The 57,671-nt window shown below is 45.4% G+C and carries 54 protein-coding genes and 1 tRNA gene (2 of these 55 running past the window's edge); 38 read left to right on the top strand and 17 right to left on the bottom strand.

The window, feature by feature from the left end; genetic code table 11:
- From ICN40_RS04065 to ICN40_RS04025, 9 genes are all read left to right on the top strand, one after another.
- Positions 1-807, top strand: the end of a protein-coding gene (locus tag ICN40_RS04065; protein WP_255561131.1) for a DNA internalization-related competence protein ComEC/Rec2. Its footprint begins 1,674 nt before the window's first position; only the last 807 of its 2,481 coding nucleotides appear in the window; its start codon lies off the left edge, out of view; it ends in the stop codon at positions 805-807.
- Between the two features lie 23 nt (positions 808-830).
- Complete coding sequence (locus ICN40_RS04060; RefSeq protein WP_072583189.1) at positions 831-1,202, top strand: glycine zipper family protein; 372 nt, start codon at positions 831-833, stop codon at positions 1,200-1,202.
- A gap of 319 nt (positions 1,203-1,521) precedes the next feature.
- Complete coding sequence (locus ICN40_RS04055; RefSeq protein ID WP_216242321.1) at positions 1,522-2,862, top strand: integrase family protein; 1,341 nt, start codon at positions 1,522-1,524, stop codon at positions 2,860-2,862.
- A 15-nt stretch (positions 2,863-2,877) separates the two neighbouring features.
- The gene (locus ICN40_RS04050) at positions 2,878-3,189 is read left to right on the top strand and encodes a hypothetical protein (RefSeq protein ID WP_216242319.1); all 312 of its coding nucleotides are present in this window, start codon (positions 2,878-2,880) and stop codon (positions 3,187-3,189) included.
- 160 nt (positions 3,190-3,349) lie between these two features.
- The gene (locus ICN40_RS04045) at positions 3,350-4,102 is read left to right on the top strand and encodes a hypothetical protein (protein WP_216242317.1); all 753 of its coding nucleotides are present in this window, start codon (positions 3,350-3,352) and stop codon (positions 4,100-4,102) included.
- Positions 4,103-4,186: 84 nt separating this feature from the next.
- The gene (locus tag ICN40_RS04040) at positions 4,187-4,411 is read left to right on the top strand and encodes a hypothetical protein (RefSeq protein WP_216242316.1); all 225 of its coding nucleotides are present in this window, start codon (positions 4,187-4,189) and stop codon (positions 4,409-4,411) included.
- Positions 4,412-4,414: 3 nt separating this feature from the next.
- Positions 4,415-4,753, top strand: a complete 339-nt coding sequence (locus ICN40_RS04035) for a hypothetical protein (protein ID WP_216242315.1) — start codon at positions 4,415-4,417, stop codon at positions 4,751-4,753.
- Positions 4,754-4,946: 193 nt separating this feature from the next.
- A complete protein-coding gene (locus tag ICN40_RS04030; protein WP_216242314.1) occupies positions 4,947-5,366 on the top strand; it encodes a hypothetical protein in 420 nt (139 codons plus the stop codon).
- A gap of 320 nt (positions 5,367-5,686) precedes the next feature.
- Entirely contained in the window at positions 5,687-6,130 is a 444-nt protein-coding gene (locus ICN40_RS04025; protein ID WP_216242313.1) for a hypothetical protein, read from the top strand.
- A gap of 174 nt (positions 6,131-6,304) precedes the next feature.
- Here the strand turns inward: ICN40_RS04025 and ICN40_RS04020 are convergent, their stop codons facing one another.
- The 4 genes from ICN40_RS04020 to ICN40_RS04005 form a co-directional block, all read right to left on the bottom strand.
- A complete protein-coding gene (locus ICN40_RS04020) occupies positions 6,305-6,709 on the bottom strand; it encodes a surface-adhesin E family protein (protein ID WP_216242312.1) in 405 nt (134 codons plus the stop codon).
- A gap of 73 nt (positions 6,710-6,782) precedes the next feature.
- The gene (locus tag ICN40_RS04015; protein WP_216242311.1) at positions 6,783-7,115 is read right to left on the bottom strand and encodes a hypothetical protein; all 333 of its coding nucleotides are present in this window, start codon (positions 7,113-7,115) and stop codon (positions 6,783-6,785) included.
- A 118-nt stretch (positions 7,116-7,233) separates the two neighbouring features.
- Positions 7,234-7,521: a hypothetical protein gene (locus tag ICN40_RS04010; RefSeq protein WP_216242310.1), complete on the bottom strand. Its 288-nt coding sequence runs from the start codon at positions 7,519-7,521 to the stop codon at positions 7,234-7,236.
- A gap of 80 nt (positions 7,522-7,601) precedes the next feature.
- Positions 7,602-7,952 (bottom strand): helix-turn-helix domain-containing protein, encoded by a 351-nt coding sequence (locus tag ICN40_RS04005; RefSeq protein WP_216242309.1) that lies wholly within the window; start codon positions 7,950-7,952, stop codon positions 7,602-7,604.
- Between the two features lie 608 nt (positions 7,953-8,560).
- On the opposite strand from ICN40_RS04005, the gene ICN40_RS04000 reads away from it, so the two are divergent.
- Positions 8,561-9,103, top strand: a complete 543-nt coding sequence (locus ICN40_RS04000) for a hypothetical protein (protein WP_216242308.1) — start codon at positions 8,561-8,563, stop codon at positions 9,101-9,103.
- On the opposite strand, the gene ICN40_RS03995 is transcribed toward ICN40_RS04000, so the two are convergent.
- Both ICN40_RS03995 and ICN40_RS03990 read right to left on the bottom strand, forming a co-directional pair.
- Positions 9,076-10,212 (bottom strand): helix-turn-helix transcriptional regulator, encoded by a 1,137-nt coding sequence (locus ICN40_RS03995; protein ID WP_216242474.1) that lies wholly within the window; start codon positions 10,210-10,212, stop codon positions 9,076-9,078. The genes ICN40_RS04000 and ICN40_RS03995 overlap by 28 nt on opposite strands.
- 170 nt (positions 10,213-10,382) lie before the next feature.
- A tRNA-Met gene (locus ICN40_RS03990) sits at positions 10,383-10,459 on the bottom strand.
- 169 nt (positions 10,460-10,628) lie between these two features.
- Between ICN40_RS03990 and ICN40_RS03985 the strand changes: the two genes are divergently transcribed.
- The 3 genes from ICN40_RS03985 to radA are packed head-to-tail and all read left to right on the top strand — an operon-like array spanning position 10,629 to position 14,479.
- Positions 10,629-12,569 (top strand): potassium transporter Kup, encoded by a 1,941-nt coding sequence (locus ICN40_RS03985; protein ID WP_216242307.1) that lies wholly within the window; start codon positions 10,629-10,631, stop codon positions 12,567-12,569.
- An 11-nt stretch (positions 12,570-12,580) separates the two neighbouring features.
- Complete coding sequence (locus ICN40_RS03980; protein ID WP_255561126.1) at positions 12,581-13,075, top strand: hypothetical protein; 495 nt, start codon at positions 12,581-12,583, stop codon at positions 13,073-13,075.
- Positions 13,076-13,114: 39 nt separating this feature from the next.
- Positions 13,115-14,479 carry a DNA repair protein RadA gene (gene radA / locus ICN40_RS03975; RefSeq protein WP_072583050.1) on the top strand — a complete coding sequence of 455 codons (1,365 nt, stop codon included), beginning with the start codon at positions 13,115-13,117 and terminating at the stop codon, positions 14,477-14,479.
- 4 nt (positions 14,480-14,483) lie between these two features.
- On the opposite strand, the gene prmB is transcribed toward radA, so the two are convergent.
- The 3 genes from prmB to dapD are packed head-to-tail and all read right to left on the bottom strand — an operon-like array spanning position 14,484 to position 17,414.
- Positions 14,484-15,380, bottom strand: coding sequence for a 50S ribosomal protein L3 N(5)-glutamine methyltransferase (gene prmB, locus ICN40_RS03970; protein ID WP_216242305.1), 897 nt, complete (start codon positions 15,378-15,380; stop codon positions 14,484-14,486).
- 45 nt (positions 15,381-15,425) lie between these two features.
- Positions 15,426-16,577: a succinyl-diaminopimelate desuccinylase gene (gene dapE, locus ICN40_RS03965; protein WP_216242304.1), complete on the bottom strand. Its 1,152-nt coding sequence runs from the start codon at positions 16,575-16,577 to the stop codon at positions 15,426-15,428.
- A gap of 9 nt (positions 16,578-16,586) precedes the next feature.
- Positions 16,587-17,414: a 2,3,4,5-tetrahydropyridine-2,6-dicarboxylate N-succinyltransferase gene (gene dapD / locus ICN40_RS03960; RefSeq protein ID WP_072583047.1), complete on the bottom strand. Its 828-nt coding sequence runs from the start codon at positions 17,412-17,414 to the stop codon at positions 16,587-16,589.
- A 175-nt stretch (positions 17,415-17,589) separates the two neighbouring features.
- Between dapD and smc the strand changes: the two genes are divergently transcribed.
- From smc to ICN40_RS03930, 6 genes are all read left to right on the top strand, one after another.
- Positions 17,590-21,111 carry a chromosome segregation protein SMC gene (gene smc / locus ICN40_RS03955; protein WP_216242303.1) on the top strand — a complete coding sequence of 1,174 codons (3,522 nt, stop codon included), beginning with the start codon at positions 17,590-17,592 and terminating at the stop codon, positions 21,109-21,111.
- Positions 21,112-22,182, top strand: coding sequence for a cell division protein ZipA C-terminal FtsZ-binding domain-containing protein (locus ICN40_RS03950; protein ID WP_308281764.1), 1,071 nt, complete (start codon positions 21,112-21,114; stop codon positions 22,180-22,182).
- A gap of 9 nt (positions 22,183-22,191) precedes the next feature.
- Positions 22,192-24,207 (top strand): NAD-dependent DNA ligase LigA, encoded by a 2,016-nt coding sequence (gene ligA / locus ICN40_RS03945; protein ID WP_216242302.1) that lies wholly within the window; start codon positions 22,192-22,194, stop codon positions 24,205-24,207.
- Between the two features lie 73 nt (positions 24,208-24,280).
- Positions 24,281-25,939, top strand: a complete 1,659-nt coding sequence (locus ICN40_RS03940; protein WP_216242301.1) for an FAD/NAD(P)-binding protein — start codon at positions 24,281-24,283, stop codon at positions 25,937-25,939.
- The gene (locus tag ICN40_RS03935; protein WP_255532293.1) at positions 25,929-27,149 is read left to right on the top strand and encodes a multidrug effflux MFS transporter; all 1,221 of its coding nucleotides are present in this window, start codon (positions 25,929-25,931) and stop codon (positions 27,147-27,149) included. Before ICN40_RS03940 ends, ICN40_RS03935 begins: the two co-directional genes overlap by 11 nt.
- Before the next feature lie 5 nt (positions 27,150-27,154).
- Positions 27,155-27,616 (top strand): NUDIX hydrolase, encoded by a 462-nt coding sequence (locus ICN40_RS03930; protein WP_216242297.1) that lies wholly within the window; start codon positions 27,155-27,157, stop codon positions 27,614-27,616.
- Here the strand turns inward: ICN40_RS03930 and ICN40_RS03925 are convergent.
- Both ICN40_RS03925 and map read right to left on the bottom strand, forming a co-directional pair.
- A complete protein-coding gene (locus tag ICN40_RS03925; protein ID WP_216242296.1) occupies positions 27,613-30,210 on the bottom strand; it encodes a [protein-PII] uridylyltransferase in 2,598 nt (865 codons plus the stop codon). The genes ICN40_RS03930 and ICN40_RS03925 overlap by 4 nt on opposite strands.
- 4 nt (positions 30,211-30,214) lie before the next feature.
- Entirely contained in the window at positions 30,215-31,051 is an 837-nt protein-coding gene (gene map / locus ICN40_RS03920; protein WP_216242294.1) for a type I methionyl aminopeptidase, read from the bottom strand.
- Between the two features lie 268 nt (positions 31,052-31,319).
- On the opposite strand from map, the gene rpsB reads away from it, so the two are divergent.
- The 17 genes from rpsB to ICN40_RS03835 all read left to right on the top strand — a co-directional run bounded on the left by rpsB (position 31,320) and on the right by ICN40_RS03835 (position 49,289).
- Positions 31,320-32,069 carry a 30S ribosomal protein S2 gene (rpsB, locus tag ICN40_RS03915; RefSeq protein ID WP_216189398.1) on the top strand — a complete coding sequence of 250 codons (750 nt, stop codon included), beginning with the start codon at positions 31,320-31,322 and terminating at the stop codon, positions 32,067-32,069.
- On the top strand, positions 32,069-32,953 hold the full coding sequence (gene tsf / locus ICN40_RS03910; RefSeq protein WP_216242292.1) for a translation elongation factor Ts: 885 nt from the start codon (positions 32,069-32,071) through the stop codon (positions 32,951-32,953). The genes rpsB and tsf overlap by 1 nt, the downstream gene beginning before the upstream one ends.
- Positions 32,954-33,138: 185 nt before the next feature.
- The gene (gene pyrH / locus ICN40_RS03905) at positions 33,139-33,849 is read left to right on the top strand and encodes a UMP kinase (RefSeq protein WP_072583036.1); all 711 of its coding nucleotides are present in this window, start codon (positions 33,139-33,141) and stop codon (positions 33,847-33,849) included.
- Between the two features lie 11 nt (positions 33,850-33,860).
- The gene (gene frr, locus ICN40_RS03900) at positions 33,861-34,421 is read left to right on the top strand and encodes a ribosome recycling factor (protein ID WP_072583035.1); all 561 of its coding nucleotides are present in this window, start codon (positions 33,861-33,863) and stop codon (positions 34,419-34,421) included.
- A 25-nt stretch (positions 34,422-34,446) separates the two neighbouring features.
- Positions 34,447-35,220 carry an isoprenyl transferase gene (locus tag ICN40_RS03895; protein ID WP_072583034.1) on the top strand — a complete coding sequence of 258 codons (774 nt, stop codon included), beginning with the start codon at positions 34,447-34,449 and terminating at the stop codon, positions 35,218-35,220.
- 28 nt (positions 35,221-35,248) lie between these two features.
- On the top strand, positions 35,249-36,076 hold the full coding sequence (locus ICN40_RS03890) for a phosphatidate cytidylyltransferase (protein ID WP_216242290.1): 828 nt from the start codon (positions 35,249-35,251) through the stop codon (positions 36,074-36,076).
- Complete coding sequence (gene ispC / locus ICN40_RS03885; RefSeq protein ID WP_216242288.1) at positions 36,076-37,272, top strand: 1-deoxy-D-xylulose-5-phosphate reductoisomerase; 1,197 nt, start codon at positions 36,076-36,078, stop codon at positions 37,270-37,272. The genes ICN40_RS03890 and ispC overlap by 1 nt, the downstream gene beginning before the upstream one ends.
- A complete protein-coding gene (locus ICN40_RS03880) occupies positions 37,260-38,393 on the top strand; it encodes an RIP metalloprotease (RefSeq protein WP_216242286.1) in 1,134 nt (377 codons plus the stop codon). The genes ispC and ICN40_RS03880 overlap by 13 nt, the downstream gene beginning before the upstream one ends.
- On the top strand, positions 38,390-40,738 hold the full coding sequence (gene bamA / locus ICN40_RS03875) for an outer membrane protein assembly factor BamA (RefSeq protein ID WP_374222777.1): 2,349 nt from the start codon (positions 38,390-38,392) through the stop codon (positions 40,736-40,738). Before ICN40_RS03880 ends, bamA begins: the two co-directional genes overlap by 4 nt.
- 18 nt (positions 40,739-40,756) lie before the next feature.
- Positions 40,757-41,284 (top strand): OmpH family outer membrane protein, encoded by a 528-nt coding sequence (locus tag ICN40_RS03870; RefSeq protein WP_216242285.1) that lies wholly within the window; start codon positions 40,757-40,759, stop codon positions 41,282-41,284.
- A gap of 5 nt (positions 41,285-41,289) precedes the next feature.
- Complete coding sequence (lpxD, locus tag ICN40_RS03865; RefSeq protein WP_216242283.1) at positions 41,290-42,357, top strand: UDP-3-O-(3-hydroxymyristoyl)glucosamine N-acyltransferase; 1,068 nt, start codon at positions 41,290-41,292, stop codon at positions 42,355-42,357.
- A 46-nt stretch (positions 42,358-42,403) separates the two neighbouring features.
- Positions 42,404-42,853 (top strand): 3-hydroxyacyl-ACP dehydratase FabZ, encoded by a 450-nt coding sequence (gene fabZ, locus ICN40_RS03860; RefSeq protein ID WP_072583028.1) that lies wholly within the window; start codon positions 42,404-42,406, stop codon positions 42,851-42,853.
- A complete protein-coding gene (gene lpxA / locus ICN40_RS03855; RefSeq protein ID WP_216242281.1) occupies positions 42,853-43,650 on the top strand; it encodes an acyl-ACP--UDP-N-acetylglucosamine O-acyltransferase in 798 nt (265 codons plus the stop codon). The genes fabZ and lpxA overlap by 1 nt, the downstream gene beginning before the upstream one ends.
- Positions 43,610-44,866 carry a lipid-A-disaccharide synthase gene (lpxB, locus tag ICN40_RS03850; protein ID WP_216242279.1) on the top strand — a complete coding sequence of 419 codons (1,257 nt, stop codon included), beginning with the start codon at positions 43,610-43,612 and terminating at the stop codon, positions 44,864-44,866. The genes lpxA and lpxB overlap by 41 nt, the downstream gene beginning before the upstream one ends.
- Entirely contained in the window at positions 44,863-45,456 is a 594-nt protein-coding gene (gene rnhB / locus ICN40_RS03845; protein ID WP_216242277.1) for a ribonuclease HII, read from the top strand. Before lpxB ends, rnhB begins: the two co-directional genes overlap by 4 nt.
- 3 nt (positions 45,457-45,459) lie before the next feature.
- Positions 45,460-46,284: an RNA methyltransferase gene (locus ICN40_RS03840; RefSeq protein ID WP_216242275.1), complete on the top strand. Its 825-nt coding sequence runs from the start codon at positions 45,460-45,462 to the stop codon at positions 46,282-46,284.
- 386 nt (positions 46,285-46,670) lie between these two features.
- Positions 46,671-49,289, top strand: a complete 2,619-nt coding sequence (locus ICN40_RS03835; RefSeq protein WP_216242273.1) for an autotransporter outer membrane beta-barrel domain-containing protein — start codon at positions 46,671-46,673, stop codon at positions 49,287-49,289.
- Between the two features lie 49 nt (positions 49,290-49,338).
- Here the strand turns inward: ICN40_RS03835 and ICN40_RS03830 are convergent, their stop codons facing one another.
- Entirely contained in the window at positions 49,339-50,166 is an 828-nt protein-coding gene (locus tag ICN40_RS03830) for a pyruvate, water dikinase regulatory protein (RefSeq protein ID WP_072583021.1), read from the bottom strand.
- Between the two features lie 106 nt (positions 50,167-50,272).
- On the opposite strand from ICN40_RS03830, the gene ppsA reads away from it, so the two are divergent.
- Positions 50,273-52,678: a phosphoenolpyruvate synthase gene (ppsA, locus tag ICN40_RS03825; RefSeq protein WP_255561123.1), complete on the top strand. Its 2,406-nt coding sequence runs from the start codon at positions 50,273-50,275 to the stop codon at positions 52,676-52,678.
- An 89-nt stretch (positions 52,679-52,767) separates the two neighbouring features.
- On the opposite strand, the gene ICN40_RS03820 is transcribed toward ppsA, so the two are convergent.
- From ICN40_RS03820 to smpB, 5 genes are all read right to left on the bottom strand, one after another.
- Positions 52,768-53,661 carry a peptidase gene (locus tag ICN40_RS03820; protein WP_216242271.1) on the bottom strand — a complete coding sequence of 298 codons (894 nt, stop codon included), beginning with the start codon at positions 53,659-53,661 and terminating at the stop codon, positions 52,768-52,770.
- 56 nt (positions 53,662-53,717) lie between these two features.
- A complete protein-coding gene (locus tag ICN40_RS03815; RefSeq protein ID WP_216242269.1) occupies positions 53,718-54,515 on the bottom strand; it encodes a transglutaminase family protein in 798 nt (265 codons plus the stop codon).
- Positions 54,516-54,532: 17 nt separating this feature from the next.
- A complete protein-coding gene (locus ICN40_RS03810; RefSeq protein ID WP_216121779.1) occupies positions 54,533-55,510 on the bottom strand; it encodes an alpha-E domain-containing protein in 978 nt (325 codons plus the stop codon).
- A gap of 26 nt (positions 55,511-55,536) precedes the next feature.
- Positions 55,537-56,949: a circularly permuted type 2 ATP-grasp protein gene (locus ICN40_RS03805; RefSeq protein WP_215322276.1), complete on the bottom strand. Its 1,413-nt coding sequence runs from the start codon at positions 56,947-56,949 to the stop codon at positions 55,537-55,539.
- A gap of 144 nt (positions 56,950-57,093) precedes the next feature.
- Positions 57,094-57,546 carry an SsrA-binding protein SmpB gene (gene smpB / locus ICN40_RS03800; protein ID WP_072583017.1) on the bottom strand — a complete coding sequence of 151 codons (453 nt, stop codon included), beginning with the start codon at positions 57,544-57,546 and terminating at the stop codon, positions 57,094-57,096.
- 25 nt (positions 57,547-57,571) lie between these two features.
- On the opposite strand from smpB, the gene ICN40_RS03795 reads away from it, so the two are divergent.
- On the top strand, positions 57,572-57,671 hold the start of the coding sequence (locus ICN40_RS03795; protein WP_215359568.1) for a type II toxin-antitoxin system RatA family toxin. Its footprint extends 332 nt past the window's final position; the window shows 100 of its 432 coding nt (coding positions 1-100); its start codon is at positions 57,572-57,574; the stop codon falls past the right edge of the window.

Below are 57,671 nucleotides of genomic sequence, written 5' to 3'. Positions count from 1 at the left end.
ATTGGTCAGGGCACTGCAGTTCTCATCGAAACTGCTAATAGAAAATTGCTATACGACACAGGGCCTATTCAAGGGAAGAAAGATGATGCGGGTCAGAGAGTAATTCTTCCCTATTTACGTGGCCAGGGGATCTATCACATTGATCGTATGGTCATTAGTCATAGCGATAGTGATCATATTGGTGGGGCTGCAACACTTCTGAAGAGTATTCAATTTGACTTGATGATGGGATCTTTGCCTAGTGCTAATCCATTACTTCAAAATTTACATAAAAGAAAGATTCCGGCCATCCCCTGTCGCTTTGGTCAGCGTTGGAAATGGGATGGTGTCGAATTTGTAATTTGGCACCCTCATGAAGAGACAGTATTTGCTGATCAATACCCTGGTAAGCCCAATGAAATGAGTTGCGTGCTTGAGGTACGAAATCAACAAAGCTCGCTTTGGTTAACGGGCGATGTTGAAAAGCAAGGTGAAGCAGAAATTACCGAGCGCTTAGATGAAAAAAAGCTGCATGAAATTGGCGACAGGGAGTTAATTTTTATGGCTCCACATCATGGCAGCAAAACCTCCTCTTCCTTAGTGCTCCTACAAAGATTGGAACCTCATCAGGCTTTTGCACAAAATGGCTATCGCAATCGTTATGGGCATCCACATCCAGATGTCACGGCACGCTATCAAGGCTTGGGGATTCCTTTTCATCAAACGCCGAAAACAGGTGCCCAGACTTGGCTATTTAAAAATAATTCAAAATCTTCGACACAGTTTTTGCGACATGATATAAAACGGATATGGCATCGATCGATGTGAAATTGAATAAAAGGATTCTGCAGATGAATAAGTTACTTGGCCTATGTTCTCTGGTGGTTGCTGTGACGGTTGGGTGTGCCGGTGCGAATGTTCGCCCCCTAGTGGATATGAAGGGCGTCAATGAGGCTGCATATGAGAGCGATTTAAAGGACTGTCAAAACTATGCTCAACAGCAATCAGGTATGGGTGAGACTGCGGCCAAAGGCGCTGGCGCTGGCGCTGTAGTTGGTGGCTTATTAGGACTTGTGACAGGCGGCAATAAAACGGGCATCGTACAGGCTGCTGGAGCTGGCGCGGTGATTGGTGGTGCAGGCGGTGCATTTACTGGTAATCAGGCTCAAGAGGCTGTTGTGAAGAGATGTTTGAGTGGTCGCGGGTACAAGGTTTTGAACTAAAGCCACCCTGAAATAGCTAAAAAGCCCGAGAAATTGGGCTTTTTTAATGCCCAGAAAAGCAAAAAGCCCTTAAAAATTAAGGGCTTAGTACGTAATTCTTGGTTGCGGGGGCAGGATTTGAACCTACGACCTTCGGGTTATGAGCCCGATTTCAAGGAGATTTCTAAGCATTCCTAAGTATTCCCAAAATCGCCATAAAGCCCAATATATATAAGGAAAAGCAATTTTCTCACTTTTCTAAGTATTCCCAAATATTCCTGTATATTTCGATTATTGGGTTACATGGGGGTTACATGAGAATATTCGGGATATTCACGGGATGACGGCTAAACAGAACTTTACGGCTGGCAGAGTGGAGGCTTTTAAGTGTGAAAGCGGTAAGGAGCAATCAATCCTATGGGATGGAAAAACCCCTAGCCTTGGACTTCGCGCTACCGCAAAAGGGGCTAAGTCCTACATATTCCAAACCAAGCTACATGGAAAGACCCTCAGGCTCACCATTGGCGATGTAAAGACCTACGCAATTAGCCAAGCCCAAGCGGAGGCTAATCGCCTCAAAGCATTAACCGACCAAGGAATTGACCCTAGGGAGTTGGCTAAAACTCAAAGGGATGAGATTCAAACCAAGGCCATAGAGTTAAAAAGCAAAGAGCTTTTGGTAAGCGAGGCATGGGCTCAATACATTGCATATCAAAAAGACAAGATGACCCGCCCGCATATTGAGCGCGGTAAGAAGTGGGGCGAACGCCACCTAAAAGACCATGAGAACCTTGCTAAAGCTGGAGGCGAGGAAAGAAAGCGCAGTAAAAGAAAAACTACGACAGGCGTTTTATACCCGTTAATGGGAATACGTATGGCTGATATTTCAGCCAATGGATTAAAGGAGTGGCAAAAGGCCGAAGCTTCAACAAGAGCCAATAACGCCCGCCAAGGTTTTGAAATGTTTAGAGCCTTTTGGCGCTGGTGCGCAATTCGCCCTGAATACTTAAAGCTAATTGATGTAAACGCGGTAGAGAGTAAAGAGCTACGCGATGAAGTGCCAAGCCGTAAGAGCAAGCGTTTTGATGTGCTGGAGAAAAGTCAATTAAAAGCGTGGTTTAACGGAGTTACCTCGCTTAAGAACCCAGTAGCCCAAGCGTACTTACAAGCTTTAATTCTGACAGGCGCAAGGCGCGAAGAAATGGCAAGCCTTAAGTGGGTTGATATAGATACCAAAGTGGGCGCGATATGGATTAAAGATAAGGTGGCAGAGGAGGGTAGAAAGCTACCACTAACCCCTTACCTCAATAGCCTTATTCAAAACTTACCAAGGCGCAATCAATGGGTTTTCAGTAGCCCCACTTCTAAGGACGGGAGATATTCCGACCCCAGCGTATCGCACCATAGAGCCATGAGTATTGCTGAATTGCCACCCGTAACCATTCACGGATTAAGACGCACATTCGCATCACTTGCTGAATGGGTGGAAATGCCCGTGGGGATTGTTGCGGAAATCATGGGGCATAAGCCGAGCGCAACGGCTGAGAAACACTATAAATCGCGCCCCATTGAGTTATTGGCTATTTGGCATACCAAGTATGAGGCATGGATTTTAGAGCAGACAGGGGTTGAATTTAAACCTCAGGAAGGCGCTTCAAGACTTAAGGTAGTTAATTCATAAAAAATTGGAGTTGTTATGTTGAGTTATCAAGAGACGAAACTCCTCAAGGCATTTAGAGGGATGGATGCGGAATACCAAGAGCGCTTTGTAGAGTTTTTAGCTTACTCATTAGCCCCCGCTATTGATAGCCTCGATGAGATGCGCAGAGAGAGCTTAACGCAAACATTGGAGTGGTTCTCGAATAGTCACAAAGAAATATATTCATTTGATAAAGTTCCCGCAGAAATTATTAAATTCCCTAAAAAGAAATTAGGAAGAAAAAAGAAGGCGGAGCTAGCTGGTATCCGCACTCAATCGGGTGCGAAAGTTATCAGTATTTGCGGTTGATGAGTTATCGGTTTATGCAATGGCTAATGGTCAATTTTCTGACTCTGAAATAATCCTCTGAAGCATTAACGCGAGGCTAGGCAATGCAAGCCGAAAGTCGGTCACTTTCACCGATTGCCTCGCGCCCTACTGAAAGATTGCGCTAGAAAGGGCGTAATGGATGACTGCCAAACCTATAAAACCAAAAGCCAAGAAAACGGCTATTGAAATTGAACCCCCATTATTCGAGGGCGGTGAATTAAACCTAAAAGCCTATCTAAGCACTCCAAACGATTATCAAAGGGGCTTGGGTGTACGCACTTGTGGCGCTCTTTGCCTAGAGGGTATTTCTGAGCTTTTAGAGCTATACAAACACAAAAGCCTAGGTTTAGAAAAGCGGTACGGGGATTTTTTAGGAAAGTTCTCGCAAAGAGATTTTTATTTCAATGAGGCTTGCAAGTCAGGTGCAGAGCGTGGAGCTCACTCGCTATCTCGCGCCCTCTACAGATTCAGAACGGCGCTATCCATTTTGAATGCAGGGGTCAATACAGAAAACGCTTGGATTCTTTACGGTAGCGCCATGCGTGACCTTGGCTGGGTGCAGAATGAGATTGGCATCGCTGAGGAGGGATTATGGGAAAAGCTCGGTCAATTTGATGGGGGCAGAAAGAAGGGTGCATATGGCACGATTAAGAAAGCTATCAAAGAATTGTTTGAATTAAATCCAGAGTGGATTAGTCAGGACTCGGGAGTATCCGAAAAGTTATGGAGCTCCTTAAGAAGCAATCCGCCCAAAAGCATTACTCCAAGTAAGACCATGTCAGATGGAGAGATATTGATTTACGAGAGCGATAAAACAATTACTAGGGCAACATTTAAGACTAGGGTATCTGAAGTTAAGCGGGATTTAAAAAGTAAAAAAGTTACGGATTAGCGACCCTGTATTACGGATTAGCGACCCTGTTCACCTCGTTTTTAAGAATGGAGGCTCTTTCAATACAAATAAAGGGCTTTCAAAATGAATCAAACAAGCGCAACACTTCCAAAGCTACTAGAGGTTGCAGGCACTAGAGATTTAATCAGCACTCGCGAAGCGGCTTTAGCTTTAAATAAAGCCCGCCAAACACTCTTAAAAAACTTCTGTATCCAAGGGCACTCCTATGGAATAGTGCCCAAGAAAATTGGCGGTCAATTACTTTGGAGCGTATCCGATATTGCCAAGCTCTTAAATGGCGGAGTGTGAGTTATGAAAAAGAGCGAGAACACAAAAATAAGCCCTAACGCCTCGGTAAAGGCAATTAGGGCAGGCGAACAAGCTGAGCTTTTTGATGCATATTCATTTTCGCCACTTGAGCCAAACCCGTCAAGCAAAGAAGGTGAGGTTTTGAAATTCCTTCGCGGTGGCAAAGTCCTAACTCAGCCCATGTTTTTAAAGATGGGTGGCTCATGGAGACTAGCGGCAATCATTTTTGATTTGATTACTAAATACCGATGGCCTATTACGAATTTAGAGCCACGCTCAAAGCCTGCTAAATACAAGTTGGAAGCATGGGCGCATAAGTCATTAGAGGCAAACCATGGCTAAGGATGGAGCCCGTAGGGGCGCGGTCACAGGTCATCCCAAGAGGCAAGTTGAGCCATTCATCCAAATACCTGCGGGGGTATTAGATAGCGCCTCCTATGCCGACCTAAGCTACTCAGCTAGAGCCGTACTTGTTGAGATTCTTTACTTCTATAGGGGCAATAACAATGGCTCGATATTTTTAGCCTCATCAATATTGAGTAAGCGCGGTATAAAAAAGAACACATTCACCAAGGCACTAAAGGAGTTAATCGCTCATGGCTTCATATATCAAACCCGCCGAGGTGGAAGCGTTAGCGGAATATGTAGCTTGTTTGCTATCACTTGGAAACGCATCAATAAAGCCGATGGCCAATTCTTAAGCCAGTTTGTTAGTAATGCTTATCTCAATTGGAAGCCTGCATTAGAAAAAAATGAGGGGTCGGAAATTGGGAGGCTCCCTCCCAAAAATTGGGAACACGCACCAAGCCCCACAAAGCAAACGAAACAAGAATCAATGTCTAGGAATTTTGAGAATAGCCAATTTGAAATTTATGTATTCCCAAAAAGTAAGCGCTACGAAGATATGCCATATATAGGGCTAAAGAATGAATTAAAGAAAGAGCAAGGAAAGTAAACGAACTGGATTTCACAAGACCAAAAACGGCTAGAAGAAATCGGCATTGCTGAAAAACAGTCCTACCAAATACCCAAGCTTCATTAAGGATAAAAATGAACTCAGACAAAATACCAGCGCGCTTAATTTGTAAAAAAGGATTAAAGCCACTCAAGCCATTCATACTAAAACCACTTCGGCCTTTTGTGCCGACCCCACTTAAGCCACTCATGAAAGAGGACAAAGAAAAGTAGCCCCGAGTTTCCCTACGCAACCCAAGGGGCTTCTAAGGGGCTTTTAGGCTCCTAAGTGGTATTTGGCTTTGGTAATATGAATCCAATATGAAACAAACTCAAAAGCTCCAATGCCGTCTTGCTAGCCACCTCAAAGCCTTTCAGAGCTCAGGCTTTAATACGGTTCGTCATGCCACTATATTTATTGCCCTTGGCCTGCTTTGTGGTGTTAGTCAGGCAAAAGATAATCGGTGCTTTGATAATTGCCCCGTTGGCTCGGTGGCCTATATTTACTCCACAAGCGAAGAGCCTGCAATAGCCTGCGGTAGCAGTGAATCGAAAGTCCGTCTTGAGCAATATTCATTCGATGGACGCACTAGAGAGCTTCCTAATGGCGTCTGCTTCACCCCAAGGAATGGTATCAAGGTAATTGTGCTTTCTAAGCCATTGGCAGGGATGCAGGGGCAGGGCTCTAGTATCAAGGTGTCTCCCGTATTAGAGCGAAGCCTTACTTTTGATGTGAATATCAATTTCCTTGATAAAGCAAAGTGACTTAAATAGTCATTACATTTTTCAAGAAAGCCCTAGGGCTTTCTAAATCATCTTTAAATGACTAATTGCAGTAGGTGAGATAAAGATGAGTAAGTAAGTAGCTGGGATTGAGATGGCAAAGGAGAGCCCATAGCTTTCTTAACATCTCTAAGACTTCCGTCTTTAGTAGTCACGCTACTTATTTTTAATGCAAGCAAATTTTTTCATTGCTGACATTACGGTACCAGGAGGAATTGAACTCCAATCATTATTTTTATAGTCCTCTGATGAAGAAACAGCATCCCCATTACCCATATTTTTTGAGTAAAAGTACATTGCAAGAACTCTATATCTATCATCACGACAGTTAAATTCATATAGAGTTTTTGAAGACTGGTACATGACATTGCCAACCTTCATGGAATTTTTAAAATCCATCAAAAACCAAGAAGTTGCGGAATTTACCCCAGTTACTTTATGAGTATCTGAGTCGATATAGGTTGTATTTGACTTATCGTTATTAGTTCCAATGAGGAACCATTCAGCAGATGCTCTATTGGCAATTAGCAAAAAACAAGCGGCTAATAATATTTTTTTCATGTTAATGCCTTTATATTAAAGAGTAAGCAATTTAATTTATGTGCCAACTTTGAATAATGGCGCCCCGTCCTGATTAATTGCATTGGACTGTATTGCCATACTGGGTGCATGACTTCCCATTGGAGTATTGGGTAGTGTTGCCATACTGGGTCGCGGTCACCCCATTGGAATACTGAGTTGTATTGCCGTATTGAGTGGCAGTAGTCCCATTGGAGTATTGCGTGGTGTTCCCGTATTGATGGGCAGTGGTGCCATTGGAATACTGAGTCGTATTGCCGTACTGGGTAGCCGTTACCCCATTGCTGTATTGCCGTTGGTTGCCGTACTGGGTATATCCCGTTTGTGCCATCGCAATTACTGAAACACTATAGAGAAACATGAGGGCGGTGAGTTGTAGCGGTTTCATAGATAACCTTTGTTCAACATCATAATGTCAGCACCCTTGACCCCTAAAGATGCGCTTATGTCAGGCTTGTTTATTGCCTTCAGGAGTAGGGGTTGGGTTGATATTTTCTTCATTATTCTTACTTAGGCACACAACGGAATTTAATTTCAGCAGAAGCATACGTGCCGAGACCATAATCCGTTCCGGTATCTGAAACTGGGGACATAGTAAGATTTTTAGCCAAACAAAATGTATTGGCTTGTTTGTACAGTCTGGCTTTTACAGAAGATGCTGTGTAGTCCCATCCACCCAATTCACCTAGCATATAGAGATTAGGAGAGATTTCAACAATCCCGCCAGTGCCAGTAGATGCACAACCAGCCATTAAACCAGCTGTAACCACTAGAGTAACTAAGGTTTTCTTCATGTTCAACTTTCCTTTTATTTTTTATTAACAATAAATAAAAGCAGGGCTATGGTGAGTTGTAGCGGTTTCATAGATAACCTTTACTTAATGTAATGGATGAGTGACTTGGGTGCGAGGACTATGGGGAGCTCTCTTTCAAGGATGTTCCTGCCATCGATGATTCCCTCTCTAATGTTCTTTCTTCCTAAAAACTCTGATTGATTCCTAAGGCTAAAGTTATTAAGGCTTGATGGGTTAGCTTTGATAAACTGCTTTGCTCCAATGTAGGCAATCTCACAGGCTAATGTTGCTAGCTGGGTCTGTTTAGAAATTGGATGCTTACCTATCTGCCATCCCAATACGGTATCTCTAGAGACTCCTAATAGTTCGGCAGTAGCTTGTACTGATAGCCCTAACCTAAAGCGCCATTCATTAAATTCATAGATAGTCATACCCATTCTCCTATTTAGCCAATTTGACAGTTTGTCGGGGCTTGGCAATTCGGAATAACTCCACCCTTTAAAATCCCCCGCTTTTTAGGGCGGGGGAAGTATGCACATCACACCACGTAAGGAGCGTCATGGAAACGCATTTTTAATATACAGAGTTTTAATTTTTAAAATTATTAAAAATTGTTAAATATGAGCGCTAAAAAATTTCTTAATCAATCCAAGATAGCTAATTGAATGAATGTACTAGAGCTATTCCAGGGGGATGGGGTTGCCGTTCTCATCTCTTAGTGGGGTCATTGCTAATAATGGCTATCTCCATGGTTGCAAGCCTGTTGTCAATATAGGTTTCCATATCCTCTATAGGTGCGCCCTTGAGCCTCTCGGACTGCCTCAAAGTGTTGCGCTACTCATCCTCAACTACCTGCTTGCCCGTCTTAACTGCGCCCGATTGCAATAGGTCATCGAGCATGGTCCTTCGGTGGCTTGGGATATGATGATGCATGACTAAGCCCGTAACTAAAGTTATTGTCGATACAAATTGTTACGTCCGACTTTATTTTTCCCCTGTTCGCCCAATACTCGGGTCTACCTTTTTTGGCTATCAGTTGATGACAATTTCTGATACCCATGTCGAGATTTCATCATGCTCCAACGTTGTGAGCCGTTACCCTTGGCTGTCAGAGGAGGTGTTGCAAAGTGAAGTTGCAGCCTCATGCCTAAAGCTTAGAGAGCCTAAAAAAGGCAACATAGAGAAATTGGCTAAATATCTTCGGCAGCATGGAAACAAGTTGCTCGAAAAATTATTGATTGATGGAAAGATTAAGGAGCCCAGGCAAATTTCATTGGTTGATGCAAGGGTGTTAGCTACTGCTGAAGTCTTGTCTGCAGCAGTGGCAACTGATGAGTGGCCATTGGCTTTGGTTGCGGATGAGCTATCTGAAGTTCATGAGAATGGGGGGTTATTAAATAGCTTGGATTTATTGAATCTAATGGAGTTGGGCGGCAATCTTGATAAAGGACAGAGGGTTGAAACTGTGCGCTCTTGGTGTCAGAACGGGGAGTTGCTCCCAAGAAACTGGCGGGAGCATTATTTAAATCTTTTTAATGAAGCTCCACCCGACGGTCAATCCTCCAACACCCAGAGTACATGAGACATCTCAATGGCAATATTCAAGTCTAGGTTAAGCGCTGAGGCTATAAAAGCGGGTGAGCGCCCACCCTGAATCTTCTGCCATTTGGCGATAGCTCGAAAGATTGGGGTGTGAAAATGCTTTTCACTATTTCTTATTGCATCCTCTAGGCTTGGGTTATTAATGCCGAAAAGTCCCTTGGCTACAGTGGGTTTGGTGGATTTTTCAGAATTCCATTTTGCATAAAATGCAGGTGTCTCAAGCTTTGGTACCGCTTCATTGCGTGATTTGGCCAGTTTATTTATAGCTTTTATGACTGTAACTACCGATACATTATGGGTATTCGCAATTGACTTCGCTACCTTGAGAGGAGTTTTGGAGTTGCGGATTGCAGCGAGAGCCTCCCCAGTAATTTTTTCTGGAAATAGTAGGGCCTGTGCAAATTTCTCTGCAAATTTTTCACCCTCGTCTCCTTGAAGTGTGTGAAGGGTTAGGCAGTGCGCGAATTCATGGGAAAGCCAATAATTAAAGTCGTCCAACCTGCAGCCAAGGTTAAATAACACCCACGAAGATTTGCTGTCTGGAAGGTACACGCTCATTGCATTTTCATGACCGTCTTTGTCCTCTCCCCAAAACACAGGGACAAGAAATGCCCCAAATTCATGAAATAGATTAATTAGATGACCGTGGGTAACGGGCTCAATATCTGTAAGACCCAATTGCTCTCTGATTGCGCTTGCAATCTTTGTAACGTAATCATCATCTAGACTTGGGTTAACCAAGTGTCGGGGTGAAAAAACAGAATTAGAGCCGGTTAAGGGTAGAAGTTGTTTTAGATGTCTGCCAATTTCTTCGCCTGCGGTTTGAGCCTCTAGTGATGGGGCGCGATTGTTGCGCATTCTGTATGCAATTACTGGTTCTTCTGAAACATCGTTTTCTATAGAGAAGATTTCATCCAAGGATAGTTTGAGCGCATCCGCAAGTGCCAAAGCTTTACGAGCTCTTGGGATTGACTCCCCTGATAGCCAGTTAGAAACGGCTTCCTTGCTAACGCCACACTCCTTTGCAAGATTGGCTTGGGATAGACCAAGTTTCTTTTGGGCGCTTCTAATGAGTTTTATATCCAACATGATGCAGTGACTATAAAAGTCTTGAGGGGGTTCGTCAAGTTTCGTCAAGTTTCAATCTTTTGGGTGTGGTTTTACTGTTAATTCTGATTATTTGGTTACATAGCGGTTACATGATTCTAGAAAAGCAAAAAGGCTTCTGAGTCAATTGACCTAGAAGCCTTCTACTTATTTGGTTGCGGGGGCAGGATTTGAACCTACGACCTTCGGGTTATGAGCCCGACGAGCTGCCAGACTGCTCCACCCCGCGTCTGAAGCTGAAATTCTACCATTTTTTGGGGGCCTCTGTCGAGGTATTCCTGTAAATAACGCATAAATGAGCAGTTTTATTAAGGAAAATCTGGATTTGATGGATATCGTTAAGGAGTAACATATCGCCACGCATTAAGTTGAACATTTGGCCTATAAAAGGATGATTCATGTCAGTTAGCAATCCCGAATTTTCGCACTCAGAGATATTGCGTCCGGTTGAAATCCAGGGTCAAGATCATCATCAAAAGGGTGGCCTAGCGACATTAGCGCTGGGCGCAATTGGTATTGTCTTTGGCGATATTGGCACTAGTCCACTTTATGCTTTAAAGGTTTGCTTTGATCCGCAAAATGGCATTCCGATGACCACTGAATCTATATTTGGCGTCATTTCTATGATTTTTTGGTCATTCATTTTGGTGGTATCGCTCAAGTATCTATTGTTTGTCATGCGAGCAAATAACCATGGTGAAGGCGGCATTCTGTCTTTGATGGCTCTTGCTTTGCGCACTGCTAAAACGAAATCTAAGCGATCCATCGTTATTATGGTTGTGGGGGTTTTGGGTGCTTGTCTATTTTATGGCGATGCTGTTATTACTCCTGCTATTTCAGTGCTCTCTGCCATCGAGGGCACTACAGTTGTGTCTGATAGCTTTATCCCGTACGTTATTCCAATTACGATTGGAATTTTGTTGTGCTTATTTTTGTTTGAGAAAAAAGGTACTTCAGTAGTTGGTGCACTCTTTGGACCTGTTATGTTGGTGTGGTTTGGATCTTTAGCTTTAATGGGCTTCAACCAAATTCAAGATGCACCGCAAATTATTGGCGCCTTGAATCCTATTCACGCCCTTCAATTTATGACTCAGGATGCGGGCATCGCATTTGCAGTGACAGGCTCCATCTTTTTGGTTCTTACTGGCGCCGAAGCTTTGTATGCAGATATGGGGCATTTTGGAATACGTCCGATTAAATACGCCTGGTTTTTATTGGTAATGCCTTGTTTATTGATTAATTATTTTGGGCAAGGAGCAATGCTCCTGGCTCATCCAGAAACGGTCTCAAACCCCTTCTTTTTGATGGTGCCTGAATCATATACATTTGCTTTAGTGGTATTGGCTACCCTGGCAACGGTAATCGCTTCTCAGGCTTGTATCTCCGGTGCTTACTCAATGACTAGCGAAGCTATTTTGCTCGGCTTTTTGCCCCGCATGAAAATCGCATTTACTTCGGCCAAGGAGAAAGGGCAGATCTATGTTCCTTTTATCAATTGGGTGCTTTGCTTTGTTGTGATTGGAATTGTTTTAGCTTTCAAGAAGTCTGAAAACTTAGCTAATGCATACGGCGTTGCTGTTTCAACCACAATGCTCTTAACAACTTTGTTGGCTGCAGTGGTGATGAAGGCTTTATGGAAGTGGAATTCTATTCTTGTAGCCATCATCATTAGCTGCTTCTTAGTTATTGATGTCGGCTTCTTCACCGCAAACCTGGTCAAGTTATTTGAAGGTGGTTGGTTCCCAGTAGTGATTGCTTCGATTTGCTTCTTGCTAATGATGACTTGGTACCAAGGCCGTCAAATTGTTCGCGAACGTGTTTTGAATGACGGAATTCGGCTGGATACTTTTATCGCTTCTCTGTTGCAGAACCCACCGCACCGAGTAGAAGGTACTGCTATCTTTCTCACTGCCCATGTAGATTATTTGCCTGTTTCTTTTTTACATAACCTAAAACATAACCATGTACTTCATGATCGTGTCTTTTTCTTAAAGTGCAGCATCTGGGATGTGCCCTATGTAAGTGATGACCAAAGACTTACTTTAAAAGAGCTTGGCCCCAATATTTATGTAGTGCGTGCAGTTTATGGATTCAAAGAGACTCCTGATACCAATCAAATTTTAGCTTTGCTTGAGACTCAGTTTGATCTGAAATTTGATTTAATGAACACCTCATTCTTTCTCTCAAGGGATACTATTGTTCCCACTTCATTGCCGGGTATGGCAATCTGGCGTGAACGACTCTTTGCTTGGATGTATCAGAATGCTGGACGCCAGTCAGACTTCTTTAAGATTCCTGCAAATCGCTTGGTTGAGTTGGGTGCAAAGGTCGAGATTTGAGAAAGAGTCTTTTGCTCCAATCAAAATTATTGATTTCAATATTTTTGTTGGCGTCTGCATTAAGTGGGGTTGTATTGGCCACTCCTGCAGAAGAGGCTGACCTTGATCAATTGAATAAGATTGAGCAAGACCTTGAGTTGCAGCGTGACTGGGCTAAATATCGCTGGGGCAAAGCATCCTCTGATTGCTATCAGAATTACTGGGTCAATTCTTGCTTGAGAAGCGCTCGCGCAGACTATCGCAAGGAAATCGATCCGATACGCGAGCAAGAGGTGGCTTTGCATGAAGTGCAGCGTAAGCTTCGTGAAAGTTTAAAGACTCAAGAAGACGCTAAGCGTGCTACTGAGAGGGCCTCGCCCGAAAAAGCGGCTGAACGAACAGCTAATCAACGCGAGTTTGAGAAAAAGCAAAAAGATGCTGCAGCAAGAGCTGCTGACTTAGAGCAACGTCGTAAAGATGCCCCTAAGCGTGCACAAGAAAATAAAGCGGGCACCCAGCTCGATTAATTTTTCCCTCAATTTACTTTTTATTGAATCAGGCAATCCTTGGCTAAAGTCAAAACGATTTACATTTGCCAATCTTGTGGCGGTACCTCTGCTAAGTGGCAGGGCCAGTGCCCATCTTGTCAGGCTTGGAATACCTTGGAAGAGGGTTTGCCTGAGACGACATCCAATGCACGCTTTCAGGGCTTGGCGCAATCACTGCCAAGACAAAAGTTATCCGCTATTAGCGCTGAAGACTTGCCAAGATTTAGCACAGGCGTTGAAGAGTTTGATCGTGTACTAGGTGGTGGCTTGGTTCCTGGTGGCGTGGTACTTTTGGGTGGCGATCCTGGTATTGGTAAATCTACCTTGCTACTCCAGGCATTAGCAGAGATGAGTTCTGCGGGCATGAATGTGCTTTATAGCAGTGGAGAAGAATCCGCTGCGCAGATTGCTCTGCGTGCAAAGCGTATTGCTTTAGATGCACCTCAGCTTGAAGTGTTAGCGGAGATTCAGCTGGAAAAACTGATATCGATTATGGATACCGTGAAGCCGCAAGTATTGGTAGTGGATTCGATTCAGACTTTGTATTCAGAGGTGTTAAGTTCGGCTCCTGGCTCTGTTGCACAGGTTCGTGAGTGTGCAGCGCAGCTCACTAGGGCCGCTAAATCAAGTGGTATCTGTGTGCTGATGGTCGGGCACGTTACCAAGGATGGTCATCTTGCTGGTCCTAGGGTCTTAGAGCACATTGTCGATACCGTTTTGTATTTTGAGGGTGATACCCATTCCTCTTTCCGCTTAGTGCGTTCGATCAAGAACCGTTTTGGTGCTGTCAATGAGTTGGGCGTATTTGCGATGACCGAAAAAGGTCTGCGCGGCGTAACGAATCCATCAGCCATTTTTCTGTCACAACATGAGCAAATGGTTCCGGGCGCTTGTGTATTGGTTACACAAGAGGGCAGTAGACCTTTATTGGTAGAGATTCAGGCTTTAGTAGATACAGCGCATGTGCCTAATCCCCGTCGTTTAGCCGTTGGCTTAGAGCAAGCGCGTTTGGCAATGCTTTTGGCGGTACTGCATCGTCATGCTGGCGTCGCTTGTTTTGATCAAGATGTATTCTTAAATGCAGTAGGCGGCGTCAAGATTTCTGAGCCGGCGGCTGACTTAGCCGTTCTTCTGGCGATTCAGTCATCTATTCGAAATCGCGCATTGCCAAAAGAGTTGATTGTTTTTGGTGAAGTAGGTTTGGCTGGTGAGATTCGTCCTTGTCCTCGTGGTCAAGAGCGCTTGAAAGAAGCTGCTAAGTTAGGTTTCACTGTGGCCATCATTCCAAAAGCCAATATGCCGAAGACCAAGATTCCGGGGTTGAAAGTAATTCCAGTGGAGCGAATTGACCAGGCTATTGCTGCTGCAGCCGAGCTCAGTTAATTCCCTAGCGCAAGTCTTCCGCTTGAATTAATAAGACTTGCTCTTCTCCTGCGGATACTTCCATCCAGATTGCTGGAATTTGCGGGAAAGCCTTTTTGAAATGCTCATACTCATTACCAATCTCGAGCAAAATAGCGCCGCGCTCAGATAGGTAATCGGGTGCTGAAGCAATAATGCGCCTGATGATATCCATGCCATCTTCTCCACCAGCTAAAGCCAACTCTGGCTCTGAGTGATATTCAGTAGGAAGCGCATTCATGGAGGCGGCATTCACGTATGGTGGATTACAGATGATCAGATCAAAGAGGTTATCTTCATTTGGTTCTGGCAAAGCACCCCAAAGATCGCCATCTAATAGCTCTACTTGAGAGCTGAGACTGTGACGATCTATGTTACGGGCAGCTAAAGAAAGTGCAGGCATGCTGATATCACACGCGCTTACATGAATATCTGGGCATGACATAGCCACGAGAATTGCCAGCGAGCCATTGCCAGTGCAAAGATCAAGCGCTTTGCCATCAGCTGGCAACCAGGTCTCTAGTGAGCCATCAACGATGAGTTCTGCAATCCAGGAACGCGGAACAATACTTTGCTCGCTGCAGAAAAAAGGCACGCCCATGAGCCAGGCTTCACCCAAGATGTAGGCTAGTGGTTTGCGTGTCGAGATTCTGGTATCGGCAATAGCGGATGCTTTTTGCTGTTGCTCATCGGAGATTGCATCATCTAGGTGATCCAAAGCTTCTGCGGGGCTGAGATTAAGCTGTTTGCTCACAATCCACAAAGCTTCACTTTGGGCATCAATTGCCCCGTGGCCGTAATGTAAGTTTGCCGCTTCGAGTTTTTGTGTAACCTGATTGATGCACTGGTTTACTGTGAGGTGTTGCTGAGACTCAGGGTCCATGATGTTGAGTTCTTTAGAAGAAAAGTCGGGTGCGCAATTGGTCGATCAAGCGATTAACTGTTCGAGGGTCTTGCGATAGATATTTTTGAGTGGCACGACATCGTCAACGATGACACACTCATCAATCTTGTGACTAGTCGCATTGAGGGGGCCAAACTCCACAACCTCTTTGCAAATATTGGCGATAAAGCGGCCATCACTGGTACCACCAGTAGTGGAAAGTTCTGTATCAATGTTGACTTCTGCTTTGATGGCCTTGCGTAATGCTCCAGCCAGATCACCATCACCAGTAATGAACGGGCTACCGCCCAATACCCAGTCAATCTCGAATTCAAGACCTGCATCCTTCAGAATCTTTTCTAGACGCTCACGTAGTTGCTCTGGCTTGCTCTCGGTGGAGAAGCGGAAGTTAAAGTCGATCACCAACTCACCAGGAATCACGTTATTAGCACCGGTGCCAGCATGCATGTTGGAGATCTGAAAACTGGTGGGTTGAAAGTATTCATTACCTTTGTCCCATTCAGTTTCTACTAATGCAGAAATTGCTGGTGCCGACAGATGAATTGGATTCTTGCCGAGGTGAGGGTAGGCAATGTGCGCCTGAATACCTTTCACCTTGAGCTTGCCTGACAAAGAGCCGCGACGACCATTCTTAATCATGTCGCCAAGCCGATCAACTGAAGTCGGTTCACCAATGACGCAGTAGTCCAAACGCTGACCTTGTTTTTGTAGGCGATCGCACATGATGACTGTGCCATCGTTAGCGGGACCTTCTTCATCGCTGGTGATTAAGAAAGCAATGGTGCCTTGATGATCTGGGTGTGTAGTGACAAACTCTTCTGTAGCAACCACAAAACCAGCGAGGGATGTTTTCATATCCGCTGCGCCACGACCATAGAGCATGCCGTCACGAATGGTTGGGGTAAAGGGATTGTTTGTCCACTTCTCTAATGGGCCTGTAGGCACTACATCGGTATGACCTGCAAATACTAAGACTTTGCCTTGATCGCCAGCTGCACCTTTTTTAATTGCCCACAAGTTGGTTACCTGAAAATTTTCAGGGCCACTCACTACGCTCTCGGTATGAAAACCAATTGCTTGAAGACGTTTAGCAATTAAATCTTGGCAGCCACCATCGGCCGGGGTTACGGAATGGCAGGCGATGAGAGCTTCGGTGAGCTCAAGTGTGGCGCTCATGGATTTAACTTAGTCGCGGAGTAATTCGTTAATAGCCGTCTTTGCTCTGGTTTGAGCATCAACCTTCTTAACGATGATTGCGGCATACAAGCTGTACTTACCGCAAGCGGAAGGAAGGGAGCCCGGAACAACTACTGAGCCAGCTGGAACGCGACCGTAGTGCACTTCGCCAGTTTCGCGGTCATAAATCTTGGTACTTTGGCCAATATAGACGCCCATGGATAAAACAGCGTTTTCTTCAATCACAACGCCTTCAACCACCTCAGAGCGGGCGCCAATAAAGCAGTTATCTTCAATAATCACTGGGCCAGCTTGAATTGGCTCCAAAACACCGCCAATACCAACGCCGCCAGAAAGGTGAACGTTTTTGCCAATTTGAGCGCAAGAACCTACGGTTGCCCAGGTATCGACCATCGTGCCTTCACCGACATAGGCGCCAATATTGACGTAGGAAGGCATTAAAACGGCGTTTTTGCCGATGAATGAGCCGCGGCGGGCCATGGCAGGGGGAACCACGCGGAATCCACCAGCAGCAAAGTCGGCAGCAGTGTAGTTTTCAAACTTGCTAGGAACCTTGTCGTAGAACTGGGTAAACCCACCAGCACTCATAGGTTGATTGTCTTCGAGGCGGAAAGAAAGCAAAACGGCCTTCTTAACCCATTGATTTACTTCCCACTTACCGACGTCACGGCGCTCAGCCACGCGAATAGTACCGGCATTAAGGCCCTCTAATACGGCATTTACAGCATTACGGACATCCCCAGGGGCGCTATCTGGAGAGAGGTTTGCGCGGTTTTCCCAGGCTTGTTCAATGATGTTTTGTGGTGATTGGCTCATGCTTTTTAGTTAACTATCAGATTGTTAAGGGATTTTGTCCCGGGAGGTAGATTTATCATTATATAGATGGGGCAAAAACGCGTCCAAGCAGGCAAGAGCTTGCTATCATCTTCCCACTTTAGCTTTAATTTTTACCCCTTTATTTGAACCTCTTTTTTTCCCTGCAAAGTACGCCGTGCAACTGAAATCCATCAAACTTTCCGGCTTTAAGTCTTTCGTAGACCCAACCCATTTTGAAATGCCTGGCCAACTCATTGGCGTTGTGGGTCCTAACGGTTGCGGAAAGTCGAACATTATTGACGCCGTCCGCTGGGTTTTGGGAGAATCCCGTGCCAGTGAATTGCGTGGTGAATCGATGCAAGACGTTATTTTTAATGGCTCTGGTTTACGTAAGCCATCTGGCCGCGCTAGTGTTGAACTCATTTTTGATAACACTGAAGGGCGCGCTCAAGGTCAGTGGAGTGCTTTTACAGAATTAGGTATCAAACGCGTTTTAACTCGCGATGGAAATTCAAGTTACTACGTGAATAACCAAGTAGTACGTCGCAAAGATATTCAAGATATTTTCTTGGGCACTGGTATGGGTCCAAGAGGTTACGCCATTATTGGTCAAGGCACGATCAACCGTATTTTGGAAGCAAAGCCAGAAGAGTTGCGTGTGTTCTTAGAAGAGGCTGCTGGTGTTTCTAAATATAAAGAGCGTCGCAAGGAAACGGCCTCACGTTTAGAAGACACTGTAGAAAATTTAACGCGTGTTGAAGATATCTTGCGAGAGCTTGATCAACAACTCACTCGCTTAGAAAAACAAGCGACTGTTGCTGAGCGTCATGCTGAGCTTTCTACACAGATGAAGTCTCAGCAACAACTGCTTTGGTTTGTGCGTCAGACCGAGGCTGGTAAAGAACAAGAGCGCCATGCGAACGGTATCCGCGATACGCAAGTTGGCTTGGAAGAGCAGACCGCTAAGCTACGCCACGTCGAGGCCGAGCTAGAAACCATGCGTACAGAACAGTACGCATTACAAGATAGAGTTTCTCAAGCGCAAGGTGATTTATATCAAACCAATTCTGACGTCAGTCAAGTTGAGGCGCAGATTCTTTATGTGCAAGAAGCGCGTCAACGTTTGCAGCAACAAACTCAGGATTTACAAGCGCAGTTACAGCGCTGGACTGTCCAAGAAACAGATGCGGCACAAGCGCAACGTACTACTGAGCATGAGTTGTCTTTAGCTGCTGAAAAAGAACAAACACTCTTAGCGGATTTAAATGGTTTGCAAGAGCAAATGCCAAGTCGTGAAGAGGCTTATCAAAACGCTTCACGTGAACTCAATAGCGCACGTGATTCAGTTGCTTCTATTGAGCAACGTTTAGCCAGTTTGGGTGAACGCCTGCGTTCAATGTCAGCTCAGTCAGATGAATTGAAGGGGCGCGAAACTCGCCTTGTTGGTGAATTCGATGGCTTACGTCGTCCTGATGCTGAGGCATTGCAAACAGCAATAGATCGTCAGGTCATGGCTGCCCGTAAAGTTGAGGAAGCTAAGCAGCGCGCTATAGAAACCCAACAACGCGTTCCGGCTGCTGATGAAGCCCGCAATACTGCGCAACAACAGATTCAAGTTGCTAACCAAGACCTCGCTCAAACTGAAGCCAAGTTGACGGCATTGACTGCCCTGCAGGCAAGTGTTCAGGCTCAAGGGAAGATTGGACCTTGGCTTGAAAGTAAGGGTCTTAAAGAGAGCAAGCGCCTCTGGCAAGAGCTCAAAGTAGAGAGCGGCTGGGAAACTGCGCTGGAATCAGTGCTGCGAGAGCGTTTAGCTGCTGTCACTGCAAAGAGTGTGCAAGAAACATTGGCCTTGGCTAATGATGCCCCTCCAAGTCGTTTGGCCATCTTACTCACCGAAGAAATTACGCCAGCACATACTTCTGCTCCAGCGGACTTCACACCATTATTGAGTCGCGTGCAAAGTGCAGGCGCTGCAAGATTGACCTCTGTTCTTCAAGAGTGGCTAGACAAGATCTACATTGCTAGCAGTCTTGAAGATGCTTTGCATCGCCGTGAAAAATTACCAGCTGGTGGCGCATTCGTTACCCAGCAAGGTCATTTGGTGAGTCGTGTTGGCGTACAACTATATGCAGCCGATTCTGAGCAAGCTGGTATGTTGGCGCGTGCTCAAGAGATGGAAAGTCTCGAGAAGCAATTGCGCGCACAACAACTCATGCAAAGTGAACTCAAGGGTGAGTTGGATCAATGTGTTGCTAACTATCAAGCAGCACACCAAGCGGCAGAGCAAGCTCGTGAGAATGCAGAGCATGCTGTTCAAGAATCACACGGCTTTGAAGTGGAAAGAATGCAACTGACTCAAGCTGAAGAGCAATACAGTCAACGTGCAGCACAGATTCAGGGTGAATTGAGTGAGTTGCGCCAACAAATGGAGCAAGTGAGTCAGACCCAAGAGCAGTCTGCTGCTGAGTTGCTTGAATCAGAAGAATCTAAAGAAGGCTTGCAAGAAGCTTTGCAAGTAGCGCAAGAAAAATTAGAGCGCTCTACTGAAGAGCGCGATCGTTTGCGTGAGTCACTCCGTTCCGCTGAAATGGCTGCTCAAGAGGCGGCCTTTGCAACGCGTTCATTGCAGCAGCGCATCACTGATTTGCAACGTGATCAAAGTACTGCCCGAACTCAGATCATGGAAATTCAGGATAAGCATGATGCTGCCGCTCAAGAACTAGAAACTCTGAGCGACGAAGAGGCGCAAGATAAATTACAAGGTCTATTGCTAGCGCGCAGTGCACGTGAAGCTGCCTTAGCGAATGCTCGTACTGAGCAGGATGCTTTATTGCATCAATTGCGTGAAGCCGATGAGTCTCGTATGCAAGTTGAGCGCAGCCTACAGCCAATGCGTGACAAAGTGGTGGACTTGCAATTGCGTGAGCAGGCTGCCCGTTTGAACTTTGAGCAATTTGCCACATTGTTATCTGATGCAGAGGCTGACCTTACTGCACTTGAGGCAAATTTCAGTGCTGACTTAAAAGTTGGCGCATTGCAGAGCGAAGTCAATCGCTTGAATACTGAAATTCAGTCTTTAGGCCCAGTGAATATGGCTGCTTTGGATGAGCTATCAAGCTCCCGTGAACGTAAGCAGTTCTTGGATGCGCAGTCTGCTGACTTGAATGAAGCAATGCAGACTCTGACAGATGCAATCGCGAAAATCGATGCCGAGACACGTGATTTATTGCAGGGCACTTTTGATCAGGTCAATACCCACTTCGGCAAGCTCTTCCCTGAGTTGTTTGGTGGTGGTCATGCTGAATTGGTAATGACTGGTGAAGAGATTTTGGATTCTGGTGTACAGGTTATGGCCCAGCCTCCTGGCAAGAAAAATAGCTCTATTTACCTCCTCTCTGGTGGTGAAAAGGCTTTGACTGCAATTGCCTTGGTGTTCTCACTGTTCCTTTTGAACCCAGCCCCATTCTGCTTGCTTGATGAGGTGGATGCTCCATTGGATGACGCAAATACCTTGCGTTATGCAAAGCTAGTTGCCAAAATGTCAGATAAGACACAGTTTTTGTTTATCTCTCATAACAAGATCACTATGGAAATCGCACATCAATTGATTGGTGTCACGATGCAAGAGCAGGGCGTATCCCGCATTGTTGCGGTGGATATTTCTTCTGCTGTTTCAATGGTGGAGGCTGCCTAAGTGTACGTAGAACAAATCATGACGATGTTGGGCTTGTCTGATTTGCAATTTGCTCTGGCTGTTATTGGGCTATTAATTCTGATAGCAGTGGCAGTTTTGAATATTAAGTATGCACGTGCTCGTCGTAAGGCAAAAGAGCTCACTGAATATTCTTTAGATGATCGCTTTGGAAAAGAGCCTAGATTTGGTCAAGGCTTTGCTGATGGCGATGCAGGGCGTACTGAGCCCAGCTTCGGCGAAGCATTAACAACTATTCCAGCCCCAGAAAAGTTTGCGATTGATCCGCGGATTGATTGTGTCATCACACTGCGCTTTGATGAGGCCATTAGCGGCTCAGAAATTCTAGAAGAAATTAATGCCTGGACTGATCTTCAGGCGCAATCAACTGCACGCTGGATGTGTGAAGGCTTAAATGCTAATCTAGATGTTGCTGAAGACTGGGAAGAGCTTCATCCTGACTCTACATATTCTGATTTACAGCTAGCTATTCAGCTAGCAAGCCGCAAAGGCGCTATCGGCGTTCTAGAGCTATCCGATTTTTGTTCTCGTGCCCAAGCGCTTGCTGAGACTTTGGGTTCACAAATCGATATGCCCAGCGTGAGCGCGATGTTGGAAGGTGCTAATGAATTAGATGTCATGGCTGCTGAAAGCGATATTCAATTGAGTATCAATGTGCTCTTTGATGAGCCGTGTCCATGGGGTAACTTTGATGCGCTCATGCGTCAACGTGGATTTAAGTTATCTCGTAATGGCCGCCAATATGAATATCTCAGCAAAGGCGTAGTGCTTTTTAGTAGCACTGATTTTGATCCAAATAAATCGGTAACTCAGGTGACCTTATTGCTTGAAGTTCCCTTGGTGCCACAAGAAGAGCGCGCATTTGAAAGAATGCTCTCTGAAGGCGTGGAGATTGCACAAGCTGCCCATGGCCGCTTAGTGGATGACAATGGTATCAATTTGAGTGAGGCTGCGGTCATCAGCATTCGTCAGCATCTCGATGTTCTCTATGCCAATCTTGAGAAATCTGGCGTTCCAGCTGGATCTTCTACAGCTAGCAGACTATTTAGCTAGGAAATCACGTTGTCGTCCACTAGTCCGACAAATTTAGCGGAGCGTTACGCATTCTTACAAGCCGAGCTTGCGCGCTTAGAGCATGCCTATTACGTTTTAGATAATCCGCTTCTTCCTGATATTGAATACGACCGTCTCTATAGAGAGTTAATTAATATTGAGGCCGCTCATCCCGAGTGGATTACCCCAGAATCCCTGTCTCAGCGGGTAGGCGGAGCGGCATTAAAGGGGTTTGATTCTGTTGCTCATGCAGTGCCAATGCTTTCTTTAAATAATGCATTTGAAGATAGTGAGTTGATTGCCTTTGATCGTCGTTGTCGTGAGGCTCTTCATGTTGATCATGTGGCTTATGCGGGTGAATTAAAGTTTGATGGCCTGGCAATCTCTCTTCGCTATGAAAATGGCTCACTGGCAACGGCGGCAACCCGAGGCGATGGCGCCAGCGGTGAAGATGTCACTGCCAATATCAAAACGATTCGCGCTATCCCACTCAAGCTCACGGGCAAGAATATTCCGAAAGTTCTAGAAGTGCGCGGTGAAGTCTTTATGTACCTCAAAGACTTCGAGAAGATGAATCGACAAGCGGCAGAGTTGGGTGAGAAAGAATTCGCCAACCCTCGCAATGCTGCAGCAGGTAGTCTTCGTCAATTGGATTCAAAGATCACTGCTAAACGGCCACTTTCTTTCTTTGCTTATGGCTTGGGCGCCCTAGAGCCAGCCTCTTGGTTACCTCAAACCCATGAAGAATTGCTCAATACTTACGCTGAACTAGGCTTGCCGGTATGCTCGGAGCGTAGAGTGCTGCATTCTGTAGAGCAGATCTTGGCCTTCTATAACGAGATAGGTGCTAAACGGGATGCACTGCCATATGACATTGATGGTGTTGTCTACAAGGTAAATTCATTTGCTGAGCAAGCTAAGTTAGGTTTTGTATCAAGAGCCCCCAGATTTGCATTGGCACATAAGTACCCAGCGCAAGAAGCCCTCACTACTGTTTTGGGTATTGACGTCCAAGTAGGACGCACAGGAGCAATTACTCCAGTAGCCAGATTGGCGCCAGTAGAAGTAGGTGGTGTAACCGTTACTAATGCCACGCTACACAATGAAGATGAAGTGAGGCGCAAGGATGTGCGTGTAGGTGATACTGTTTCGGTAAGAAGAGCAGGCGATGTTATTCCAGAAGTGGTTTCAGTTATCAAGGATCGTCGTCCTGTAAATACCCAAGAGTTTCAAATGCCAACCCGTTGTCCTGTATGCGAATCTCATATTGAGCGCTTGGCAGATGAAGCGGTGGCTCGTTGTAGCGGTGGTCTTTTCTGTGGCGCGCAGCGCAAGCAGGCATTAATTCACTTTGCACATAGAAGAGCGCTGGATATTGAGGGTCTGGGCGAGAAGATAGTTGATCAGTTGGTAGATCACAATCTCGTTAGAACCCCGGCTGATCTCTACAGATTGGGCTTCACAGCACTAGCCAATCTAGAGCGTATGGGTGAGAAGTCTGCAGACAATCTCATTCAAGCAATTAACCATTCCAGAAACACCACCTTAGCCAGATTTATCTTTGCTTTAGGCATCCGCCATGTAGGTGAGACTACGGCCAAAGATTTAGCTAATCACTATCAGTCTATGCATGCCTTAATGGATGCAAATCTCGAAGATCTACTCACGGTAAAAGATGTAGGCCCGGTTGTTGCAGACTCCATAACCAGCTTTATGCAAGAAGCGCACAACCGTGAAGTGATTGAGCAACTATTAGCATCGGGAATGCAGCTCTCCGTAGAAGAAAAAGTCATTAGCGCAGCTGTTGTAGGTAAAACATTTGTTCTGACGGGTACATTCCCGACGATGACCCGGGATGAAGCAAAAGATCTTCTTGAAAAGGCTGGGGCAAAAGTAGCGGGATCGGTTTCCAAGAAAACAGATTATGTTGTTGCCGGTACTGATGCCGGTAGTAAGCTTACAAAAGCAGAAGAGCTAGGCGTTCCAGTGATTGATGAAGTGGCAATGATGGATTTATTGAAGTAGTCTATTTCCTACAAAAATATCAGGTAGTCATTTTTCCATCCTCTAGATAAGCTCGAAGCTTTGAAAGGGGAACATGAGTAGCAAGTTAACAGAAAAATCTCTAAATCATCACACTGGATCAAGTGATGACACAGTTTCTTCCGAGACTCAGGCAATCTTTCGCATTGCAATTATCGGCTCTGGTGCTGCAGCTGTTGCGACGCTATTTGGATTGCTTGAGTATCTGCCTTCTAATTTCAATAAAAAATTACAAATAACTATTTTTGAGAAAAGTTTTGGTTTTGGTCCGGGCTATGCATATCAGTGTGATAGCAATGAGTTATTGATGAATATGACAAGTTCAACCACATCAATTTTTGCTCATCATGCAGCAGATTTTTGGGAGTGGACCTTTAAGGGTGGATGCGGGATCGGTAACGATCATGTCATGTCTCGATCAGGGGTGGCTCCATACGGCTATATCTCTCGACAATTCTTTGGTTTGTATCTAAAAAGTCGTTTAGAGGACGCAATCCTTGCTCTTGAGGAGTTGGGTGTTGAGGTTATCTTGGTTAATCTAGAGGTGGTCGATATTACGGTGTTAGGTGGCACTAAATTCAATGTAATAGCCTCTGGAGGGCAGCCCAAAGAATTTGATTGTGTAATTTTATGCATAGGCAATAACTCCCCGCAGGACATCTTTAAGTTGGTTGGTAAGGGCCAATATATCAATAACCCTTATCCAGTAAACAATTATTTGAGGCTTATTGCAAAGACGGATAGCGTTGGCATTATTGGTGGACAGCTTACTGCAGCTGATATCGCAGTTGTACTAGCCAACCAAGATCATCAAGGGCCAATCAATTTCTTTACAAGAGACTCAAATTTTCCATTGGCAAGATATCAACAGCAAAAATATGAGTTGAAATATTTGACTTTAGATAATCTTGAAATTTTAAAGAGTAAAAATAACAAGGGGATATCTGTGCGTCAGCTATTGAGGCTAGCAAGGAAGGAGTTTTTATGGGCGGGAATTACTTGGAATAAATTCTTTAGCCCCTCAAATATTGAATATAGCCGTTGGATCAAGTCCTTGTTAGGCGGGGATAGGGATTTCTCTTCTTGGCAAAATTTAGCAATCAAAACCGATGACGTTATCGGTGACTTTTGGAATGCGCTCTCCAGCTCAGAGAAAGACCTATTTATGAGTAAATTTCATCGATTATGGGCTGCTAAAAGAGTCCCTCTGCCCATGCATACTGCGCTCAAGCTACATTCTTTATTTCAGGCGGGGATTCTTACGCATTACCCGTACTTAAGGATGATTAATGTTTCCGGAAGAAATAGGTTCACGGCCCTTGTTGGGGAATCTGGAGAATCTAAATCAAGTATCGAAGTTCATTGCGATTGGATAATTAATGCAACGGGTCCGGCTAAGGATGTTGGTGGTAGAACAGAGTTGCTGTTGATAAAAAACTTGCTTAAATCAGGGGTTATTGTCAAAAACCCACATGGTGGAATTATGTTGGATTATGAGACTTCAACTGTCAAAAGCGTAAGTCATCGGAGTCTTAATTATTTTTATGCAATAGGACAGCTTACTTCAGGAACGTACTATTTTGTAAGTTCGCTTGATATGGTCTCCATGAGAGCAAAAAATGTTGCTAGACACATAGTTGAGTCACTTGGGTTGCGACAAGACCAGAAAGAAATATATAAGAAAACTCAAGACGAGCCTTTATATGTCCCATAAAAGTAAATTTCTAATACCAATTCTTATGGCCTTGGTAATTTTGCCAATGATTGCTACAGATATCTATCTTCCAGTAATGCCTGCCATGGGCCTACAACTAGGTGCAATGAGCTCGGATATCACCAATACATTAACCTCATACATGCTTGGCTATTCTTTAAGTCTGCTGCTTGGGGGCATATTGGCCGATTTATATGGCCGTCGAATTATTTGTATCGCTGGTTTATCGATTTTTTGTGTTTCAAGTATTGGATGTTATTTAGCTTCAACGATTGAGCAATTAACTGCTTTTCGTTTTTTTCAGGCGCTCGGAGGGGGTTGTGGCACGCTAATTGCAAGGGTTATTGTTAGGGATGTATATGACCAGCAATCCCAGGTTGGGGTATTAAGTTACTTGGCTGCGGGAATGGTGATTTCTCCTATTTTTGGACCAGTCCTGGGGGCTTACATCGCAAATTACTTTGGCTGGCGATCAATATTTCTTGCATTGTCAGCTATATCTTTCTTGGTATTTATTTTTTTGTATGCTTTTATGAGAGAGAGTCTTGTGAATCGTGGGGATAGGGAATCTTTTTGGGTCAGGTCTGTTGTTTCCCAATACTATCGCCTGCTGGGGCATCGCGAATTTGTGTTTTATACCCTCGCAATTAGCCTTGCCTGGACGGTTTATTTTGCGTTTCTTTCTTCATCCCCAGTGCTAATTCAAGGTATTTACCAAGCCACCACTATTGAATACGGCTATATTTTTTCGGTAACAATTAGTGGCTTCATTTTTGGGACAATTTTTATTCGCTGGAAATTGGCGAGCTTAAATTTAAGACGCCTAGTTTTTTTGGCTGGAGCAATTATTTTTATCGCTACTTTAATTGTGTATACATTAGCTGCGCTTGAGATTAAGTCTCTTCATGTTCGGCTGATATTTGTCTTTTTTGCATTATTCGGTATTGGTATTATTTTTCCCGCCGCTCAAGCCGGTGTTACTAGACCCTTTAAAAATAATATTGGACTCATTTCCGGTCTTTTCTACTCAATTGAGATGTTCTTTGGCGCCGTTTGCGGGTATATCCTTTCTTCTATCGGCGATGTGACCTGGATTTCTACGTCACTAATAATGCTGGCTGCAGCTACTGGAATTGTTCTGCTTTGTATTTACGATAAGCAGCATGAGATTCGCACACAAATTATTGGCTTTAATCCCTTGGTTAAATAAATAACATGTTCAAGCTTGAAGAGGATTTTCGCATTAAAACCATTTTGAATTCCCATAACCCTTTTTCAAGAAAAAATCAGGAGGGACATATTACCGCCAGTGGCTTGGTTATCAAAGATGACAAAGTTCTGTTGATCTTTCATCCATATATCAAGCGTTGGTTTCAACCTGGAGGCCATATTGAAGAGGGAGACTCCCCAATTGAAGCTGCCATTAGAGAGGTGTATGAGGAAACGGGATACTTCTGCGAGCTAGACTCTGATAATCAAGATCCCATTGATATTGATATTCATGAGATCCCTGAGAATCCCAAAAAAAGCGAGGGCGCCCATTTACATATTGATCTGCTCTATCGCTTGCGTGTCTTGCGACAAGAGAAATCTGTCGAAGATATTGAGTTTCAGTGGTTCTCTTTTGGCGACGTTGAAAGTATACGCATTCAACGCGCCTTAGATAAATTAGCTTAAGCCCCTAAAGCCTCAAGCAGTTCTGTTTCAAGCTGGATTTGGAGCTTGGGATTCTTGCCGAGGTTTGCTGCATCCAGTAATAGAACGTCTTCCACTCTTTCACCCAGCGTATTAATTCTGGCGGTATGAATGGATACCTGATGCTTCGCCAATACTCTAGAGATTGTGTAAAGCAAGCCAGTGCGGTCGCTCGCAGAGAGCGCAAGCGTGTAATAACGGCCACGATCATCTGGCACCATGTGAACGCGTGGTTGAATCGGGAAAGTGCGCGACTGTCTTGAAAGACGGCCCATGCTTGGGTTAGGTAGTGGCTCCGCATTCGTTAAAGCCTCGGTCAACTCAAATTCAACGAGTTGGATAAGGTCGCGATAGCTGCCACCTTCATCTACCAGGTTGCTTCCGGAGATTTGGAAGGTATCTAGAGCATAGCCATGACGCGTCGTATGAATACGGGCATCCCAAATGGAGAAGCCATGTCTTTCAAAGTAAGCACAGATTCTGGCAAAGAGATCTTCCTGGTCTTTAACGTAAACAGCCACTTGTAAGCCTTCGCCAATTGGGGAGAGTCTTGCCCTCACAATCGGTTGATCACTATTAACTTTGTTATATAGATGGCGCGTAAGCCAAGCAATGTCAGATGAGTCTTGTCTTAAGAAGAAGGCGACATCTAGCTGCTTCCATAAATCTTCATAAGATTCATCATTGATACCGTACAGACGTAACTTGGCTTTAGATTCTTCTTGGTGTTGCGCTAATTCTGAGGAGGCATCTGGTTTTGCCCCACCCAATACCCTGAGTGTTGCGCGATACAGATCTTCTAAGAGCTTGCCTTTCCAGGCGTTCCAAACTTTAGGGCTGGTACCGCGAACATCTGCTACGGTTAATAAGTAGAGTGCAGTAAGGTGACGCTCATCACCCACTTTTTTGGCAAATGCCTTCACAACATCGGGGTCTGTGATGTCTTGTTTCTGAGCTGTTTGACTCATATTGAGGTGCTCGGCAACCAACCATACCAATAGCTCGGTATCTTTTTTATCCAGGCCATGATCTTTTGCAAACTTGCGCATGTCAGCTCTACCCAGCTGCGAGTGATCTCCGCCACGTCCTTTGGCGATGTCATGAAAGAGTGCGGCAATGACAAGTAACCAAGGTTTTTCAAAATGAGCGATGAGGCTGCTGCAGTATGGGAACTCATGGGTATGCTCAACCACCATGAAGCGGCGCACATTACGTAACACCATCAAGATATGTTGATCGACTGTATACACATGAAATAAATCATGTTGCATTTGTCCAACAATTTTACGGAAGGCTGGGAGGTAGCGACCTAGAACGCTACTGCGATTCATGAGATGGAAGGCACGACTTACGCCCTCAGGCTGCTTCAATATCTCAATAAAGAGTGCCCGGTTGATGGGGTCTTTACGCCATTTGCTATCCATTGTTTGGCGCGCGTTATAAAGCGCTCTAAAGATGGTCGCAGATAGACTCTTCACGTTTGAGGTTTGAGCAAATACCAAGAAGGTTCTTAGAATTTGTTCAGGGTGCTTTTGAAAGAGCTGCGGGTCGGTAATATCCAATACCCCCTGACGCTCAATAAAGTGCTCATTACCTTCGCCCGGAATAGAGAGGATCGTCTTAGACTCTTGCGGAAAGAGGAGGGCTTCAATATTTTGCAAGAGAACGTCATTAAGCTGTGTAACTGCTTTAGCTGCCCAGTAATAGCGACGCATAATGGCTTCGCTGGCTTGACGTGAGGATTCTTCTGTAACCCCCATCGACGCTGCAAGCGCTGCCTGCAAGTCAAAAGCGAGAACATCTTGTCTGCGCCCTGCAAGCAAATGCAGGTTAGCGCGGAGCGTTTCCAGAAAGCGTTGATTGCGATTCAGTTCAGTGAGTTCGCGCTGCGTTACAAGACCGGCTTCATTAAGGTCCTTGAAGGTGTCGCCTAATAATGCAGCCTTACTGACCCAAGAAATCACCTGTAAGTCACGCAAGCCCCCGGGACTCTCTTTGCAATTGGGCTCCAAAGAGTAAGGGGTGTTCTGATATTTGTAATGACGCTGAATTTGTTCAGCTTGCTTGGCCTGAAAAAAGGCCTTTGGATCCATCGCTGCTTCAAAAGCCTTGGCGAAGTCATTAAAGAGTTGCTTCTTACCGCAAATCAGCCTTGCTTCTAGGAGGGAAGTGCGCACGGTAATGTCTTGCTCAGATTCAGAGATGCATTCAGCCACATTTCTGACTGAGGAACCAATTTCTAATCCTGTATCCCAGCAGCTTGCAACAAATTGCTCTACTTGCTTTGATAAAGCCCTAGCCTGTTGTTCATCGGCTGGAAGCAGAATCAGAATATCAATATCAGAGTAAGGAAATAGTGCGCCTCTACCGAAGCCGCCAACTGCGACTAAGGTAGCTTCATTATTTAAGCCGCAGCTATTCCAGAGATGGGAGAGGAGTTGATCGCTTAAATTAGAAAGTTGCTTAGTTAATTTACCAACAGACTGTGTTTTTCTAAACTCGTCGTAAGCAATTTCGCGAGCGGCACGCAGGCTAGCTGCATCAATAACATTGCTAACTGCTTGCGACTGACTCATTTTATTAAGCGCTTACTAATGTCGGTCTAAATGAAAGACCTTTAACGCAATCAGGAGGTGGGTTACTACCTTCTGACCAAGTCAGCACCTCAACGCCTGTTGGAGTAACCAACAGCGTATGTTCCCATTGGGCTGACAAGCTGCGGTCTTTTGTCTTTACGGTCCACTGGTCAGGCATTGTGCGAATGTCTCGTTTGCCCGCATTGATCATTGGCTCGATCGTAAAGGTCATGCCGACTTCTAGTTTTTCACCAGTACCCGGTTTGCCGTAGTGAAGTATCTGCGGGTCTTGGTGGAATACTTTACCAATACCGTGACCGCAATATTCGCGTACTACCGAGTAACCTGCTTTTTCTGCATGAGTCTGAATGACGTGACCAATGTCACCGAGAGATGCTCCAGGTTTTACTTGAGCTATGCCAAGCCACATACATTCAAAAGTAATTTGCGTAAGGCGTTTAGCCATGACGGAAACCTCACCCACCATGAACATACGGCTGGTGTCACCGTAGTAGCCATCAGGAGTAATGACAGTGATGTCGAGGTTCACAACATCACCAGTTTTGAGAACTTTGTCTCCTGGAATGCCGTGGCAGATCACATCATTCACGGAAGTACAGATGGATGCTGGAAAGGGAGGGTATCCAGGCGGCTGATAATTCAATGGAGCCGGAACGGTCTTTTGGACATCGCGCATGTATTCATGACAAATCCTATCCAATTCGCCTGTGGTAACTCCCGCCTTGACGTGGGGAGCCACATGATCCAGAACTTCGCTGGCTAAGCGGCCAGCTTCGCGCATCCCGAGGATGTCTTTTTCTGCAGTAAATACACTATTCATGCCTTGATTATCAACGACTTGTAGAGTTTTAGCTTGCCATTATTGCCTAAAATTTAGGCAAGTATCCCATTTTTGGGGCTTCTAGGGGTTCTTTTGAGGGTTGACTCCTTTTATTGCCTGGGGGTGATGGTGGCTAGAGCATTGATATTTAAGCTATAATTTCGTTCTCAGGTCTATTTTGGACTTGAAATCGCGAGTTGAGCCTTCCAGGGTGGCGTTTTTTAGCGCAGCTAGGACTCAGCTTTAGAAACAACCCTTAGGAGAAGTTATGTCAGTAACTATGCGTCAAATGCTGGAAGCCGGTTGCCATTTTGGTCACCAAACCCGTTTCTGGTCCCCAAGAATGGCCCCTTACATTTTCGGTCATCGCAACAAAATCCACATCATCAACTTGGAAAAAACATTGCCAATGTTTCAGGACGCCCTGAAATTTGCAAAACAAGTTGCTGCTAATCGTGGCACGATTTTATTTGTTGGTACTAAGCGTCAATCACGCGAGATTATTGCTGAAGAAGCTGCTCGTGCTGGTATGCCTTACATCGACAGCCGTTGGTTGGGTGGCACACTCACCAACTTCAAAACTGTTAAAGGTTCCCTCAAGCGTTTGAAAGACATGGCAGTTGCTAAAGAAGCTGGCGACTGGGAAAAGCTTTCAAAGAAAGAAGCTTTGACTAACGACCGTGATCTCGACAAATTGCAAAAAGCACTTGGCGGCATTCAAGATTTGAATGGCGTTCCTGATGCGATTTTTGTAGTGGACGTTGGCTATCACAAGATTGCTATTACTGAAGCAAACAAGCTTGGTATTCCAGTAATCGCTGTTGTAGATACCAACCACTCACCAGAAGGTGTTGATTACATCATCCCTGGTAACGATGACTCCAGCAAAGCGGTTCTCCTTTATGCACGTGGCATTGCTGACGCAATCCTCGAAGGCAAAGCTAACTCTGTTCAAGAAATTTTGACAGCTGTTAAAGAAGGCGAAGAAGAGTTTGTTGAAGAAGGGAAAGCTGAATAATGGCCGCTATTACCGCTGCAATGGTTGGCGAGTTACGCGCCAAAACTGATGCTCCGATGATGGAGTGCAAAAAGGCTTTGACTGAGGCTGATGGTGATATGGCTCGTGCAGAAGAAATTCTGCGCGTTAAGCTCGGTAGCAAGGCTGGTAAAGCAGCTTCTCGTGTAACGGCTGAAGGTATCGTTGCCGCCTCTATCAATGGCACTACCGGTGCTTTGTTAGAAGTGAACTGCGAAACCGATTTCGTTTCTAAAAACGATGATTTCTTGGCATTTGTAAATGACTGCGTGAAGTTGGTTGCTGAAAAGAACCCAGCTGACGTTGCTGCATTGTTAGCATTGCCATTGAATGGTCAAACTGTTGATGAAGTTCGTAGCGCACTGATCGGTAAGATCGGCGAGAACATCATGCCGCGTCGCTTCAAGCGTTTTGCTGGTAGCAACAAGTTGGTCTCTTACCTCCATGGCGCTCGTATTGGCGTAATGGTTGAGTTCGAAGGTGACGAGACTGCCGCTAAAGATGTAGCAATGCATATTGCTGCAATGAAGCCAGTAGCTTTGTCTATGGCTGACGTTCCTGCTGAAGCAATTGCTGTAGAGCGTAGCGTTGCCGTTCAAAAAGCTGCTGAATCTGGTAAACCACCAGAAATCGTTGAAAAGATGGTTGAAGGCTCTATTCAGAAGTACCTCAAAGAGGTTTCTTTGTTGAACCAGACTTTCGTTAAAAACGACAAGCAATCTGTAGAGCAAATGCTCAAGGCCGCAAATACAACAATCAAGGGTTTCACCATGTTTGTTGTAGGCGAGGGCATTGAGAAGCGTCAAGACGACTTTGCGGCTGAAGTAGCTGCACAAGTAGCTGCTGCCTCTAAAGCAACAGCTTAATAGGCTATTTTGGGGCTTGCCCCACTGCTTAGTAATACCAAAAAGGGCATAGAAACCTTAGTTTCTGTGCCCTTTTCTTTGATCCCTCCCAAGCCCTTTATAATTTGGCGGAGATATTAAAAAGTGCTTAAAGATCAATAAGCTAAGTAAGTAAATTACTTTGCAAATTACGGAAAATAAAAAACATGCCAGCCTACAAACGAGTCCTCCTAAAACTATCTGGTGAAGCCCTTATGGGTGATGATGCTTTTGGCATCAATCCAGTCACTATTGATTCCATGGTTAAAGAAATCGCCGCTATTGTGAATATTGGAGTAGAGCTAGCGATTGTGATTGGCGGCGGAAACATTTTCCGCGGAGTTGCAGGTGGTGCTGCTGGTATGGATCGTGCAACTGCCGATTACATGGGCATGTTGGCAACCATGATGAATTCTTTAGCATTGCAAGATGCCTTGCGTCAAAAAGGTGTTGAGGCGCGCGTGCAATCCGCTCTTCGTATGGATCAAGTGGTTGAGCCCTACATTCGTCCACGTGCAATCCGCGCGATGGGTGAGGGAAAAGTCGTTATTTTCGCAGCAGGTACGGGCAATCCATTCTTTACTACTGATACTGCTGCCGCTCTGCGTGGGGCTGAGATGGGTGTTGAGATTATGCTCAAAGCAACGAAGGTAGATGGTATTTATAGTGCCGATCCAGTAAAGGATCCAACTGCCACTTTATATAAAACCATTACGTTTGACGAAGCGTTAATCAAGAATCTACAAGTTATGGATGCAACTGCATTTGCATTGTGCCGTGATCGCAAATTACCAATCAAAGTATTTTCAATTCTCAAGCCAGGCGCATTAATGCGTGTAGTGCAAGGTGAACCTGAAGGTACTTTAGTACACGTTTAATAGGAGGCCTGATGTCCGCAGCAGAAATTAAAACCAATACCGATCAAAAGATGCAAAAGTCTCTCGAGGCTTTGAAGACCAATTTAGCCAAGATTCGCTCTGGCCGTGCTAACCCAGGAATTCTCGAGCACATTCAGGTGGATTATTACGGTAACCCAACGCCATTAAGTCAGGTTGCTAGCCTAGGCTTAGCAGATGCGCGCACCATCAACGTTCAACCATTTGAAAAAACGATGGTTGCAGTGATTGAAAAAGCGATTCGTGATTCTGATCTTGGCTTAAACCCAGCATCTCAGGGCACTGTAATCCGCGTGCCAATGCCTGCTTTGACTGAAGAGCGCCGCCGCGACCTCACCAAGGTTGTTAAGAATGAGGGTGAAGAAACTAAGATTGCTGTTCGTAATTTGCGTCGCGATGCAAATGAGCATTTAAAGCGTCTTACCAAAGACAAGGAAATTTCCGAGGATGAAGAGCGCCGTGCTACTGATGAAATTCAGAAGATGACGGATAAAGCAGTGATTGATGTCGATAAGATCGTTTCTGAAAAAGAAAAAGAGATCATGACGGTTTAAAGCCGCCTTGAATTTTTAACCTCTCATGACTCAACACTCTAGTTCAACCCTAGCCATCCCAGAGGTAAGTGCTATACCTCGCCATGTGGCGATCATCATGGATGGCAATGGGCGTTGGGCTAGCAAGCGCATGATGCCTCGTGTAGCTGGGCACTCAGAAGGTTTGAGCGCTGTAAGAAAAATCGTTGAAGAGTGCCGCAAGCTTGGTGTTGAATATCTCACTGTATTTGCCTTTAGCTCAGAGAACTGGCGTCGCCCACCAGAAGAAGTAGGCTTCTTGATGAAGTTATTTCTGAAATCACTCAAGGGTGAAGTGTCTCGTCTGGCAGAAAACGATATTGCTTTGCGTTTAATTGGCGACCTGAGCCGTTTTGATTCTGCCATCCAGGAGATGGTGCAATTCTCTGAACAAAAGACTGCTGGGTGCAAAGGATTAACTTTTACGATCGCCGCTAACTATGGTGGTCGCTGGGATATCTTGCAGGCAATGCGCCAATGCCTTTCTGCTAACCCCAATTTGAGGCCAGAACAGGTTACTGAAGAATTGCTTCAACCTCATCTTTCAATGGCTTACGCACCAGAGCCAGATTTGTTTATCCGCACTGGTGGCGAGCAGCGCGTGAGTAATTTCTTGTTATGGCAACTGGCATATACCGAGTTGTACTTCACAGATGTTTTGTGGCCTGACTTTGATGAGAAAGAATTGCACAAGGCATTTGACTGGTTTAGCCAGCGCGAGCGCCGTTTTGGTCGTACCAGTGCTCAGCTTGCATCTCAAGCAATGAGTGATGCAGTTTGACGCTGCTAATTACTAAACTTAATTCTCCATGTTAAAAACCCGAGTCATTACCGCCCTTGTTCTATTGGCGGTATTGCTACCCATTCTGTTTTTGCTCCCGGCAATGTATGTTGATGCATTCTTCTTGGTGGCTTTGTTGGCCGCCGCTTGGGAATGGAGTCGCTTACTAGCACCTGAGGTAGGGCGTGCAGCCTGGCTATACGCATTATTTTGCTTGGCCATTATTTTGTTTTTGCTGGGCATGCAAAACGCCTCATGGCAATTTGCCTTATTACTTCTAGCCGTCATTTTCTGGTTCTTTGTTGCACCATTTATATTGGCCAAAGGCATCAATCTTTCGCTAGAAAAGCTGCGACCTTTTTATGTGGTTCTCGGTTTAATTTTATTGCCAGCCACCTGGTTTGCATTGGTGTTCTTGCGTGAGTTAGGCCTGATCTTTTTGTTTAGTAGTATGGCTCTAGTATGGATTGCTGATATTGGGGCTTACTTTGTAGGTAAGGCGTTTGGTAAACACAAGCTTGCTGTGCAAATTAGTCCAGGTAAATCGATTGAAGGTGCTATCGGCGGTTTAATACTTTGTTATGTTTATGCATTCTTATGCGTTTACTTCTTGCCTTTTGAATCGACTTTGTTTGGTGCATGGGCCATTCGCTTTGGTTGGGTTCCCATGTTCCTCATGGTGACGGTATTAGCGGCCTTCAGTATTTTTGGGGACTTATTTGAGTCTCAGTTAAAGCGTTTAGCTGGCGTCAAAGACTCCAGTCATTTATTGCCAGGACATGGCGGCGTATTAGATCGGGTAGATGCTTTGATTCCGGCAATGCCAATCGCAGCGCTCTTGGCAGGATTTGTGTAATGCCAGTCAAGCAGATCGCCATCCTAGGTTCTACTGGCTCCATCGGCGTTAATACGCTCGATGTGATTCGTGCTCATCCAGATCGCTTTAAGGTAGTCGCACTGACCGCTGCAAAGCAGGTGGATTTACTGGCTAAGCAGTGTGCTGAATTTACGCCAACTATCGCGGTAGTGGCAGATGCTGATGGCGCCGCTCGCTTAAGCAAGATTTTGCTCGAGAAAAAAATCAATACTCAGGTCTTGTATGGACCGCAAGCTTTAGTTAGCGCTGTTACTGAATCGCATTGCGATACCGTTATGGCTGCGATTGTAGGTGCGGCAGGATTGGTGCCCGCCTTGGCTGCTGCAAAAGCTGGCAAAAGAGTGTTGCTCGCAAATAAAGAAGCCTTAGTGATGTCTGGCGATTTGTTTATGCAGGCGATGAAGGCAGGGGGCGGAGAATTACTGCCAATCGATAGTGAGCACAATGCCATCTTTCAATGTCTACCTAATCAATTTTCTAAAGCCCCCAATCCGAGCTTAGGGGTTGAAGAATTATGGTTGACTGCCTCCGGTGGACCATTCAGAAATACGCCGCTTGATCAATTGGCTGGTATTACTCCCGATCAAGCTTGCGCACATCCCAACTGGGTGATGGGTAGAAAAATTTCAGTTGATTCTGCGACGATGATGAACAAGGGTCTTGAAGTGATCGAGGCGTTTTGGTTATTTGGTTTGCCTTTAGAGAAAATTAAAGTATTAATCCATCCGCAAAGCGTTGTGCATTCGATGGTTCGCTATCGTGATGGTTCTGTGCTTGCCCAACTGGGTCAGCCTGATATGCGAACCCCTATTGCTTATGGCCTAGCGTGGCCAGAGCGTATTGAGGCGGGTGTGGCTCCACTGAGTTTGGCGCAGTTGGCGAATTTAAGTTTTGCTGATCCAGAGTTAGGACGCTTTCCTTGCCTCTCATTGGCATTTGCTGCCGCTAAAGCTGGCGGTACTGCACCAGCGGTTCTGAACGCCGCCAATGAAGTTGCAGTAGCAGCATTCTTAGATGAAGGCCTGCCGTATTTGCAAATCTCCCGCGTGGTGGATAGTGTGTTAAACACTATTTCTTCGGTGAATGCTGACTCGCTAAAGTTAATTTTGGATGTTGATGCTCGCGCTCGTCAAGCGGCGCAAGTAGTAGTGAAGGAAATTCTTTGCAGGCATTGATTACTCTCGCGGCTTTTTTGTTAACCCTGGGGGTGTTGGTTAGCTTTCATGAGTTTGGGCATTTCTTTGCTGCTCGTTGTTGTGGTGTTCGAGTCCTTCGCTTCGCAATTGGCTTTGGTAAACCGCTACTCACTTACCATGCAAAAAATAATACAGAGTGGGTATTAGCTTCAATTCCATTGGGCGGCTATGTGAAATTACTTGATGGTCGAGATCGTCAGCAAGTGATTACTCCGGCCGATGAATTTGAAGCTTTTGATAAAAAGCCCTTGTGGCAGAGGTCATTGATTGTGGCTGCGGGCCCATTAGCCAATTTCTTTTTAGCGATTGTCTTTTTTGCCCTGATCTATATTTCCGGCGCCCCACAATTACCAGCCGTTCTGCAAAATCCCCCTGAACATTCTATTGCTGCCAAACTGGGAGTGATAGCGGGTGATCGGGTAGTTGGTTGGCAGAATTTGGGCTCTGAGGAGAGTGGTTCGCCCCTTTTAGGGGATTTTGACTCTGTACCGAGTTGGAATGCCTTGCGCTGGAACTTAATGGATGCGCTTACCGCAAAGAATGGATTTGCTCTAGAGCTAGCAACACCTGCTGGTGAAAGCTCAATAAAGTCCTTTAATGTCAAGGATTTGCCCAAAATCAGTCCTAATCAGGATCCGATGTTGGCCTTGGGCATTCTACCTGCATTGACACCGTTGGCGCAGTGGCAGGACCTGAAATTAGGGCCGATAGATGCCCTCATTTTTGCTTCAAAGAGGGTGTGGGTAATTACCAAGGTTTCTGCAAGGCTAATGGCAGGATTATTTACCGGAAATACCTCCTTAAAGCAGCTGGGCGGACCCCTCAGTATTGCGGACATGGCGGGGAAATCAGCCCAGGTAGGGTGGCAGCCATTTTTAGCCTTTTTGGCGCTTATGAGTATTAGCATTGGTTTGCTGAATTTGCTCCCTTTTCCAATGCTTGATGGGGGTCAGCTACTGTATGATGCATGGGAGTTGGTTGCCGGTAAGCGGATTTCGACATCAATGCAGGAACAGCTCCAAAAAGTGGGCTTTATTTTGCTGATTTCTATGTCATTACTGGCCTTGTTTAACGATTTACAACGCTATATTTCGCCTTGAATCCTCTGACACATTCTTCCCGTATTTTTGCCCGCTTCATCACCCATATATTGATATTTTCTGCGATTGGGTTGAGTCTGAATGCCTCTGCTGCCGAGTCATTTGTGGTGAAGGACATTCGTGTTGAAGGTTTGCAGCGCGTAGAGCCTGGAACGGTATTTAGCTATTTGCCGGTTCAAGTAGGTGATACCTTTAACGAAGAAAAAGGTGCGGAATCGATCAAGGCTTTGTATAGCACTGGATTTTTTAGGGACGTGCAAATTCAAGAGCAGGGCAATGTTCTGATTGTGATCGTAGAGGAGCGCCCAACGATTTCTCGTATTGAATTTACCGGGATGAAAGAGTTTGATTCTGAGGTTGTTCGCAAGTCCTTAAAAACAGTTGGCGTTGCTGAAGCGCGTTTTTACGACAAAGCGCTAATTGATAAAGCAGAGCAAGAATTAAAGCGCCAATATGTTGGTAAAGGGATGTATGCGGCAGAGGTTGTTGCTACAGTTACCCCAGTTGAGCGCAATCAAGTGGCTGTCTATTTCAATATTGATGAGGGCCCTGTTGCCAAAATTCAAGAGATTAACTTTATTGGTAATGAAGTCTTTAGCGAGAGTACGCTAAAAAGCGAGATGCAGTTAAAAACTGGCGGTTGGTTGTCTTGGTATAGCAAAGACAATCTTTATTCTAAGCAAAAGCTCACTGCCGACTTAGAGTCCATTCGATCTTATTATCTCAATCGTGGTTATCTTGAGTTTGTGATTGAGTCCACTCAAGTATCGATTACCCCTGATAAAAAGGGTATCTACCTCACCATTAGCATTCGCGAAGGTAAAAAATTCACCGTCAAGGATGTGCGTTTAGCAGGTGAAACCTTAGGTAAAGAAGCTGAGTTAATGCAGTTGATTGTTCTCAAGCCTGGGGACACTTTCTCGTCAGCTAAATTAACCGAGAGCACCAAGGCAATTGCTGAAATCTTGGGTTCTTATGGCTATGCATTTGCAACCATCAATCCGCAACCAGATATTCGTCGCGACATAGCTGAGGTAGATTTGACCTTGGTGGTGGATCCTGGTCGTCGTATCTATGTGCGCCAAGTGGCAATTTCTGGAAACGCCAGAACTCGCGATATGGTGATTCGTCGCGAAATACGTCAGTTTGAAAGCTCTTGGTTTGATAGTGACAAGATCGACTTATCTAAAAAGCGTTTAGGACGCTTGGGTTACTTTACTGAGACTGACATCACTACAGAAGATGTCCCTGGATCTCCCGACCAGGTTGATGTCAATGTCAAAGTAGCTGAGAAGCCAACAGGAGCAATTACCGTTGGCGCAGGTTTCTCCTCAACCGAGAAGTTGATTTTGTCTGCAGGTATTAATCAAGACAATGCCTTTGGCACCGGCACTTCTGTTGGCTTAAATGCTTCCCTCGGTAAGATCACTCAAAATCTAACCCTCTCTAACTATGACCCATACTTCACTGAAGATGGCATTAGTCGCTACACCGATCTGTACTATCGATCATCTAAGCCTTTGTACTACGCTGGCGATCCTGATTATCAGATTAAGTCTGTTGGATCGAATATTAAATTTGGCGTGCCGTATACAGAGGTGGATAGAGTATTTTTTGGAACCGGTCTAGAGGCCTTTCAAATTAAAACTTCTGCAAATACTCCAATACCATATCTAAATTATGCGATGAGTTATGGGGTGCCTTCACCAGGTTACCCAGGTACAGCAACAACTTATAACGTTCCCGTAACTGTTGGTTGGGCGCGTGATGGTCGCGATAGCTCATTAATTCCTTCAACAGGTTCTTTGGAGCAACTCTCAGGCGAAGTTGGAACTCCTGTTGGAGATCTCACTTTTTACCGTATTTATGGCCAGTATCAGAAATACCATTCCTTTTCAAAAGGCAATATTTTGTCCTTTAATGGTGAGGTTGGTTATGGTCAGGCGTACGGCAACAATCCATTCCCAATTACTAAAAACTACTATGTAGGCGGTATTGGTTCCGTACGCGGCTATTCCCCTGGCTCTTTGGGTCCGCAGTACTACAACACATATATCGGCGCTTATCAGCCAACAGGCGGACAGTCTAAGATTGTTAGTAACGTGGAGTACACCTTCCCTGTACCTGGCTCTGGGGTAGATAAAACTCTTCGCCTATTCACCTTCGTAGACGGCGGTAATGCATTTGGGCAAAACATCAATTTAGTTTTGAGATACTCCTACGGATTCGGTTTATCATGGATATCACCGCTTGGGCCATTGAAATTCAGCTACGGTATTCCGTATAAGTCACAACCAACGGATAACATCCAGCGTTTGCAGTTCCAAGTGGGCACGTCGTTTTAATTGTTTAAGGAAAGTTTTATGAAGCTTTATCAATCTTCAAAATGGATTCAAATCGGCTTAGTCGCTGCGGTGGCTGCAATCACTGCAACACCAGTATTGGCCCAGGACTCGGGAACACGGGTTGCTGTTGTGAACTCGGAGAAGGTATTTAACGAGTCCAACTTAGCAAAAGCAATGCAAACTCGTCTGCAAAACGAATTTACAAAACGCCAAAATGATTTGCGTGATAGCGCTCAAAAAATTAAATCTGCTGCTGAAAAGTTAGATCGTGATGCTGCCGTGATGAACGAATCTGAGCGCGTTCGTCGCCAACGTGAGTTGGCTGATCAAGATCGTGAATTACAACGCAAGCAACGCGAATTTACTGAAGATCTCAATCAGCGCACTTTCGAAGAGCGCGCCAAGATTGCAGAGAAAGCAAATGCAGTGTTGAAGCAAATTGCAGAACAAAGAAAAATTGATGTCATTGTTCAAGAAGCAGCTTATGTCAGCCCTAAGGCAGATGTAACCGATGACGTTATCAAGGCTTTAAATAGCCAGAAGTAAGCTTTATGCCGACCGCCATTGAGCTGGCCGAACAGTTTCAAGCAAGCTTGGTGGGGGAGGCTTCCCACGGATTTATTGGCCTCGCTCCTTTGGAGCGAGCGCAGCCAGATCAGATATCCTTCCTTTCCAATCCCCTTTATAGGCAACAAGCAAGCGATAGCGCTGCTGGGGCTTTGATTGTTAGCAAATCTGATTTAGAGTTTTTGCAGGCAAATCTTAGCGCGCATTCTGCAAAGCGGGCGTACTTTGTTTCTAAAAATCCATACGCTACATTCGCTAGAATGGCGCAGTACTTTGCAAAGGTTAGTAGCCCAATCTACGCTCCCGGAATACATCCTAGTGCGGTCATTGATCCCACTGCGAGCGTTCCATCTTCCTGCCACATTGGACCATTTGTTCAGATTGGTGCGGGCGTAAAGTTAGGCGAACGTGTTTCTATTCTGGGAAATTCCAACATTGCCAGGGATAGCATTATTGCAAGCGATACGGTGCTTTATCCATCGGTTTCTATTTATTGCAACACTCAGATTGGTGAACGTTGCATTATTCATAGCGGCGCAGTCATCGGCGCCGATGGCTTTGGTTTTGCCCCAGACTTTTCTGCTACAGGCGGTGAATGGGTCAAGATTCCCCAGACGGGGCGAGTGGTCATTGGCAATGATGTCGAGATTGGCGCCTCAACCACGATTGATCGTGGCGCGATGAGTGATACGGTTGTAGGCGCAGGAACAAAAATTGATAATCAGGTGCAAATAGCGCACAACGTAGTAATAGGTAATTGCTGCGTTGTCGCTGGGTGTGCAGCTATATCTGGCAGTACCAAAATTGGTAATTTTTGCATCATTGGTGGCGCAGCAAACTTTGCAGGTCATCTCACGATTGCTGACAGAACGACGGTGTCTGGTAATACTTCCATTATTCGATCTATTACAGAGCCTGGGCAGCATTTCACAGGCGTTTATCCATCAATGCTCCACGGCGCTTGGGAGAAAAACGCTGCCATCTTGCGTGGGCTAGATAAAATACGTCAGCGCTTGCGCTTGTTAGATAAAAACAAAACTACTGAATCTTGAGATTCTGTAAAACTAAATTTAATATTTACTTTTCAGCGGGTCATTTATGAGCACACCAATCGCCATCGACATCAATAAGATTCTTCAATTGCTACCGCATCGCTACCCATTCCTATTGGTAGACCGCGTATTAGAAATTACCCCGCGTGAAAGCATCACCGCATTAAAAAACGTCACCATGAATGAGCCTTTCTTTCAAGGTCATTTTCCAGATTTCCCAGTGATGCCTGGCGTATTAATTATTGAGGCTTTAGCGCAGACTGCTGCTTTGCTCACATTCTCTGAAGAGCGCGCGGAGGATGCAATCTATTACTTTGCTGGCATTGATGGCGCACGCTTTAAAAAGCCCGTATTGCCTGGCGATCAGTTAATTATGACTGCCACATTAGAGCGTGGTCGCGCTGGAATTTATAAGTTTGCTGTTAAGGCAACCGTGGATGGTGAGATTGCTGCAGAGGCTAATATCACTTGTGCGGTTCGTACGAAAGGCGCGTAATGACTCGGATTCATGCAACTGCTGTAGTAGACAGTAAGGCTGAGCTAGCTGGCGATGTTGAGGTTGGCCCGTATTCGGTCATTGGTCCTAACGTGAAGATTGGCCCTGGTACTAAAGTAGGCTCTCATACAGTGATTGAGGGTTGCACCACAATCGGCGCGCAAAATAGCTTTGCCCACTTTGCAGCTATTGGTGGTCCTCCGCAGGATATGAAATACCGTGGCGAGCCAACACAGTTAATTATTGGCGATCGCAATACTGTTCGTGAGTTCACCACGATTCATACGGGCACATCACAGGATGAGGGTATTACCCGCATCGGTAATGACAACTGGATCATGGCGTATGTGCATATTGCGCATGACTGTCAGGTCGGTAATCACACGATTTTTTCAAGCAATGCGCAAATAGCTGGGCATGTTCAAGTCAATGACTGGGCCATCATGGGTGGCATGTCTGGTGTGCATCAGTTTGTTCGTATTGGTCAGCATGCCATGCTTGGCGGTGCTTCTGCGCTAGTACAAGATATCCCGCCATTCGTGATTGCTGCCGGAGACAAAGCCTCTCCTCATGGTATTAACGTTGAGGGTTTAAAGCGCCGCGGTTTCTCAAGTGAAACTATCTCTGCCTTACGTCAAGCTTATAAAGTGCTTTATAAGGATGGCCTGAGTTTTGAAGATGCGAAAGTAGAGATTCAGAAAATGGTTGTTGCTTCAGCGGCAGATGTAGCCACTGCTGAGAAGCTCGCACAGTTCCATGACTTTATTGCCGCTTCTACACGCGGCATTATTCGGTAACGGAATTACTTTGCCAAAGTTAGCTTGTGTTGCTGGCGAACCTTCTGGCGATCTACTAGCGGCGCCAGTTCTTAGTGCGCTAAATCAAATTCCGGACATGGCTGGCCTTGAGGTTTATGGCATTGGCGGCCCTCGCATGCAAGCTGAGGGTATGCGCTCCGATTGGCCTATGGAAACCTTAAGTGTGCGAGGTTACGTAGAGGCTATTAAGCAGCTCCCAGCTATTCTGAAACTTCGTAAAGAGCTCATTCAAAACCTCCTCAACGAAGGTCGCCCAGATGTTTATTTGGGAGTTGATGCCCCAGATTTCAATCTAGGTGTAGAGCTTCAATTACGCAAAGCAGGTATTCCGACTTTGCATTTGGTCTCGCCTTCTATTTGGGCGTGGCGAGCAGGGCGCATTAAGAAGATTTCCCAAGCAGTGGAACGCATGCTTTGCATCTTTCCTTTTGAGACTGAAATCTATGACAAAGCTGGTGTGGCATCCACTTATGTTGGTCATCCATTAGCCAGCGAGATTCCACTTGAGCCTAATATTCAGCAAGCGCGAGAAAAGATAAGTGAACACTTGAATTTACAGGCAGCGCCCCTTAACGGTCTCGTTATTGCAGTACTCCCTGGAAGTCGTGGATCGGAGATTGAGCTCATCGCCCCCGTCTTTTTTGAGACGATGCAGTTATTGACTGAAACCTTAAAGGGTCAGAAGCTGCATTTCTTAATTCCGGTGGCAACACCGCGGTTACGTGAGCCTCTTGAGCAACTTTTACTCAAGACAAAAAATAGCAATCCAGATATCCAGATTTATTTGCTAGATGGCATGGCTGATGAAGTGCTAGAAGCTTCAGACGTCGTGTTGATCGCAAGCGGCACAGCTACCTTACAAGCAGCTTTATGGAAAAAACCTATGGTAATTTCTTATAAGGTGCCTTGGCTAACTGCACAGATCATGAAGCGCCAAGGCTACATGCCTTATGTAGGTCTGCCAAACATCTTGTGTGGCGAATTCGTTGTTCCTGAACTTCTGCAAAATGACGCTACCCCAGAAAAACTAGCTCATGCTGTACAAACCTGGTTAGAGCATCCAGCTAAAGTTGCCAAACTCAAAGAACGTTTTGCCCAGATGCATGAAACTTTGCGTCGTCCCACTGGTTTATTGGTTGCGCAAGCCGTAGCGCAAACTATTGCCAATCAACGCAAGAACAAAATAAGCATATGAGTCTTATTTGGGTCTGCGGTGTCGATGAAGCAGGGCGCGGACCATTAGTTGGTGCGGTGGTTGCTGGCGCCGTAGTTCTTGATCCCGATAATCCGATTGAAGGTTTAAAGGATTCTAAGAAGTTAACCGCTGTTCGTCGCGAATATCTCTATGAGCAGATCATGGAGAAGGCAAAAGCTTGGGGTGTTGGCGAGGCCAGTCCAGCTGAGATTGATGAAATTAATATTTTGCAGGCCACTATGCTGGCAATGCGCAGGGCAATCGAAGATCTCACCACTCGCTTAGGCACTTGGCCTGATAAAGCATTGATTGATGGCAATCGTTGCCCAGAGTTGCCAATTGCTGCAGAAGCGATTGTGAAGGGTGATGCTAAGGAACCTGCAATTTCAGCGGCATCGATTGTGGCCAAAGTCACGCGTGATCGCCAGATGCAAATATTGCATGAGCGTCATCCAGAATATGGGTTTGCACAACATATGGGCTATCCAACTGAAGCCCACTTTGCGGCCCTTAAACAATACGGCGCATGCGATGAACACAGAAGAAGCTTTTCACCAGTGCGAAAAGTGCTGGAATCAATAGCAAACTAAGTTATGAACTTTGATCTCATCACCTCCAAAGAGAATCCGCTATTTAAAGAGATTCGCAACCTACAGGCTACCGGCTCAAAAGGGCAGAAGGCTAGGCTCGCTAGCGGCCAAGCATTATTGGAAGGCATTCATCTAGTCCAAACTTGGGTAGGTGTTCCAGCCTTAAAGACATTGTTCACTTCAGAAATTGGTTTGAAGAATGCGGAAATCTCGCAAGTTGTCTACGAACATCTCGAAATATGCCCTGATACTAAGGTATTTCAGCTAGATAGCGCACTCTGGGACTTGCTTTCTGATTTGGTGAATGCGCCGCATATTGCAGGCTTGTTGGATCTTCCAAAATCAACTCTTACCCCATCCCAATCCATTGCAACTCTAGAGGGTGATGTAGTCATCTTGGATCGAGTGCAAGATGCAGGTAATGTTGGATCTATTTTGCGCACCGCAGCCGCCGCGGGCTTTACCCAGGTCATTGCTTTATCAGGCTGTGCCCATCTGTGGTCTACAAAAGTATTGCGCGCAGGTATGGGCGCTCACAAACTCCTGGATTTATATGAGGGCTGGTCTAATCAGCAAGTATTAAGCGCAGTCACGGCGCCACTATTGGCTGCTACAGCAGATGCAGAGCAAGATCTCTACTCCCTGAAAAAAGAGTTACTCCACCCAGTTGCTTGGGTGATGGGTAGCGAAGGGCAGGGGGTGTCTGAAGACCTGCTGGCTCAAGCCAAGGGGGTATCAATCCCGATTGATCCGCGGGTGGAATCGCTTAATGTATCCACTGCAGCCGCTGTATGTCTATTTGAGACTCTACGGATGAGGCGTGATTAGCTAGCAGTCTTTTTGCGATGGTCTGCGTTCGATTAGCAGAAGACGCTTATGGGGGCGTATGTAGTTTTTTCATGACCTAAAACTGCTACTTTAATTTATTGTGTCGTTAATTGCTTCAAAAGGTATAGGGGTTCTACTTAGTCCGTTAATTTTTGCGAAATTCCTAGATACGAGACAGGCAATTAGGCCATCTTCATTAGGACTCCAATATGCGGCTAATGGCTGGAGTAGACTTGCTAATAATAGCTGGAGGGCGAATGCAGTGTGCTTACGCGTTACCTGCCACTTCAGTCAATCTAGCTTGGCCTAATGCTCATGGCGCAAACGATCAAGTTACTTCATTAAATGTATGTTATGTGGAATTTATTTGTAAGGGCTTTTAGTAAGTGAAAAAGATATCGAATTATTTATTCCCGCTCGTATTGGTATTAAGCGCAACCGTACCTGTGTACGCAAATGGAGCTACTTGCATTGCTAATAGTGCAGTAATTAGCTCTGATTGCTCTGATTTAACTATTGATGCCGCCGTTAGCACAGCGATTAATAGTGGCGTCACTGTATCTGGTGTAACTCAGATGGCAGTTAGCGTTAGCGCATCAAATGCGGCATTGAATAATTCAGGGTTAATTGATAGCTTGAATGCAAGTACGATTGGCCTATACAACCTCGGCTCTAATAATGTGTTTATTAATGGAGTAAGTGGAGCTATCAATGGTAGCTGGGCTGGGTTTTACAATAACGCAGGTTCATCATTGAGCCTAACGAATTCAGGATCGATAGCGGCTACCAATACTGTTGATAATGGCAAAGACAACGCAGGTATTGTCAACTTTCAGGGACAGTTTAATATTTTGTCTAATGGCAAGGGAGGCTCCATTAGTGGCCTTTATTATGGTGTTGAAAACTTGGGAACCATTAATGTTCTCAATAATTATGGAACGATGACTGGGACCCTAAATCCCGGGGATCCTGTGTCATCCAGCGGTATCTTTAATGGATTAAATTCTGTTATTGGAACTATTGCTAATTACCAAACTGGAGTCATCAGCTCCAGCACCGGCAGCGGTATTGCAAACTACGGCCAAATATCTGTAATCAATAACTCAGGTGTTATAGCCGGGGCATATGGAATTATAAATAGTGGCGGGGTGATTGGCGCTATTAACAACTTTGGCTCAATCACAAGCGGGGCCAGCGGGGTTGGAATTTATAACGTCGGCAATAGCACCATTACTACCTTAACCAATGCGGGCACAATTAGCGGCCCTGATACTGCGACCGGTATTTTTAACGATCCCCATAGCACAATTACAACCTTAGTCAATACAGGCTCAATAGTGCTTGGTAATAATGGCTATGGAATCATTAATAACGGCAACATGGATACGTTGACTAATGCAGGTTCCATCATCACGGGCAGTACCAGTTCTGCGGCCGATACAATCGGCATCAGCAATCAAGGCAGCATTAATACACTGATTAATGCCGGCTCCATAACTGTTGGCAATGGTGATCCTATATATACTTCGGCAGGGATAGTTAACTTTAATGCTAGCTCAATAAGCACGTTAATTAATACGGGCTCTATTATCAGTGGCGATGGTGGGTATGGAATTTATAACGTCGCTACAGGAACTATTGGTACATTAACCAACATGGGTTCTATCACGAGCGGTATTGGTGGATATGGAATCTATAACGAAAGTGCTGGCATTATTACTAGCCTCACTAACGCCCAGGGCGGTAACGGTAATACTCCTGCAACCACTGCGTTAACTTATGGCGGTGCATTGCCAACAAATTACAGCATCTTCTTGACTAGCCAAACCCATTATGGACAATTGGTTGGTTCTGGATTGTCTGGCGCAACCACTTTTAGTATTGCTGCTGGCTCTTATGCAACGTTAAATCATATTTATTCGGGCGTTCTTCAGGGCTTCTCTGCAAGCAATCTTAATAACGCTGTTGGCTCTCGGGTAACTGGTGCATCAAATGGCTACACATATGTACTTACTCAAATAGACCCTGCTAGTGGCATTTGGAATCTGGATGTTTTATCTGCGCCTGTAAATTTAATCGATACCCAGCAATCTTTAGTAAATACCGCATCAGCATTACAAAACATCTACACATTGCAAAACTCTGTTCTGGCTAATAGCTTCTCTTATGACTGTAATGAGTTTGGTGCTAACGGGGTTTGTATCTCAGTGGGTGGTCGCAACACTGCCGTATCAGCAGCAAATGGTCTGAATAACGCCAGCGGTTTATTGATTGCAGCCTATCGCCCACATCAGAACTATCGTATTGGCGCATACGTCGATCAAAACCTCTCAGTAAACAATACTGGTTCAACAGTTAACCTTGGCAACAACACGCCATTAATTGGCTTGTTCGGCGCTTGGAATCAGCGTTTAGATGGCACTGGTACTGAAGTGAAGATCTCTGCAGCTTATGGTCAAAAGAGCGCTACCATCTCGAGGCAAGTGGTCAATGCTTCAGAGCCGGGTACTGGTTCATCCCAACTAAATAGCCAAGGCGCACAAGTAACGGCTAAATATGGTTTTGGAGTTGTAGAAAACGTAATCGTTGCTCCATACGTTGGCATTCGTTATACCCAGAACAATATGGGCGGCTATACCGAAGGCACGAGTGCAACAGTAACTGCGCCACTTACATACTCCGCGCTCAATACGAATGCTACAACTGCCTTAGCTGGCCTCGGTGCTTCCTATAAGTTTGTTGCTCAAGCAGGGGTCTTTGGTAGCGCCGGTGTTGAGACTGATACCAACACAGCTAATGGCACATACTCAGCCACTGGATTGAGTGGCCTGACACCAATAAATTTCAATGCCAATCCTGTGAAAACAAGACCTACTGCTATGTTGGGTGCTTACTATGATGTGGCCAAGAATCAGCGTTTAGGAATTACCGGCATCTATCGTCAAGAGCCATTCCAAGCTGTTTCTACAACTACTGTAATGGCGACTTATACGATTGGCATGTAATTGCCGACTATCTGCTGAGAATCGAGAGCAGGCATTACGCAATACTTCTTTACCCCAGTATTGTTTTATCAGACTTAATTGCTTGCAGCACTGTGGTAGCAATTTCTTCGATGGACTTGCTGGTAGTGAGCACCCAAGGGATGGATTGCTTTTTCATCATCGCTGTCGCTTCATTAATTTCATAGCGGCAGTTTTCTAGCTTGGCGTAGTTACTTCCAGGTCTGCGTTCATTACGTATCTCTGAGAGTCGTTCCGCATCAATCATCAAACCAAAGATTTTTTGACGGTAGGGCACTAGATCTTTCGGGAGCTGCCCCCGTTCAAAGTCTTCTGGAATAAGTGGGTAGTTAGCTGCTTTGAGCCCATACTGCATTGCCAGGTAAAGACTGGTTGGTGTCTTGCCAACCCGGGAGATGCCAATCAGAATGACATCGGCTTCAGCTAAGTTTTGATTGGATTGACCATCATCGTGGGCCAAGGAATAGTTGATGGCCTCAATCCGGTTCTTATAGGCCTCGGTATCCGCATTATGGTGAAGGCGGTTCATGGCATGGGTGGATTTCATGCCCAGGGCTTCTTCTAGAGGGGCTACGAAGGTCTGAAACATGTCCAAAATCAGGCCATTCGCCTTGGCCACGATTGCATTGAGCTCGGAGTTCACCAAAGTGGTGAAAACGATGGGTTGCACCCCATATTTAGCAGCCGCCTGATTGACGCTGCTAACGGCATCGTGGGCTTTATCCACGCTATCCACAAAGGGCACCCGAATATGCTTAAAAGTGGCCTCAAATTGGGCCAAAATCGACTGGCTGAAGTTCTCGGCGGTAATGCCGGTGCCGTCAGAGACAATAAAAACAATGCGGGTTTCGTTAGACATGGATTTGGCTTAAAAGTCAGGGTCAGCACTACAATAGAATCATATTAAAGCATGCCCCATTTAGGGTGGCCGCTAGACCAGTTTCCTTATCTTTTGAGAGTATTTTATGTCCAACCAACAGCAACAAAATAGCAGTATGGCTGATGCCTATGTTTTGCCTTTTGAACAACTCCGCATGACTGATGTTGAATCAGTTGGCGGTAAGAATGCTTCACTAGGAGAAATGATTTCTCAGTTAGCGTCTACTGGGGTTCGTGTTCCTACGGGTTTTGCAACTACTGCACTAGCATTCCGTGACTTTCTAAAGCACAACAATCTGACTGAGCGTATTCAGCAGCGTTTAGAAGGTTTGAATATTGATGATGTGCGTGCATTGGCGCAAGCTGGTGCGGAAATTCGCAGCTGGATCGAAACGGCACCATTTCAGCCAAAGCTGGATGAAGAGATTCGTAAAGCATTTGCAGTATTGGATGATTCTGGTAAAGGCTCATTTGCGGTACGTTCATCAGCCACTGCCGAAGACTTGCCAGACGCTTCTTTTGCTGGTCAGCAAGAAACTTTCTTGAACGTCGAAGGTATTGACGATGTTCTGAAGAAGATTCGTGAAGTATTTGCTTCCTTGTATAACGATCGTGCGATCTCCTACCGTGTTCACAAGGGCTTTGCCCACGCTGAAGTAGCCTTATCAGCCGGTATTCAACGCATGGTCCGCTCTGACTTGGGCGCTGCTGGTGTGATGTTTACTCTGGATACCGAGTCTGGATTTGAGGATGTTGTTTTCATTACTTCTAGCTATGGCTTGGGTGAGACTGTAGTGCAGGGCGCAGTGAACCCGGACGAGTTTTATGTTTTCAAAACAACCTTAGCTCAAGATAAGAAGGCAATCATTCGCCGCTCCTTGGGTTCCAAGTTAATTCAAATGCAATTTGCCCCTAAAGGCTCTGCAGAAAAAGTGCAAACTGTTGATGTCACCCCAGAAAAGCGTAATCGCTTCTCTTTGGAGGATACCGATATCACTGAGTTGGCTAAATATGCAGTGATCATTGAAAAGCACTACGGCCGTCCAATGGACATCGAGTGGGGTAAAGATGGTCAAGATGGTCGTATCTATATCTTGCAAGCACGCCCTGAGACTGTAAAGAGTCAGGCTGCTGGCCAAGTAGAGATGCGCTACAAGTTGAAGGGCAGCTCAAAGGTATTGGCAAAAGGTCGCGCAATCGGTCAAAAGATTGGTGCAGGCCCTGTGCGTATTATTCGTGACCCAAGCGAAATGGATCGTGTTCAGCCAGGTGATGTCTTGGTTGCCGATATGACTGACCCAAACTGGGAACCAGTCATGAAGCGTGCTTCAGCGATTGTGACTAATCGTGGTGGACGCACATGCCATGCAGCAATCATTGCCCGTGAATTAGGTGTGCCTGCAGTAGTTGGTTGCGGTGATGCCACTGAGCATTTGCAAGACGGCATGATGGTGACGGTTTCTTGCGCCGAAGGTGATGAGGGTCATATTTATGATGGCTTGATCGAAACTGAAGTCACTGAAGTATCCCGCGGTGTGTTGCCAGAGATTCCAGTGAAGATCACGATGAATATCGGTAATCCTCAGTTGGCATTTGATTTCTGTCAGATTCCGAATGCTGGTGTTGGCTTAGCTCGTCTTGAGTTCATCATCAATAACTACATTGGCGTTCACCCACGTGCTGTATTGGAATATCCAAATATTGATCCTGACCTCAAGCGTGCAGTTGAAAGCGTTGCTCGTGGCTATGCTAGCCCGCGTCAGTTCTATGAAGATAAGTTGGTTGAAGGTGTAGCAACGATTGCTGCTGCTTTCTATCCAAAGCCAGTGATTGTTCGTTTGTCAGACTTCAAATCCAATGAATATAAGAAACTCATTGGTGGATCACGTTACGAGCCGGATGAAGAGAATCCAATGTTGGGATTCCGCGGTGCATCACGTTATGTGTCTGAAGATTTCGGCGAGGCTTTTGCTCTTGAGTGCGCTGCAATGAAGCGTGTTCGTGAAGATATGGGCTTGGACAACGTAGAAATCATGGTCCCGTTTGTACGTACTATCAATCAGGCTAAGCGCGTGATCGACATGATGGAGAAGTTTGGTCTCAAGCGTGGCGTAAATGGTTTGCGTCTCATCATGATGTGCGAGATCCCATCTAATGCGATTTTGGCTGATCAGTTCCTTGAGTACTTTGATGGTTTCTCAATCGGCTCAAACGACATGACTCAATTAACTTTGGGCCTAGATCGTGACTCCGGAATGGAATTGTTGGCTATCGACTTTGATGAGCGTGATCCAGCGGTAGAGTTCATGATTGCTCGTTCAATTGATGCTTGCCGTAAGCAAAATAAATATGTTGGTATTTGCGGTCAAGGCCCCTCAGATCACCCAGACTTTGCTCGTTGGTTGGTTGAGAAGGGAATCACTTCAATCTCATTAAATCCAGATAGCGTAGTGGCTACCTGGGAGATGTTAGGTAAGAACTTAAAAGCCTAAACCAAAGCGGATAGTAGTAAAGCAAAAGGCCTAGATTTTTTCTAGGCCTTTTTGTTTGTAGGTACATTCAACACTTCATTGATGAAGACCTACTTTTTCTTTACGGTTGCCTTCTTCGGTAAAACTTTCTTTGCTACCTTCTTTGCGGGGACGACCTTATTTGTTGCCGCCTTTACTGTTTTTGATTTTGGAGGCTGCTGATTAATCGGTACCGCCCCCATCTTTTTCGCTGGCGCTGAAATCGCGCTGGACTTATTAGCGCCGCTCCAGCTTGGCTCGGAAATCGAATTGAAGGCAGCGCGCAGTTTTTCACCCCACAGCTGATGGATCATCTGGAAGTAGGGATTAGACTCATCCATAGTTACCAGCTTGCTAGCCTTGAGGGAGTTTTTCTCGTAAACAAGTAAGTCTAGTGGCAGTCCTACGGAAATATTGCTGTTGAGCGTTGAATCCATTGAGATCAATGCGCACTTGGTTGCTAGGTTGAGCGGGGTATTGAAGTTCAATACCCGGTCTAAGATTGGTTTTCCATATTTCGATTCACCGATTTGAAAGTAGCAAGTCTCTGGGGTGGCTTCAATAAAGTTCCCTGCAGAGTAAATATTAAAGAGACGAGGCCTTTCACCTTTTACTTGGCCGCCAAAAATGAGATTGCAATTGAAATCAATCCCGGCCTTTTCTAGGGCTTTATGGTCACGCTCATATACTTGTTTAATGGCATCGCCAATCACTACAGCTGCATCATGTGAGCTCTCGGCGGTCCACAAATTCTTGCCATTAAGCAATTGGCCTTGCAGCAAAATCTCTTTGACAGCCTGCGTGATAGCTAGGTTGCCGGCGCTCATCAATGTAAAGAAGCGATCCTTGTTTTGAAACAAGGTCATCTTTCTAAAGGTGCCGATTTGGTCTACGCCGGCATTTGTCCGAGTGTCGGATAAGAAGACAAGACCATCTTTAAGGCAAAGACCAACGCAATACGTCATACACAGACCCTCTTCATTATTTCCTGGAATTATCTCTTAAATATCCCAGAGGGTTGCTATGGTAGCTTTTGAATTGAAATGTTGGCGCTGAGTTCTTCTCCGCCGCCGCCAGAGCGAACCCCCTTAACAGGAGCGGCGGAATAATAATCTCTGCCAATGGCAAGGCGAATATGACGTGAGTCAACTAAGCATGCATGGGTGATATCTACACTGGTCCAGATGCCTTTATCGATATCGCTACAAAAGTCGATCCAAGCATGGCTAGCAAGATTTGGGGATTCTTCTGCAAAGAAATAACCACTGACATATCGCGCTGGAATTCCAGAGGCGCGACAGAGACTCAACATAATATGGGCATGATCTTGGCAAACGCCAGATTTCATGGCGAAGGATTGAGCTGCAGTCGTGGCAAAGTTCGTTTGGCCAGGAGAGTACACAATCAAGCCTTGAACTGCCTCAGCGAGTTTTAGTACTTGATCAACTGAATTTTTCTTTGGAATGCCATAAGAGAAATACTCCAACATTTCATCCGTGGGTTCAGTGAGATTGGTTTGCTGCAAAAGATAGTAGGGTGAAACTGCTTTAGCATCATCGACAAACTCAAATGCATCTTGTGTATGCACTTCACCTTCGGCCTCAATCATCATTGAGGTGTATGGACTCTCTTGGACAAATACGCTGCAAAGATTTCCGAACGTATCAGTTGAATTAGAAGCTTTAATTGGGGTGCTGATCTTCCACTTATCAACCTGCTGTCCTGCGACGGTTGGTGGGGTCAAGCGTAACTCTTGTATGGAATAACGCACCGGCGTTTCATAGCGATATTCCGTGCGATGGCGAATTTTAAGATGCATATAGTCTTTGTGATTTCTTAGGCAACAGCCAGTGGAATGAGATAAGCATTGCTAAACTCATCGGCTATGTAGTTAATGCGCTCTAAGAAAGCCTCAATAAATTCTTCCAGGCCTTGCTCAAATACCTCATCAATATCGGAATAATCCAAGCTAGCCTTGAGCTTTCCGAGCAGACGTTCAATTTCTTTGGATTGCTGATTCTTCACTTCAGAAATGAGGGGGATTAATTCATTGACGCAGGACACCAAGGATCGTGGCATCTGTTTATTGAAGATAAGTAGTTGTGCGACTTGTTTTGGAGTGACTTGATCGGAATAAATTTGACGATAGATCTCAAAGGCGGAGACGGAGCGCAGTAAGGCTGCCCAGTGATAGAAGTCAAAGAATTCACCATCAGTGCCATCTTCCGAGGATTTCTTAGCGCCAAGAACCCGCAGGGCTGCTGGGTCCTCATACTTAGTTTCCAGAATACGTGCGGTGTTATCAGCGCGTTCTAGCAGTGTTCCCACGTTAATAAAGTAAAAAGCCTCATTTTTCAGCATCGTGCCGTATAGAACACCCCTAAAGAGGTGGCAGCGGTGCTTGACCCACTCCAAAAGGCGGCTGGGATCCGATTGATGTCTTGCTTCTAGAATGCGTTGTAGCTCAAGCCAAGTAGTGTTTTGGGTTTCCCAAACTTCGGAAGTAATCTTGCCGCGGATAACGCGGGCATTCTCACGCGCAGCAAACAGGCAGGAAACGATGCTGGAAGGATTGCTGGTTTCATAAATCATGAAGTCCAAAACATTCTCACGATTAACGACATCATATTTGCTGAGGAAGGCTTCTTCCAACTTAGAAATCGTGAGTAACTTTTTCCAACTCTGCTCTAAAAACTCTGCAGGCTGAGGAAGTAGAGAGGTTTGATGGTTTACATCGAGCATGCGGGCAGTATTCTCTGCGCGCTCGGTGTAACGGGCCATCCAATAAAGACAATCAGCTGTACGACTCAACATATTTTCTTATTCCCCATACTCTTCACTCACTCTTCCAATACCCAGGTATCTTTAGTGCCGCCACCTTGGGAGGAGTTCACCACTAAAGAACCCTCTTTGAGTGCAACCCTAGTCAATCCGCCTGGAACCATCTTGATAGTCTTGCCTGAGAGAACAAAGGGTCTTAAGTCGATATGCCTTGGTGCAACGCCTGACTCAACAAAGGTAGGGCAGGTGGATAGCGCCAATGTAGGTTGCGCAATATATTTATCTGGATTGGCGATAAGGTGAGTTCTAAATTCTTCAATCTCCGCTTTGGTTGATGCTGGACCAACTAACATGCCATAACCACCAGCACCATGAGTCAGTTTCACAACCAGCTTATCCAGATTAGCTAAGGTATAGGCTAAGTCATCTGCCTTACGACATTGGAATGTAGGTACGTTATTAAGAATCGGTTTCTCACCAAGATAAAACTCAATCATCTCTGGAACGTATGGATAAATAGATTTGTCATCAGCAATACCGGTGCCAATCGCATTTGCCAGTGTTACGTTACCAGCGCGGTGTGCTGATAAGAGCCCCGCAACGCCTAAAGTGGAATCAGAGCGGAATGCCAATGGATCCAAGAAGTCATCATCAACACGACGATAGATAACATCAACTCGCTCAGGCCCTTGAGTGGTTCGCATAAAGACTTGCTCATTTTTCACAAATAAGTCTTTACCTTCCACTAACTCAACACCCATCTGCTGCGCGAGGTAGCTGTGCTCAAAGTAAGCAGAGTTATACATACCTGGAGTTAGTACAACGACGTTTGGTTTTTTAACGTCATCTGGTTTAACTGACTTGAGACATTCCAATAAAAGATCGGGGTAATGCTCTACAGGGGCAATGCGATATTTTTGAAAGAGGTCAGGGAAGAGTCGCATCATCATCTTGCGGTCTTCAACCATGTAAGACACGCCAGAAGGAACACGCAGGTTATCTTCTAAAACGTAGAACTCACCTTCACCGGCGCGAACGATATCAATCCCAGCAATTTGTGCGTAGATGTCGCGCGGTATGCTGACGTTGCGCATCTCAGGGCGATATTGCGCATTGTTATAAATCTGTTCGGCTGGAACAATGCCCGCCTTAATAATGTCCTCATCGTGATACACGTCGTAGATAAAGCGATTAAGTGCTTTGACTCGTTGACGTAATCCCGCCTCAAGTTGCTCCCATTCCTTGGCAGTAAAGATGCGTGGCACTTGATCGAAAGGAATGGTTCTTTCCGACCCCAGGTCATCTCCGTAGACGGCAAAGGTAATGCCCACTCTTCTAAAGATCAGGTCTGCTTCAGCGCGTTTGAGACCCATGAGGGTGTCACTTTGCTGTTTCAGCCAATTGTGAAAGATTTGGTAGTGGGGACGCGCTTTGCCTGCGGCGTCGAGCATTTCGTCAAAAGGCAATTTCATAGTTACCAAACTAATGCCTTTATAAAAGCTGGAATGAATGATTTGAAGCGGCTTGGTGCTGAATTGCACCATAAAAGTGCATATATGCTCAAATATTCGCCCTAAGGGCAGTCTACCCCAGTTTTTATGGGCTTAGGCAAGAAATTAAGCGTTTAGATCGCCTCTAGCGATACGGCCTTTTTGGACTTCCCATTCACGTTCTTTGGTGGCTGCGCGTTTGTCATGTTGCTTTTTGCCTCTGGCCAGGCCAATCTCACACTTCACATTGCCTTTAGAGAAGTGCAGGTTTAGGGGTACCAGGGTATAGCCCTTTTGCTCTACTTTGCCGATGAGTTTTTTAATTTCGATGGCATTGAGCAGGAGCTTTCTAGTGCGGGTGCTATCGGGCACGATATGGGTGGAAGCTGAGAGCAGGGGGGTGATATGGCAGCCGATCAAAAACAGCTCCGCCTTGCGAATGACGACATACGCTTCTTTGACGTGCACGCGACCTGCGCGGATGGCTTTCACTTCCCAACCTTCCAACACAAGCCCTGCCTCAAAACGCTCCTCGATAAAATAATCAAAGAAGGCTTTTTTGTTATCGACGATACTCATATTTATTTAGCTCTCAAGAACGATTATGGCAGACGTCTACAAGACCGTTTTAATTGGCCAATCAGCCGACCGTATGTACGGCTTGGTGACCGATGTCGCCCGCTATCCTGAGTTCTTGCCTTGGT

The organism is Polynucleobacter sp. Fuers-14, from assembly GCF_018882045.1.
In the GTDB taxonomy this organism is placed as follows: Bacteria; Pseudomonadota; Gammaproteobacteria; order Burkholderiales; family Burkholderiaceae; genus Polynucleobacter.
This window is presented reverse-complemented; position numbering and strand designations above follow the sequence as displayed.

What these genes read in the sequence shown, in the direction of transcription:
- ICN40_RS04060 (WP_072583189.1), top strand. Translation starts at nt 831, where the DNA reads ATGAATAAGTTACTTGGCCTATGTTCTCTGGTGGTTGCTGTGACGGTT.
- ICN40_RS04055 (WP_216242321.1), top strand. Translation starts at nt 1,522, where the DNA reads ATGACGGCTAAACAGAACTTTACGGCTGGCAGAGTGGAGGCTTTTAAG.
- ICN40_RS04050 (WP_216242319.1), top strand. Translation starts at nt 2,878, where the DNA reads ATGTTGAGTTATCAAGAGACGAAACTCCTCAAGGCATTTAGAGGGATG.
- ICN40_RS04045 (WP_216242317.1), top strand. Translation starts at nt 3,350, where the DNA reads ATGACTGCCAAACCTATAAAACCAAAAGCCAAGAAAACGGCTATTGAA.
- ICN40_RS04040 (WP_216242316.1), top strand. Translation starts at nt 4,187, where the DNA reads ATGAATCAAACAAGCGCAACACTTCCAAAGCTACTAGAGGTTGCAGGC.
- ICN40_RS04035 (WP_216242315.1), top strand. Translation starts at nt 4,415, where the DNA reads ATGAAAAAGAGCGAGAACACAAAAATAAGCCCTAACGCCTCGGTAAAG.
- ICN40_RS04025 (WP_216242313.1), top strand. Translation starts at nt 5,687, where the DNA reads ATGAAACAAACTCAAAAGCTCCAATGCCGTCTTGCTAGCCACCTCAAA.
- ICN40_RS04020 (WP_216242312.1), bottom strand. Translation starts at nt 6,709, where the DNA reads ATGAAAAAAATATTATTAGCCGCTTGTTTTTTGCTAATTGCCAATAGA.
- ICN40_RS04015 (WP_216242311.1), bottom strand. Translation starts at nt 7,115, where the DNA reads ATGAAACCGCTACAACTCACCGCCCTCATGTTTCTCTATAGTGTTTCA.
- ICN40_RS04010 (WP_216242310.1), bottom strand. Translation starts at nt 7,521, where the DNA reads ATGAAGAAAACCTTAGTTACTCTAGTGGTTACAGCTGGTTTAATGGCT.
- ICN40_RS04005 (WP_216242309.1), bottom strand. Translation starts at nt 7,952, where the DNA reads ATGACTATCTATGAATTTAATGAATGGCGCTTTAGGTTAGGGCTATCA.
- ICN40_RS04000 (WP_216242308.1), top strand. Translation starts at nt 8,561, where the DNA reads ATGACAATTTCTGATACCCATGTCGAGATTTCATCATGCTCCAACGTT.
- ICN40_RS03995 (WP_216242474.1), bottom strand. Translation starts at nt 10,212, where the DNA reads ATGTTGGATATAAAACTCATTAGAAGCGCCCAAAAGAAACTTGGTCTA.
- ICN40_RS03985 (WP_216242307.1), top strand. Translation starts at nt 10,629, where the DNA reads ATGTCAGTTAGCAATCCCGAATTTTCGCACTCAGAGATATTGCGTCCG.
- prmB (WP_216242305.1), bottom strand. Translation starts at nt 15,380, where the DNA reads ATGGACCCTGAGTCTCAGCAACACCTCACAGTAAACCAGTGCATCAAT.
- dapE (WP_216242304.1), bottom strand. Translation starts at nt 16,577, where the DNA reads ATGAGCGCCACACTTGAGCTCACCGAAGCTCTCATCGCCTGCCATTCC.
- dapD (WP_072583047.1), bottom strand. Translation starts at nt 17,414, where the DNA reads ATGAGCCAATCACCACAAAACATCATTGAACAAGCCTGGGAAAACCGC.
- ICN40_RS03940 (WP_216242301.1), top strand. Translation starts at nt 24,281, where the DNA reads ATGAGTAGCAAGTTAACAGAAAAATCTCTAAATCATCACACTGGATCA.
- ICN40_RS03935 (WP_255532293.1), top strand. Translation starts at nt 25,929, where the DNA reads ATGTCCCATAAAAGTAAATTTCTAATACCAATTCTTATGGCCTTGGTA.
- ICN40_RS03930 (WP_216242297.1), top strand. Translation starts at nt 27,155, where the DNA reads ATGTTCAAGCTTGAAGAGGATTTTCGCATTAAAACCATTTTGAATTCC.
- ICN40_RS03925 (WP_216242296.1), bottom strand. Translation starts at nt 30,210, where the DNA reads ATGAGTCAGTCGCAAGCAGTTAGCAATGTTATTGATGCAGCTAGCCTG.
- map (WP_216242294.1), bottom strand. Translation starts at nt 31,051, where the DNA reads ATGAATAGTGTATTTACTGCAGAAAAAGACATCCTCGGGATGCGCGAA.
- rpsB (WP_216189398.1), top strand. Translation starts at nt 31,320, where the DNA reads ATGTCAGTAACTATGCGTCAAATGCTGGAAGCCGGTTGCCATTTTGGT.
- tsf (WP_216242292.1), top strand. Translation starts at nt 32,069, where the DNA reads ATGGCCGCTATTACCGCTGCAATGGTTGGCGAGTTACGCGCCAAAACT.
- pyrH (WP_072583036.1), top strand. Translation starts at nt 33,139, where the DNA reads ATGCCAGCCTACAAACGAGTCCTCCTAAAACTATCTGGTGAAGCCCTT.
- frr (WP_072583035.1), top strand. Translation starts at nt 33,861, where the DNA reads ATGTCCGCAGCAGAAATTAAAACCAATACCGATCAAAAGATGCAAAAG.
- ICN40_RS03895 (WP_072583034.1), top strand. Translation starts at nt 34,447, where the DNA reads ATGACTCAACACTCTAGTTCAACCCTAGCCATCCCAGAGGTAAGTGCT.
- ICN40_RS03890 (WP_216242290.1), top strand. Translation starts at nt 35,249, where the DNA reads ATGTTAAAAACCCGAGTCATTACCGCCCTTGTTCTATTGGCGGTATTG.
- ispC (WP_216242288.1), top strand. Translation starts at nt 36,076, where the DNA reads ATGCCAGTCAAGCAGATCGCCATCCTAGGTTCTACTGGCTCCATCGGC.
- ICN40_RS03870 (WP_216242285.1), top strand. Translation starts at nt 40,757, where the DNA reads ATGAAGCTTTATCAATCTTCAAAATGGATTCAAATCGGCTTAGTCGCT.
- lpxD (WP_216242283.1), top strand. Translation starts at nt 41,290, where the DNA reads ATGCCGACCGCCATTGAGCTGGCCGAACAGTTTCAAGCAAGCTTGGTG.
- fabZ (WP_072583028.1), top strand. Translation starts at nt 42,404, where the DNA reads ATGAGCACACCAATCGCCATCGACATCAATAAGATTCTTCAATTGCTA.
- lpxA (WP_216242281.1), top strand. Translation starts at nt 42,853, where the DNA reads ATGACTCGGATTCATGCAACTGCTGTAGTAGACAGTAAGGCTGAGCTA.
- lpxB (WP_216242279.1), top strand. Translation starts at nt 43,610, where the DNA reads ATGACTTTATTGCCGCTTCTACACGCGGCATTATTCGGTAACGGAATT.
- rnhB (WP_216242277.1), top strand. Translation starts at nt 44,863, where the DNA reads ATGAGTCTTATTTGGGTCTGCGGTGTCGATGAAGCAGGGCGCGGACCA.
- ICN40_RS03840 (WP_216242275.1), top strand. Translation starts at nt 45,460, where the DNA reads ATGAACTTTGATCTCATCACCTCCAAAGAGAATCCGCTATTTAAAGAG.
- ICN40_RS03830 (WP_072583021.1), bottom strand. Translation starts at nt 50,166, where the DNA reads ATGTCTAACGAAACCCGCATTGTTTTTATTGTCTCTGACGGCACCGGC.
- ppsA (WP_255561123.1), top strand. Translation starts at nt 50,273, where the DNA reads ATGTCCAACCAACAGCAACAAAATAGCAGTATGGCTGATGCCTATGTT.
- ICN40_RS03820 (WP_216242271.1), bottom strand. Translation starts at nt 53,661, where the DNA reads ATGACGTATTGCGTTGGTCTTTGCCTTAAAGATGGTCTTGTCTTCTTA.
- ICN40_RS03815 (WP_216242269.1), bottom strand. Translation starts at nt 54,515, where the DNA reads ATGCATCTTAAAATTCGCCATCGCACGGAATATCGCTATGAAACGCCG.
- ICN40_RS03810 (WP_216121779.1), bottom strand. Translation starts at nt 55,510, where the DNA reads ATGTTGAGTCGTACAGCTGATTGTCTTTATTGGATGGCCCGTTACACC.
- ICN40_RS03805 (WP_215322276.1), bottom strand. Translation starts at nt 56,949, where the DNA reads ATGAAATTGCCTTTTGACGAAATGCTCGACGCCGCAGGCAAAGCGCGT.
- smpB (WP_072583017.1), bottom strand. Translation starts at nt 57,546, where the DNA reads ATGAGTATCGTCGATAACAAAAAAGCCTTCTTTGATTATTTTATCGAG.